Genomic DNA, 57,671 nt, shown 5'->3' on the forward strand with positions numbered 1-57,671 from the left:
TTTCGCGCAAGGGCTTTTTTGCAGTTTTATTGCAAACTCAGTTTAACTGAACAATAGTTAGCCATTATGAAGTGTTTTTCTACTAAAATGCTCCGTTTACTGGTTTAGAGAGGGATTTGACGTTTATCAAGTTCGGTTCAGATAGTGACTCTGTTGCTGTTGATTTCCATTTATAGCAGCAATAAGCATCAACAATATCTACTTAGCTATTGGTTTTATCGGCTATTTAGCCTATTTTATTTTTATTAGGGAAAATTACGTTTCACCATCTAGGAAAATCTATGTTCAATTTACGTCTATTTGCTTTATTACTTTGTTTGAGTGTTAGTCATGTTAGTTTTGCTACCGTTATTTATACTTGGGTAGATAAAGATGGTGTGTCTCATTACAGCCAACAACCCCCTGAAGATGTAGATTCTAAAAAAGTATACAGCGAAGACATCGAGCCTGCTCAAGTGGGTTATGTTCCCGTATTACCTAATACACCGACTTCAAGTCAAGCTTCTTCACAATCTGACTTAGCTCAAAAAGCAGCTATGATTAAAGAAAAGGATGCCGAGCAAGCTGCCTCAATCTGTGAAAGTGCTAAGCATAGTTTGAATGTGTTAAATAGTTATCAAAATTTGCATCGCACTAATAAAGAGACTGGAGAGGAAGTAGTCGTAACAGAAGAAGAACGTTTAGAGCAGATAGAAAAGAGTGAAGAACGCATTAAGCTATTTTGTCAGTAAGATTTCGCTGTGTAATTTAGATCAAAATAGAAAAGGAGCCTCGGCTCCTTTTTGATATCTACTATTTACTAATTAAAAACTAACAATCTAACTCACTGTCATTATTCAAACACTAACCAGCATTACCAACAGTGTACATAGATTTGAATTCTCCATTGCTGCATGTTTCAGTACCTGATCGCCAGCCATCTTCAAATGGGTCAATGCCTTGTAGCGTTTTATCCTTCATTGATTCCAGTGATTCGTTAGATGTGTTTTGCGCGATAGCGCTTGTACAGCCCCTGTTATAACCAAAATGATAAAGACTATTGTATTCAACATTGCCGACACCGATAACTTCTGTGCCATCGCTTCGTTCTGGTGAGCTACTGCAACCTGTTGCTGCAATCGAAACTAATGCGATACCTAATAAGACGGTTCTTTTCATGTTATATCCTTTTGATTTGAATTGAGGTGACTTTACCTAGTGCGCCTTTAATTAAATTAGTTCAATAATTAGCCACCATCAAGTTATGTCAACCTCGTATTTAATGCTCATTCACTTATTTACTGAGCAAAAAATACAAAAGGAACCATTCAGGTTCCTTTTTAAGTTTCATTTGCTGTTTGATTATTGCTTAAATGTCAGCAAGCCATCTTCAACATCAATTAAAATCGGTTTACCCGGAAGTAACTCCCCTTTTAATAAATAATGTGCCAATGGGTTTTCGATTTCCTGTTGTAAAGCCCTTTTAAGAGGACGTGCACCGTAGGTCGGATCAAAGCCAGCTTCAGCAATCAGTGCCAATGCGTTTTTAGAAATAGACATAGTGAAGTCTTTTTCTGCTAAACGATGCTTAAGGTTTTCTAACTGAATTTCGGCAATGTGAGCAATATGCTCTGCAGCCAAAGGATGGAACACGACGGTTTCATCTATTCGATTTAAAAATTCTGGCCTAAAGCTTTGGGTTACCACATTCATCACAGACGATTTCATTTGCGCATAATCTTGAGATGCAAAACCATCCTGAATAATGTCAGAGCCTAAATTCGAGGTCATAATGATCACGGTATTTCTAAAATCTACCGTGCGACCTTGACCGTCAGTTAAGCGGCCATCATCTAATACCTGAAGTAAAATATTAAACACATCAGGATGCGCTTTCTCCACTTCATCTAATAAAATGACCGAATAAGGTTTACGACGAACGGCTTCAGTTAAATAGCCGCCTTCTTCATAACCTACGTAACCCGGAGGCGCACCGACTAACCGAGATACTGTATGTTTTTCCATAAACTCTGACATATCGATGCGAACCATTGCAGACTCTGTATCAAATAAGAACGTCGCCAGCGATTTACACAACTCAGTTTTACCCACACCAGTCGGACCTAGAAACAGGAAAGAACCAATAGGACGGTTGGGATCTGCAAGTCCTGCTCGGCTTCTTCTTATCGCATTCGATACAGCTTCTACTGCTTCGTTTTGGCCAATAACTCTTTGATGCAATGCCTCTTCCATTTGCAATAATTTATCACGCTCACCTTCAAGCATTTTCGTCACAGGTATACCTGTGGCTTTTGATAACACTTCGGCAATTTCGGCATCGGTGACTTTATTACGTAATAAGGTCATATCTTGCATCTCAGCTTGTGACGCTAAATCGAGTTGTTTCTCTAATTCAGGGATACGGCCATATTGCAGCTCTGACATGCGGGTTAAATCACCTGCACGCTTCGCTACTTCCATATCCATTCGAGACTGCTCTAGATCAGCTTTAATATGCTGAGTGCCCGCAAGGGCGGCTTTTTCTGTATGCCATATTTCATTTAGTTCACCGGCTTTATCTTCAACTTGCTTAAGTTCTACCTGCAAGTGAGATAAACGTTTACGGCTCGCTTCATCTTCTTCTTTAATTAACGCTTGTTCTTCTAGCTTTAATTGAATTGCTCGACGATCCAGCCTGTCCAATGCTTCCGGTTTCGAGTCTATTTGCATCCGGATGCTTGAAGCGGCTTCATCAATAAGATCAATCGCTTTATCTGGCAGCTTTCTGTCTGAGATATATCGATGCGACATACTTGCTGCAGCAACAATAGCAGGATCGGTAATCTCAACATGATGATGCAATTCATAACGCTCTTTTAAGCCTCGTAAAATAGCAATCGTGTCTTCTACATTTGGCTCTTCTACAAGCACTTTTTGGAAACGGCGTTCTAACGCTGCATCTTTTTCGATGTACTGACGATATTCATCTAAGGTTGTCGCGCCAACACAATGTAAATCGCCACGGGCTAAAGCTGGCTTGAGCATATTACCAGCATCCATCGCCCCTTCACCTTTACCTGCACCAACCATAGTGTGCAGTTCATCGATGAATAAGATGACTTGGCCTTCTTCTTGCGCCAATTCGTTTAATACAGCTTTTAATCTTTCTTCGAATTCACCACGGTATTTTGCACCAGCGATCAATGCGCCCATATCCAGAGACAACACGCGCTTATTCTTAATGCCTTCTGGTACTTCGCCGTTAACGATGCGCTGAGCTAAACCTTCAACGATAGCGGTTTTACCCACACCAGGTTCCCCAATTAATACCGGGTTATTTTTACTACGGCGTTGCAATACTTGAATCGTTCTGCGGATCTCTTCATCACGGCCAATCACAGGATCAAGTTTGCCTTGCTCTGCACGCTCTGTGAGATCGACAGTAAATTTATTTAATGCTTGGCGCTGATCTTCAGCGTTAGGGTCATCTACTTTCTGGCCACCACGAATTTGTTCAATAGTCGTTTCCAGTAATGCCTTTGTAGCGCCAGCATCTTTTAGGCACTTACTTAAGGCATCATTACCTTCAAGAGCCGCCATAACAAAAAGCTCTGACGAGATATATTTGTCTTTGCGTTTTTGCGCTAGCTTGTCACACAAGTTCAGTAGTCGAATTAGGCCTTGGGATAATTGAATATCACCGCCCGTACCTTCCACTTGCGGCAGTCGCTCTAACTCCTGACTCAAAGATGAACGTAAACCGCTGACATTGATACCAGCTTGAGTGAGTAAAGGATGGATTGAGCCTGAATCTTGATTTAATAACGCCATCATCAAATGAATAGGTTCAATAAACTGATGATCGCGCCCTAATGCCAATGATTGGGCATCTGAAATGGCGATTTGAAACTTATTGGTCATACGATCGAGTCTCATACGGCCTCCTACACAATTTAATAAAAACGAAATGTTTTGATAATTAAAATATGGGGATGTTTATCGATAATTCAATATAGACACTGAAATTCAATTAAATATAGGTAGATTAATTGATTCAGATCAAATCGACAAAACAGATTAAGACTTTAACCAGATAAGCGAAGCCATTCGACCTGTTTTTTGATCGCGGCGATACGAAAAGTAATCGTGACTTGAAAAAGTACAGATATCAGCGCTAAAGACTTGGTTGACCCCAAGTAATTTTAAGCGATGTTTTGCCAAGGAAGCTAAATCAGCGAGGTATTTATTCGAATCAATTTGGAGATTATTAGCAACAGGCTTAAAAAACTGCGACGAGTCAGGATGTTGCTCTACAAACTGATGTTTTACTTCGGCGCCGACTTCAAACGCTTCAGGGCCAATAGCTGGACCAAGAAAAGCCATAATATCTGTGGTTTCGCAATTAAATTTATCAACTGCAACTTCAATCACGCCATCACATAAACCACGCCAGCCTGCATGTACTGCAGCAATTTCAGTACCCTGTTTATTACACAGTAGTACAGGTAAACAATCAGCGGTCATGATTGCTAGAGAAATATGCGCTGAAGATGAATAACTGCCATCAGCTTTAGGCGGGAGTTTGTTTGCTAAAGATGCGACTGATAAATTTGAGCAGTCAATGATTTCAGTGCCATGAACCTGTTCGAGCCATAACAATGGAGAAGCAATCAATAACTGTTGTTGAATTAAAGCGCGGTTGGCTAATACATCTGAAGCAAGATCACCGACATGTAAGCCTAAATTAAGGCTGTCGAAGGGAGGCTTACTAACACCGCCATGACGATGGGTCATGGCGATGCCGACATTTTCAGGAATTGGCCAACTGGCTTTATACACGATTTAGCCTTTAATCAATAAATTTACAGGTACTCAATCGGGTTTTCTTCAGTATCTTTACGCATTGCTTTGGCCAGCATCTGCATATCTTCTGGAATAGGCGCCTGCCACGACATGATTTCATGTGTGAAAGGGTGCGCTAACTCTAAACGTACTGCATGCAAAGCCTGACGATTGAAGTTTTTCAAGATATCAAAAAACTCAGGGCTGGCTTTCTTAGGCGGACGAGGACGACCACCGTAAACCGGATCGCCGACAAGTACATGGCCAATGTAGTCCATATGCACACGAATTTGGTGAGTACGACCTGTTTCAAGGCGTAGTCTTAAACGAGTATGTGCTCTGAATTTTTCAGCAACGCGATAATGCGTCACTGAAGGACGGCCGCCCATGATCACTGCCATTTGTGTACGACGAGTTTCATGACGTTCAATCGGCTCATCAACAGTGCCACCAGCAGTCATAGTACCAATCACAATCGCTTCATATTCACGAACGATGTCACGGGCTTGCAAAGCTGTTACCAAATGGGTTTGCGCTTCAACCGTTTTAGCCACAACCATTAAACCAGTTGTGTCTTTATCTAAACGATGCACAATACCCGCACGTGGTACGTGCTCAATGTCAGGGCAATGATGTAATAACGCATTTAATAATGTGCCGTCAGCATTACCAGCACCAGGGTGAACCACCAGGCCAGCTTGCTTATTTACAACAATAATATGCTCATCTTCATAAACGATATTAAGCTCAATATTCTGTGCTTTATCTTTTACTTCTTCCTCAAGCGTTGCTTCTACCGCAATTAACTGCGACTCTAGTACCTTCTCACGAGGTATATCGACAACAACGCCATCGACAGAAACTGCACCAGATAGGATCCATTCTTTGATGCGTGTACGGGAATAATCAGGGAACAATTCAGCCAAAGCTTGGTCTAATCGAAGACCTGTTTGGATTGCTGTGATCTCGCTTTTTAGGTTAATCTCTTGTGTCATAGGAACCGTACCCCTTTTTTGGGGTCCAAAGTGAATGTGCTATCTGTTACAATCGGATTGTTTTCTATTTTACAGTGAAATGGAAAAATTCTTAACAACAACTTATAAAAGAATTGAATTTACATATGTCTAAATTTGCCAAAGGCGCCGCCCTAGTATTGTTTTCATTAGCTTTATCGGCTTGTAGTACCTCAAAAGGTTTTGAAGATGAAGACCTAAATGCTAGGTCTCCAGAAGGACTTTATGCCCAAGCAAGGACCTCAATGGAACTTGGTAACTATTCTAAAGCGGTAAGAACCCTTGAAGCTTTAGACTCTCGCTACCCATTTGGACCGCACAAAACTCAAGTACAACTTGATATGATTTTTGCGTATTACAAGATGGATGACGTGGCATCAGGCATTGCCAATATCGATCGTTTCTTACGATTAAATCCGACGCACCCTGATATTGATTACGTCTATTATATGCGTGGTTTAACAAATATGCAGGCTGATAATTATCTTTTCCACGATATGATGAATATTGACCGTACCGATCGTGACCCAAAAAATGCGCAAGATGCATTTAAAGATTTTGATCGTTTAATCAAAAGTTACCCTGATAGTAAGTATTCTGCAGATGCACAACAACGCATGCAGTATCTAAAAAACCGCCTAGCGCAATACTCAATTAAAGTGGCTGAGTATTATATCAAAATGGAAGCTTGGAGTGCAGCAGCAGTTCGTGCTCAGTCCGTTATGGAGCAATTCCCAGGTACGCCAGCAACTGAACGTGCACTTGAAATTATGTCAGAAGCTTACGGTGAGTTAGGCCAAGATCAGCTAAAACAAAATGTATTGACTGTTATTGCTGCTAACTTTCCTGATAGCGAACAACTCAAATAAGTCTGATTACAGGCTGTCATTGATTATTAATTATTGATTATTGATTATTGATTATTAATTATTAATTATTGATTATTGATTATTGATTATTGACTATTGACTATTGACTATTGACTAAATAGCTAAACAAAAGCCCGCAATGTTTATCGCGGGCTTTTTAATGTCTAATGTTCAAATATTAACTTTTTAATGATTATTGTGTTTCGCGGTGCTGATACACAAAACCACCATAAAGGTATTTGGTTGCTTCTGCGCCGAGTACCGCTACTTTGTCACCATCCTGTAATTTCCCCGAATGGATTAAGTTCGATAAACTCACCCAAATAGCCGCTGAGCCAAGATTACCAAACTGTTTAGCATCATTGATAACTCTATCTGGCGTGATCCCTAAAGCTTCAGCCATTAGCGCATCAATATGACCATTCGCTTGGTGAGGTAAAATATAGGCAAAATCATCTAATTGGTAGCCACGGCTTTGCAGTGCTTGCCAGCCAAGTTCAAATAGCTGACTTCCCTGCTCTCTAACCGCATGGATATTATGATGAAAACGCGCCATGCGCTTTTCGCCTACATCGTTAGAGCCACTATCCAAATAAAACCCTGGTTGTCTTTGATGGCCAATCTGCCCCAGATAAATATCAGATATTGTCGATTTTCCATCTATAGCGGGTGCTAGCACAACCGCTGCAGCGCCGTCGCCCATTTGCACATAATTCACCAGTTGCTCAGTATCGATAAATGATTTATCCATATCAAAATATACCGAGCCTGTTTCAACGCCCACTATCGCAACAGGCTTTTGGTTTACCGCACAAAAAGCCGATGCAATTTGTAAACCATTGGCAAAACCTGTACAGGCCTGTCTTAACTCCAAATATGGTCCGTGATAAGCCATAACATCTGCAAGCCAAGCCGCATTAGGCGGTACTTGGGTATGAGGAGTACAAGTATGAGTTAATAAGTAATCTAGCTCATCAGCATTCATATTGGCGTTTTGTAATGCGCGCTTTAATACTTGCTCACTTAATTCAATGCTGGTTGGTGAAGCGGAGCTCGTCGCTGTAGTTAAGTCTCGCACTAAATGGCGACCTTCAATACCGAGTCGTTTAACGATACTTTTAGCTTTTCGGGCATTTAATCGGCCAGATTGCTGAGATAAACACGCCAATAAGGTTTCATTATCAATATTGCTGCCAGGTAACTGATGAGCAATTGAGTGTAGGGATAAGTTGTGTTGGGCAAATTTTACTGCCATTTTTCCTCCAGTTTCTGTTGCAGAGAATCTAAACAAATTCCCATGTGCTCAAAAGCACTGCCTTGGCTAGTTAATAACTGAAATAAGTTCTGGGTAATAAACGCTTGTTGCTGATGAAAATCAGCATGGCTCGCACCTAACTCAATGGCATGATGACGACTGATATAGACATGTTTTGCTTCATCTTTTTTAATTAAGCCGCATAACTGACTAAAAGGATGGTTTATACCTAGGTGGCTTTGCTCGAAAGCTTGCATGATTTGGGTGACACAAGTATCCAATATCGCAATACGAACAAAGTGCTGACTATAATCATCAACACGGCTAAGACTGCTATAGAACCGTTTAGCGAGGCGCTGCACTTTTCTTACTGAATCTATTTCAGGTAGCTGCTCTGCAACACTTTGCAGTGCAATGTCATGTCGACACTCGTCAGATTCCACCTCCATCAATGACAATACCAATTGATGTGAGTTTGCACCTGAAACTTGATTGATTGAGTTAGCACTCAGTCTCGCAATTTCCTGATTAAACACTAGCTGAGCAGACTGCTCGCCGCAGAGCAATAGCGGCAATAAGTTTGCCATAGATTCCGTTTGTGCATCATTAAACGGGATGACTGACTGGCCTAATTGCTCGATCCAAATCTGTAAGCGATGCGCATTTTTTCCCTGCTGCATTCGAGGCGCAGTTCGTTTACCAAAACAACGTTTAAGGCTAATGTTTTCGCTCTTACCCATACTTCTCATACCCGCATAGCTCATGCTAAGTAGCGCCTCCATTGATGGTAAATAACCGGTAATACTAAAACGTCAAATAGCCAAGCTAAGACAATGACCAGACAAGACAATAGACTCAGCTGAGCTATAGGGGCAAAATCTGAGGCCAAACCAATACCAAAACCCAATACCAAAGTTAAACTAGTAAAACTAATCACTGGAATAATGGCAGCATATCTAGGCCAGAATGATTCAAACGAAGCGGCCTTATTAGGCTGCGGCAGTTTTAATAACAGATGTAAGGTGTCATCTACAATAATCCCTAACATGATCCCCAATACAACAGCGCTACCAATACTGATATAGCCCCCCATTAGCTGCCAAGCAGCAAACACCCAAAGTAATGGTAAAAAGTTAACGACTAATCCGATTGCCGCAAACATCATACTGCGCTTAATAATCCCTAAGATCATACTGAGGAGCACAAGTGCAATGGCAAATGACCACAACATATTTTTGGCATTATCAATGGATAAGTGAGCAAATAGCAGACTGCTACCTAACGCGTGGCTTACTCCAATATCAGTTTGATTATCAATGAGCCACATTGATACACGCTGTTCAAAATCGATCATTTGCCTCGCCGTTAATGGCGCAAGATAAAGACTCACTAAACTTGATTGATAATCTGTGGAGATTTCTGCTTCAAGGCCAAGTTGCTCCACTGAGTTTTGATTGATTACGCGCTGAAACTGGCTTTGGTTTAGACCTGCACTTTTTACCCAGTCACCAATATGGGTGACTCTTTTTACTTCAGGTTGTTGCTTTAAAAAACGTGCAAACTGATATAAAAAAGCTAAATACTGTTTATCGTAAATTGCCTGTTCTTTAGTACTGATCTCGTAATGAATCAGATTCACACCATCAAAGTATTGTTGCATTTTCTGCTTTGATTGACTGAAAGGATTATCACTGGGGAAATAACTAAATGGGTCATCATTCAGCTCAAGCTTAGAAGCGCTTATCAATGACAATATAGATATCACCGTGACTGTAATTAACATTAACTTAGGGACTTTAGTGCTATTTTTCGCGATGGCTTCAACCGTTAATAATGCACTGTTAAATGGCTCGTTAACTGATTTATTTTGGGCTTTGCTGACAATAATAACCAAGACACTGTGACAAAGCAGATAATGACACACAACGGCAACCGACACTAAAACACCAAAACTTTGAATAGGTGGAGATGGACTAAAGCTTAATAAGGCAAACCCCAACATGGTTGTCAGCGTCGCATAAAACAAAGGTTGTTTATTGTGCTCAAAACTAAATTTAACTGGCTCTGCGATACCCTGTTTAATTCCCTGCTGCCACGCTAAATATAGGTGCGCAGAATACGCTAATGACAAGGTAATAATGATCACAGGAATAAAAGCACTAATCGCTGCAATAGTGAGATTTAGCCACCCAGCAAGCCCAAGCGTGATGAATAAAGTGATGATGCAGTTTATTGCGATTGCCAATAACCAAACCCGTGTTCGAATAAATAACAACGCCATTAGTGCAATAATCAACAGCAAGCTAGGTGCAAACCAAGTTAAATCATGACGTAACACTTTAGCGTACTGCCAATTCAATGCTTGCTCTCCACTAAGGTATATTTTCACTGAGTCACTGCTTTCAATCCTCTCACTGCTCCAAAAAACATTCGCCTTAGCTAATAAATTATCTATGGTTTTTTCTCGCCATAAAGTTGCATTAGGGTAATTATTTTTTTCTCGTTCACTGAATTGAATGCTCAACACAATGGCTGTGCCAGTTTCATTTATAACCAGTGGTAGCCTAGGATGTTTCTTGTAAGCGAGTAATTGAGAATACTGAAGTGAAGTATCAGCCTTATTTTGATGAGCGTTAGCACCAGTGTTTAAGTCAGCAATAAATTCCCCATAACCACCAACACTTATAATCGTGCTATCAGCTTGTAACTGATTGATAAAATTAATTAGATCAGACTCTTGCTCTACTTGGCGCCAATCTTGTTGATTCTCTAATAACAAAAGCAAACTATTGCGCTGTGCAAACCTTTGTTGCATTTGCTGCAGCGCAATAAACTGAGCATCGTCATGAGCAAAATAGTCATTAAAGTTCACATCAAGGTTTATTCTAAGCATGCCTAATATGCTGACTAAGATCAGGATAAATACAGCCAGTCCTACCCATAATGGATATTTAAGCGTTCGATTGATCATTGATATTTGCCAGCTCAATAGCGAGTACCTAATGTGAATATGCGAGGTTATTTATAGTATTCAATCAATAAGACCTCTTTACGGTGATTTTCTATTCAATCAGACGTAAAAATTATCCTTTGTATTATATATATTCAATTTATTGCTGTTTGAAATGGGTCCGTTCATCGTTCAAACATTAGCTGAACATTTGAGCCTTTTGCGGGATTCTTGGTCAAACAAGCTTAAATATTCACTTAAGCACAAAAAAAAGTTGACTCTAGACCGCAAAAAACGTTTAATTGCGTCCGTCGCCCGAATAGCTCAGTCGGTAGAGCAGAGGATTGAAAATCCTCGTGTCCCTGGTTCGATTCCGGGTTCGGGCACCATATTTAGATTTGGTGGCTAACGCGACTAAATAACAAAAAAGCCTCGCATTGCGAGGCTTTTTTGTATCTGCGATTTAACGCCCTAACTCAGCGCAGGGTTAGCCTGCGCTGACTGAGCTATAAAAAGGATGTTTAAGCAGGCTCGATATAATCCACCAACATCTGCACCGTCTGATTACCTCTAAACTCATTCACATCCAGCTTATAGGCGACTCTTGCATGTTTAATCGTGGCATCTGGCCATATTGCTAAATCGACATTAAAAGCAATGGCATCCATCATCACAGAACCACAGTCTGTTTCGAGCACCAATTTAAGATGTTTCTCTCCAACAATTCTTTGCTGAATAACACTAAAGAAACCGTCAAATAATGGCTCTTCAAATGACTGGCCCCAAGGGCCTGACTCACGTAATAAGAAAGCCGTCTCAAGATTCATAAGTTCTGTTGGCAATTCACCATCCGATAAGACTTCACCAGTTAATTGTTCTGGCTTTAGCATCTCTCTCACGGCTTTATCATAAGCGGCTTCAAATTCGGAAAACGCATCTGCTCGTAGGGATAACCCTGCAGCCATTGCATGGCCACCAAATTTAATGATCATCCCAGGGTGACGACTATTTATCAGCTCGAGTAAGTCGCGCATGTGTAAGCCTTTAATTGAGCGCGCAGAGCCTTTTATTTCACCCTCGCCAGCATCAGCAAACGCAATCACTGGTCGGTGATATTTGTCCTTGATCCTTGAGGCTAAAATACCAATCACCCCTTGATGCCAATCATCTTGAAAAATCGCTAATCCCCAAGGCAATTTCGATTCATCTAAGGTCAATTTTTGTAAGCTTTTAAGTGCTTCTTGCTGCATTCCGGCTTCTAATTCACGGCGCTCGCCGTTTAAGCCATCAAGTTCATCAGCCATTCTGCGAGCTAGCATCATGTCTTCACATAATAAGGTTTCGACACCTAGAGCCATTTCATCAAGACGACCTGCAGCATTTAGTCTTGGGCCCACTGCAAAACCAAAATCTGAGGCGACTATTCGTTGTGGGCTGCGTTTAGCCACTTCTAACAAAGCTGTAATTCCCACTCGGCAGCGACCCGACTTTACGCGCTGCAGTCCCGCCTGAACTAAGATGCGGTTATTACTATCTAGGGACACAACATCAGCGACTGTACCCAGCGCCACAATATCGAGTAAGCTGCCTAGGTTAGGCTCGGAAATTTGATGGGTTTGATACCAGTCACGCGATCTCAGCTCAGTTCTCAATGCTGACATTAAGTAAAATGCGACTCCAACCCCTGCAATCGATTTGCTGGCGAACTGGCACCCATGTTGATTTGGGTTCACAATCGCATCTGCATCAGGCAAACTTTTTCCAGGTAGGTGATGATCAGTCACCACCACTTGCATGCCCAGCTGTTTAGCAGCGGCAACACCGTCAATTGATGAAATACCATTATCAACAGTAATAAGTAATTCTGCGCTTTTTGACTGGGCAACCGCAACAATTTCAGGACTTAATCCATAGCCATAATCAAAACGATTAGGAATTAAGTAATCAATCTTAGTTGCGCCCATCATACGCAGTGCTAATAAACATACACTCGTTGATGTCGCACCATCAGCATCAAAGTCACCCACGATTAATATCGACTTTTGCGCTGCTATGGCATCAGCGATAATGACTGCAGCTTCAGATAAGCCCATCATAGTTTCAGGTCTAAGTAGCTTAGATAAACTTAGCTCACAACCCGTTAAATCAACATTACGGCGAGCATAAAGCTGTTTTAATAAAGGATGGATAGTTGCAGGTAAATGACTGTCATCTACTTCAGCACGGCGGACAATTTTGTGAGCCACAAATAAACCTTATTTTTACTATAAAAATCGACAATTAAAGATTACAAAAAAGGCGAGCCAATGGCTCACCTTTTATTTAAAACAACCCAAATTAGAGGTTAGTTTTAATTGTGTTCAATAATGCAGAAGGTGGTTGGTAACCTGGTACTAAAATACCATTTTCTAACACGATTGCTGGCGTACCATTAATACCAAATGCCTGACCTAAACGATATTGTTCTTCAATGTTCGCATCGCAGCTTGCAGCTTTTACATTACCGCCAGTCTTAGCTTCGGTCATTGCTTTTAGTGGATCTGTTGCACACCAAACCGCTTTCATTTCTTCAGCATTTGCTGACGGAATACCAGCTCTTGGATACGCTAAATAACGAACCGTAATGCCTAAATCGTTATAGCCATCCATTTCTTGGTGCAATTTACGGCAGTAACCACAATCCACATCAGTAAAAATAGTCACCACATGCTTTTCGTTCTTGGCTTTGTACACCAACATGTCGTCTTCAAATGGTTTTAGCATATCAATACGTGGGCCAGCTAATGCAGCTTCAGTTAAGTTTTGCATGCCATTTTTAAGGTCATACATGTTGCCATGAATCAGCTTAGTACCATCCGGAGAAACATATAAAACACCACGATCGGTAAATGCTTGATACAGACCATCAATAGGTGATGATTGAATTTTCAAAACATTAACGCCAAGTACGTCTGACACTTGTTGTTTCAATTCAGTTTCATTGGGAATATCTGTTGCAGAAGCTGCCTGTAGCAGTGGGGCAACAGCTAGCGTTATCGCGAAAGAAAATGCTTTGGTTAACTTCATTAATAAATCCTATTGGGTAAAACTGAATGTCTCAGCTAATACATAGACCTGATATTGTCGGCAAAAGTTACAGCGAATATATGACTAAAGCAACCTTAAGTCCTTTATTGGTGACAACTGCCACCATATTTAACGTAACAAATCTTTATCGCGTGTTGTTGAACACTAGCCTCTGGGATGATGCTGACGATGTAATTGCTGCAATCGAGCTTTAGCCACATGAGTATATATCTGGGTCGTCGATAAATCGCTGTGGCCTAATAGTAACTGCACCACACGCAGATCTGCGCCATGATTCAGCAGATGAGTCGCAAATGCATGGCGTAAAGTATGGGGCGATAAATGACTATTGATTCCGGCGCGAATAGCATAGAGTTTTATCCGATGCCAAAACGTTTGCCGAGTCATCATTTGGCCACGCTTTGATGGAAACAATACATCACTTTGTTTATTGTTCAGCAATTCTGCTCGTGCTCCTAATAAGTATTGCTCGACCTCGGTCACCGCTAACTCACCTAATGGCACTAAGCGTTCTTTACCGCCCTTACCCACGATTCTCACTAGTCCTTGGCGTAAACTGATTTGCTCAAGGGTTAGACTCACAAGTTCTGTCACTCGCAGTCCTGTTGCATAAAGTAATTCCAGCATCGCTTTGTCACGGCATTCAACGGCATCTTCTACATTGGGCTCATCCAGTAACGCATCGATTTGGCTTTCACTTAACGCATCAGGTAACTGACGCGCAAGCTTTGGCGACTCAATTAAGCTCGTTGGATCCACATCAATGCTCTGTTTTACAATTAAGTAACCATAAAAACGTCTTAGACTACTAAGCAATCTTGCAGTGCTGGTTTTAGCAAAATTTTTCTCAACGCGATAAGCCAAATAATCGCGTATGCTTGCTTGGTCAACATCAATTAAACAACGGCTTTGACTCAATACAAAACGCTCAAAGTGACGCAAATCGGTGCGATAAGATGCCAAGGTGTTATCGCTTAAGCCCTTTGTGGACCATAAGTCATCCAAAAAGGCGTCGATAATAGGGTCCGCTTGATATTTGTCTGTCACTGTTTTTCCTAAAAAAATGGCGTTATTTCAATTGAAATAACGCCATTAGTGTAACTAAAATTAACTTGTTTTGACAAAGATTGCCAAGCAATGACTTTTGGTTAGCTTGCAGCTACCGCTTGATCTTTAGCTGGGACAAATAAACATGCCACGATTGCAATACCAACAGGTAATAACCAAGCCATGCCTTCACTATGAAGTGGCATGAAGCTTAAGAAATTAATCTCGAATCCAGCGGCTTTAAGACCATCAAAAATACCGAAGAACAACGCAACCGATAGCACTAGACGATGTGAAAACTCTGGACGAGCAAAACGCTCAGTCAAGAAAGTAATCGCCACAAGTGCAATCGCCACAGGGTATATCGTCATCAATACAGGAATACTGATATTAATGAGCTGGGTTAAGCCAACGTTTGCAACGGTTGCACACACTAAGCTGAAAAAGATAACGAATGCTTTATATGAAATCTTTGGTAGCAACTCATTGAAATACTCAGAACATGCTGTGATTAAACCAACTGCTGTTGTTAAACAAGCAATGCTCACAACTGCAGCTAATAGTACCGTCCCCATAGTACCGAACTCATGGGTCACATAGTTTGTGAGGATTTGACCGCCATTTTCAGCGCCAGCTGCTATATCACCAGCCGTTGCGCCTAAATAGAATAGTGAAATATAAACAAAAGCTAGACCTGAAGCGGCGATAATAGCAGCACGAACAAGGTAACGAGTTTGCGCTTTAGATTCAGTAATACCTTTCTTACGAAGAATATCAATAATTAGCATACCGAAGATCACAGACGCTAATGTATCCATCGTGTTGTAACCTTCTAAAATACCTTTAGAAAGCGGACTATCAATATAATCACCAGTCGCAGCACCGATAGCAGCACTCGGGGTAACAATCACTGAAACAGCTAAACCAACCAACAAGAAAATAAGAATAGGGGTTAATACTTTACCAACGCTATCAAGCAATTTACCTGGGTATAGCGACAACACCATCGCCAAAGCAAAAAAGCCGATAGTGTAAAACAACTGTGCTTGATTCAGCGCCAGTGCGCCGATTTGAATCACAGCTTCTGCGTTATCTAAAAATGGGCGAGCGCCGATTTCAAACGCCACTAACCCTGTACGAGGTGCGGCGAATGCAGGGCCAATAATGATATAAATAGAAACTGCTAATGCAGTGGCAGCAAATGCTGGGAGCATTGCCATAACCTTACCGTTTGCCTTAGCAACCGCGATAAGACCAGCAAGAGGTAAACCCACTGCAGTAACAAGAAAACCTAACATTGCCAGCGTCATATTCTCGCCAGCTAACATACCTGCAAAAGGCGGAAAAATAAGGTTACCTGCACCTAAGAAAAATGCGAAAGTCATAAAGCCTAAGCCTAATGTATCGCCAATACTCATATTACTGTTTTGCACACAATGCCCCATCTTGTTGTTTTGTTTTTTAACAAACTTAAGTGATTCAGTGCTAATTAGCTACTGCTAATCAAAACCCACCTGTAAGAATGTAAACTTAAAATTACACTTTATTTTATTAAAAACTACTCATAAATGGTTATTAAAAAGCCATTTTCTCGTTTTTAGAACACTCATTTGTGAGTCGTATTTCTTTTTCTACCATTTAACTGCGTTTAGCGCCTTTAAACGGGTAGGAACTAATATCAAATAGCGTATAGATAAACAAGCGCAAACCCAGCACAAAGTAAAATTAAACCTCATCTGAAAACAAGCTTAAAACCCATAAAACATTCTCGCTACAGTGCAACCACATAGCATAATCTCAGCAACATCAATGTAACGCTATTTAGGTGGGGTTATAAACTAAAAGCAGGTACCATAAACCTCTGTGTACGACACAGACTAAAGACCAAGTTGCACTTAACCCTGAAACAGAATTAGACCCAATGCCATTTACCTTTAAGCAATTTCACATTGATGATAGCCACTGCGGAATGCCCGTCAGTACTGACGGTGTCATATTAGGCGCATGGGCAAAGCTATCAACGGATAACACCAAAGGTCCATATCGAGTGTTAGATGTTGGAGCAGGAAGTGGCTTACTGTCTTTAATGCTCGCCCAGCGGTTACGTAATCCAAGTGCTGAAATAATTGCAGTAGAACTCGATGAAGGTGCGGCGCAAGATTGCCAAAGCAACTTTAATCAGAGCCCATGGGCTTCACAGTTAACCGTTCAACACACGAGTATTCAGCGATATAGTCAAGAATTGCTCAAAGCAAATCTTCCTCTTTTTGAAACCATTATTTGTAACCCGCCCTATTTTGAAAATGGCCCACAGTCCGATGCCAAACAACGCGCAACGGCAAGGCATACAGATACACTGAACTTTGAAACCTTGCTCACACAGGTTCAATTGCTGCTTGCAGAACATGGGACAGCAAGCTTTATCATTCCAGTGCAAAGTGAAACAGGTTTTTTAGCTGCACTCGCCTGTTCTCAACTTGAAATATCAGACAAAACTCATATCAGCACTGTTGAAACTAAAGCGCCGAGTCGATTGCTATTGGCAATTAAGCATCAAGCCTGCTTAATTGAATCAACAGCCTCATCAGAAACAAAAGAACTATCTCAGGATCTATCTCAATCTCAATCTCAACCTCGGGCTCAACCTCAATCTCAACATCAGGCACAAACTCAGGCTCGGCCTCAATATGAGCCAATTACATCAAACTTAGTCATTGCTGACGGTAAAGGTCAATATACTCAGGCAATGATCCAACTTTGCCGTGACTTTTATTTGAAACTTTAAGGTTTAATCTGCTTTTGGTTGATTAGTCTCTCGCTGAGATTAACAACTTAGGTTATAATGTCTGGCTATCAATCAGTGAGACCCAAAGCGCATGCTATTTGAAGATTTTGACCTAGATCCACGCCTATTAGACTCTCTAAAGGCTATGGGACATTTAAGCCCGACGACCGTTCAACAACAAACATTGCCAATGGCGATGGAACAACGGGATATTTTAGCTAAAGCGCCTACAGGTACAGGTAAAACTGCAAGTTTCTTATTGCCAGCTTTACAACACTTGATTGACTTCCCGCGCCGCTTTAACGGTCAAGCCAGAATATTGATTCTGACGCCGACCCGCGAACTTGCCAGCCAAATCCACCGTTACGCTTGCCATTTAGCCACCGATCTCGAATTAGATGTTGGTATTATTACTGGTGGCGTTCCTTACGGACCGCAGGAAGAACAACTTGAAGAAAACATCGACCTTTTAATCGCCACTCCAGGGCGTTTAATGGAATACCTCGATAAAGGTCAATTTGAAGCGACTGAAGTTGAAATATTGATTATTGATGAAGCAGATCGCATGTTAGACATGGGATTCTCGTCAGTGGTAGAAACCATTGCCATCGAAGCTCAAGGTCGTAAACAAAACATGCTGTTTTCTGCCACTTTAGAAGGCAGCGGTGTTGCTCGTTTTGCTCACGTATTATTAGAAGACCCTGTCACCATTGACGTTGAGTCTCCTCGTAGCGAGAAAGCCAAAATCCACCAATGGGCGCATTTAGCCGATAACAATGTGCATAAATTTGCCTTGTTATGTAACTTGCTTCAGCAAGAAGAAGTTAAGCGCACTATTGTTTTCGTTAAAACACGTGAAGTCGTCGCCAGCCTCGAAGGCTTGCTTTTAAAAGCAGGTATTCCTTGCGCATTCTTACGTGGTGATATGGAGCAAAAGAAACGCTTCCAAGCATTAAGTAAGTTCAGTAAAGGTGAAGTCAACATTTTACTTGCCACTGACGTTGCTGCACGTGGTATTGATATTGATGGGATCACTCACGTTATCAACTACGATATGCCTCGTTCTGCTGATGCCTATGTTCACCGTATTGGCCGAACAGCTCGTGCCGGTGCCAAAGGTACTGCTATCTCATTAGTTGAAGCTCATGATATGCGTATCGTTAGCAAAATTGAACGCTATATTGAGCAGCCATTGAAGCGTCGTTACATCGATGGGTTAAGACCAACGCACAAAGAAGCAAAAGTCCCAGGTAAGAAGAAAGACAAGAATAAGATTGCAGCGAAAAAATCGAAGAAGAACAAAAAGAAAAAATAAACCTGCGATGCAAAGCTGAAATAAGCTAATTTTTATCAAAGCCCTGAATTGTTTACTCAATTCAGGGCTTTTTTGTGGTCATAAATCAATTTGGTAGCGTATTGCTCTGTTTAATCGTGAAATAAATTTTCTGAAACATTTAATTCACAACTAACGCTTTTGCTTCAATTCGTTGTCTGTTAATTTAGAGTCTATATTGCTCTAAGTCTTTAATAAGAAAACTAAGTTTTTAGCAGAGTAGTCCTTTAGAGCCAACAATGTCGTTTTAGTATGGATACGTTTATCAATGAAAAGAATATTAAGAATCCTCTCTCCGCTGTTTATTCTAGTGGTATTTATCGGCCTCGCAGCCGTCTTGCTGAGTACTCAACAAGCGCCTGAACAAAAAGAAGAACAAGTTAAAACACCTATCATTGATATCTTGACCGTTGAACAGCAAACAGTATCGTTAAATTTGCCATCATATGGTGTTGTCAGTCCTAAATATAAAACTCAATTAGTCACTGAAGTACAAGGACGACTGGTGAGTTTAGACCCAAGCTTTGTTGCTGGCGGAATTGTTCAGCAAGGGCAAGCTCTCGCTCAAATAGAACCTTCTGACTATCAAGCTGATTTCATTCAAGCAGAAGCGACGTTGGCGCAAGCTAACGCAGCACTAAATGAAGAGATTGCCCGCGGTGAAGTGGCAAAAATTGAATTCAAAGACTTTGATAATGGCTTACCGCCTGAGTTAGGTTTACGTATCCCGCAGTTAAAGAAAGAACAAGCCAACGTTAAATATGCCAAAGCCGCTTTAGCGAGAGCGCAGCGCAACTTAGAGCGCACCGTTATTCGCGCCCCTTTTGATGGCATCATCAAAGCTCGCAATGTTGATTTAGGTCAGTACGTTTCATTAGGTACCAATTTAGGTGAGCTTTACGATATTAGTATTGCTGAAGTGCGCCTACCGTTAACCAACAACGACCTAGCTTATTTAGAGTCTGTCGATAACCCTGATACTTCGGTGATATTAAGTGCTTCACTGGCAGGTAAATCATTTACATGGAATGGCAACATTGTCCGCAGTGAAAATGTTATAGATGAACAAAACCGCATGGTCTACTTGGTTGCTGAAGTGAAAGATCCATACCTACGTAATCAACGCAGTGAAGATGAGCTACCACTTAAATATGGCAGTTTTGTCACTGCAATCATTAAAGGTCGCACGGTCGACGGTATTGTTAAATTACCACGCTACGTGGTTCGTCAAGACCAAGTCGCCATTGTCAAAGACGATAACACCATTGAAATCCGTAAAGTGAATATTGTTCGTACAGACATTGAGAATGTGTTTATCAAAGACAGCTTAGCAACGGGCGAGCGCGTTTCGATTACTGACATTAGTAACTTGGTTTCAGGTCAAAAAGTGAAGTTACTCGGTGAAGAGTCTGAAGAAGTGGAAATAGAGTCGGCAGATCCCGAAGCAATATCATTGGCAGGTGAGCAATAATGGATACCAATAAAGGAATTATTGCTTGGTTTGCTCGCAACAATGTTGCCGCAAATCTGCTGATGTTTGCCTTGTTAATTGGTGGACTATTTAGCTCATTGCTGATTAACAAAGAAGTGTTCCCAACATTTGAACTCAACTTGCTCAATATTTCAGTCGCCTACCCTGGCGCTGCACCGCAAGAGATTGAGGAAGGGATTAACATAAAAATCGAAGAAGCCATTCAAGATATCAACGGCATTAAGAAGGTCACTTCTGTCGCCAGTGATAGTGTCGGCTCTGTGACAATTGAAGTTGAAGACGGCTATGAAGTGCAGCAAGTTCTGGATGAAGCTAAACTACGAATAGATGCTATTTCAACTTTCCCTGATAACATTGAAAAGCCCAATATTTATCAAATAAAACCTGAGAATAATGTTATTTGGGTGTCGGTGTATGGCGATATTAGCCTGCACGAAATGAAGGAAATGGCTAAAACCATTCGTGATGACATTACAGATTTACCTGCAGTAACACGCGCACAAGTAACTGGAGTGCGCGATTATGAAATCGGTATCGAGCTATCAGAAGATAAACTGCGAGAATATGATCTCACCTTCTCTCAGGTCGCTCAAGCGGTGCAAAACTCATCTATAGATTTACCTGGTGGCTCAATTCGAGCTCAAGATGGTGATATTTTACTGCGCACCAAAGGCCAAGCATATACAGGTGAAGACTTCTCTAAAATCGTAGTCACAACACGCCCTGATGGTAGCCGAATAATGCTACCTGAAGTCGCGACGATTAAAGACGACTTTGAAGAACGTTTAGAATACACCCGCTTTAATGGCAAACCCGCAGCCATTATCGAAATTACCAGTATTGACGATCAAAATGCATTAGCAATATCTGAGCAAGTTAAAGGCTATATAGCAGAAAGAAAGACCACCTTACCGGCCAATATTGAACTCGATACTTGGGGGGATTTAACCCACTACCTTGAAGGTCGTTTAAACATGATGTTGTCGAACATGTTTTACGGTGCTTTATTGGTGTTTATTATTCTGGCGCTGTTTTTAGATCTTAAGTTAGCATTTTGGGTCATGGTCGGCTTACCAGTGTGTTTTCTTGGCACCATCTTATTGATGCCATTAGAGCCATTTAATCTATCAATTAATATGCTGACCTTATTCGCCTTTATTCTGGTGTTGGGGATCGTCGTCGATGATGCCATTGTCATCGGCGAAAGTGCCTACAGTGAAATTGAAAAACACGGTCAATCTCTCGATAACGTCGTCAAAGGCGTGCAAAAAGTTGCTATGCCGGCCACTTTTGGGGTACTCACAACCATTGCGGCATTCATTCCAATGATCATGGTATCTGGGCCGATGGGAGTGATTTGGAAATCAATTGGCATGGTGGTGATTTTAGCTTTGGCCTTTTCGCTTATTGAATCAAAGCTTATTTTACCTGCGCATTTAGCGCACATGAAAGTGAAGAAAAAGCGCCCGCCAACCAATGTATTTTCAAAGTTCAAAGTAAAACTGAACGAAAAACTACAGTACTTTATTCACAATAATTACCGCCAATTTTTAGGTAAGTGTATTACCCATCGATACAATGTCGTCGCAGCCTTTGTTGGAGTATTGATCTTATCTTTGGCATTGGTTGGAAGCGGTAAAGTGCGTTGGGTGTTTTTCCCAGATATTCCGTCAGACTTTATTCAAGTACAACTTGAAATGGAAGAAGGTAGCTCTGAACTTAACACCCTTGATGTCGTGCAAAAAGTAGAAGAAGCCTTATATGCAATGAACGACAAATTTGCCCAAGAGTCAGGCTCAGATGTGGTTAAACACAGTTTTATTAATATGAGTTCGAGAAGCTCAGCATTTATCTTTGCTGAATTATCAAAAGGCGAAGACCGTGAGATTGATGGCGTGACAATCGCTGCTGAATGGCGTGCACAATTACCTGAGTTGCTATCGGTTAAAAAACTCAATATTGCTGCCAGTACAAATGATGCCGGAGGCGATATTTCCTTCAGATTAACTTCAAGCAATTTAGCGCAGTTGTCTGAGGCGTCAAAAGAATTAAAAGGTAAATTAGCCACCTATGAAGGTGTCTATGATATCTCTGATAACTTTTCATCTGGCAGCCAAGAAATTCGTCTAAACATTCGTCCTGAAGCTGAAGCCCAGGGGCTCACACTGTCTGATTTAGCTCGCCAAGTTCGTTATGGGTTTTATGGCTATGAAGCCCAGCGTATTTTGCGTAACAAAGAAGAAGTGAAAGTCATGGTGCGCTATCCGCTTGAGCAGCGCCGCACCATTGGTCACCTTGAGAATATGCTTATTCGCACGCCCCAAGGCGTTGCAGTACCTTTCTCAACTGTGGCAGATATTGAACTAGGTGAGTCGTTCGCGTCTATTACCCGTGTTGATGGTCGCAGGGCGATTACGATTACCGCTAACGTCAATAAAAATGCGGTTGAGCCGTCAAAAGTTGTCAGTGAAATTCAAGAGGATTTCTTACCTGAACTCACCAGTCAATATACAGAAGTCAATGCTTCTCTTGATGGCGGTAGTCAAGATGAGCAAGACGCCATGTTAGGTTTAGTGCAAGGTTTCTTCTTTGCGATGTTTACCATTTATGCACTTATGGCAATTCCGCTTAAATCATACACTCAGCCGATGATTATCATGTCGGTTATCCCATTTGGGATGATTGGCGCATTGTTTGGCCATTATCTACTTGGGATATCCATGAGTGTATTGAGCTTGTGTGGCATCGTGGCATTAGCTGGGGTTGTGGTTAATGACTCATTAATTTTAGTCGACTTTGTTAACCGAGCCCGCAAAGAAGGTTACTCAGTTTTAGACTCTGCCATTGACTCTGGTTGCTATCGTTTTAGGGCCATTATCTTAACCTCAATGACCACCTTTGTCGGCTTAGTGCCCATTTTGCTAGAGAAAAGCTTACAAGCAAAAATTGTCATCCCGATGGCCACATCACTGGCATTTGGTATTTTATTCTCAACCGTAGTGACGTTGATTTTAGTCCCTGTGTTGTACATCATTTTAGAAGATGTCAAAAGCGTACTACGCCGATTATTCATTTGGTGGTGGCAACCTAAAAAGGACGATGATGAAGCCTACAATTAACCTAATGCTTGAAACTAATTCTAGCTTTAAATACTAGTTTTAGGCTTTAAACACTAGCTCTAGGCTTAAACACAGTAAAGTAATTCATAAAAAGGGAGCGAAAGCTCCCTTTTTATTCCTTAAAGCTCCCCTCTTTAATTTCTCCAACGGCATGAGTTGTCTCACCTTAGCGAATTGAAAGGCTATTATAGTTAAGCTTTATTTATGCGAGCCGCAAAACAGTAATCAAGTAGAGTTAAGGCTAAAATGAGCGTTTTACAGTCAGGCTTAACATGGCAAAATTATGACAGAAACACTCAACTCCGAAATAGTCAACGCCAAAAATCACAATCAAGAATTAATAGAATCTACTGAGCCCTATAATTCAAGTGAGCCCCATGATTCAACCTTGGTTTACGATATTCGTCAAAGCCGCTACCTGAATATTACCGGCCGCTGTACCTTAAGGTGTCAATTCTGTCCTAAACACAATGGTTCCAAGCAGGTTCACCAATATGAACTGTCTTTAGACAAACAAGTGAAGCCAGCTGATATTATCCCGCTTTTAGGTAAGGTAACTGACTTTGATGAATATGTGTTTTGTGGATATGGCGAGCCAACGCTTAATTTAGAAACCCTGATAACGGTTGCGACATACATCAAGTCTGAAGGCGGTAAAACTCGTCTTAATTCTGATGGACTGGGCAATCTATTTCATCGAAGAAACATCCTTCCAGAACTCTCAGCTTGTATTGATAGTTTATCTATTTCACTTAATGCGGACACCGAAGCGCTTTATATCCAACACTGTAAACCTAAACTCAAAGGCGCTTATGACGCACTGCTAGCCTTCATTGAGCTTGCACCACAATATATTCCTCAAGTTCAAATCTCAGCCATTAATGGGCTCGATCAGGTCGATATTGCGCGATGCCGAGAAATAGTCGAACAAAGAGGCTGTGAGTTTAAGCAAAGAGAACTGGATATTGTGGGTTAATCTAGCGCTTTTTTAGTAATAAAATCGTTAAAAAAGCTTTACTGAGGTCAACCTAGTAAAGCTTTCGTGATAACATCAGCCTATCGGGACAGTTAATATAAGTAAGTGAATGTTTAAAAGACAAACCAATAAAAACGTCTCAAAATTTCTGCTCATTTCAGCGCAAGATATCCATTGGAGTCGTCAACAGGTCTTGGCCTTAGCAAGTCAATTGTCTGTGATGATCATCAGCGTCATTATTTTTACCACCCTATTACTCAGCTTGGGCGAACGTCGCTTACAAGAGGATTGGGCCGATAAACGTTACAGTGAATTGCAAACTGTAGGTACACTGGCGTCAGATAAAGTTAACTTCCTTAAGTTTCGTACCCAAGCCTTTGCTAATGGCGAGTTGATGAACCAGTATTTAACAACGCCAGCTGAACTTCAAAAAGAACGCTTACTCGAAAATTGGTCTGGGTTACTGACTCATATTCCAGAACTCTTGGGACTCACCTTATTTGATCCTCAGGGTAATATCCGTATTGCCACCACCCCAGCCTTTGATAACATCTCGCTTCCTGAAGTCGTGTTAAGTAAAGATAAAATCATGGGCGGTAATGATATTTATTCTTCTCAGATTCAATTTGTGCCTATCAATGGCAAACTGGTTCCTTTTGTTTTTCAGTTAGCTTGGATTGAAAACCCCGATCAAAGTATTCGTGGATATTTAGTCACTTACAATTCCATTACCGAAGTACTGCAATCGATTAAACCCGCGTTCTTCAATCACGATACACCGCTATTGTTACTCGGCGAAGACGGTAAATTATACGCAGGTGATGAACAAAACAGTCCACTCAAGAAAATGCCCAATGCCTTAGGTGGCAGTTTGCAACAAAGTTATCCGTCTATTTGGCAACAAATGGCCAATACCAATTTTGGTCAGTATCACAATGATGTCGGTACATTTGTGTTTCTTAAAATTGAGCTTGCTGCCCATCACCCTATCATTAGGGAATATTATTTATTGTCATATATTCGCCACGAAGATATTGCAGCAAGGTTTGAGCGGTGGCGTTATATCCTAATGAGTTTCGGCGTCATTATTGCGGCATTAGCCAGTGCATTACTGTTTACTCGTCACCGTTTTCAACTTGAGAAAAACGCCAACACGAACAGCATTACCCTGTCCAGCAGTCTGTTCAATAGCCATCAAAGCTGTTTATTGGTGAATAACAGCGGAAGAGTCATTAAAGCCAATAAACAAGCCGCTGAAACCTTGTCTTTAGACATCGACGAGCTACTAGAAAGAAGATTACAGCGAATACTGCAACTAGAAGACCACACTTATCAAGCATTAGTACAAGCAATGAATGGCAATAAACCTTGGTCTGAAGTCATCAGCTTTAACGATCAAAATTGCACCATTAACGTTTATGCTCAACCAGGTACAACTCACTTAAAAAGTGAACACTATTGGGTGATTACCTTTGAGAATGTCACCGAATTAAGTACAGTAAAACAGCAAGCCTATAGCTATCAGTTATTGTCAGAAAGTGATGTAGCGACAGCATTGACCGATGCAAATGGTGAGCTTATTAAGTTTAACCATAAATTCAAAAAACTGTTAGATGTCGAAGAAGCGAGTAAAGCTAATATTGTTGATTTATTAGGCGAAGAAATAACTCAACAATGGACCGACATTACCAGCCGCTTAAGTTTACAAGGAAAGTGGAAAGGCCAAATCATAGCCAACACAGGCACACGATTTGCTAATAGTTTAAAAGCCAGTATTCAAGCAGAACATTCACTTGATGGTGATATAGAGTACTTAGTGATTACCTTACAGGTATTAAAACAGCAGACATTATCTAAGCAACTCCCATCACAGCAATCGCCATTAAGTTCGATGATATTGCCATTAGCAGAATTAGAAGTACATTTTAGTACGTTAACAGAGCCTAATCGCGAGCAAACCTGTTTAATGATTATGGATATTAACCCTGAAGGATTAATTAGCCATATCAGCGATATTGATCATCTTGAAAAACGTCAAAAAGACATTGAGATTCAGTTGCTGATTGATTTGCCTACTGGTTATCAAGTTGCCCGTTGGCGTTTAGGTTCATTAGTGATTTTATTGCCGTTGAGTGATTCAATTCAAGCGCACAAATATGCAATGAGTACGATGGATAGATTAGAGCAAAGCGACTTAAATGAAGGGATTAATATCGGCATTGCTGGTTACCCTGAACAGCAAAGTTTTGAAGACTATTTAGCCAACGCTGAAGTTGCATTGAAACGCGCTAAGCAAACGGGTGATCAAAATATCTGCCAAGCTTTTACTCGCAAGGCTTAAATTTATTCGCAACACATAAAGTACAGAGCGGATAATTTGCTTATCAATCTGTCAGAACCTGAACTATATATTAGGAAGGAACTGTGTATTAGGGCTGAACGAAAATTGCAGCCCTTGTGTTTCATTATGGTATTGCCAAAACTGTTTAATTGAAATTGCCTAAAGCTGCTTAATTGAAATAGCCTAAAGCTGTTTAATTAAAATTGCCTAAAGCTGCTTGATTGATATTGCCTATAGCAGTTTAATTGAAATAGCCTAAAGCTGTTTAATTGAAATTGCCTAAAGCTGCTTGATTGATATTACCTAAAGTGGTTTAAGTATGTTGAAAGCTTAAATTAACCTGATAATTAACAGCTCACACAGCGACTTAATCCCCCATCTCTAATAAGTTTGCTGGTAACTTACTACGAGTAATTTCAATAATGTTAGAACGGCTCATAACGACCTTGTAACGGGCATATTCTAACGGCCCTTTGCCATCTTTTAACACCGCGACCAAATTGACTTGATAACGGCGCTCTACCGATTCATTACTGACTTTTCCGTCCAGTTCTTTATAGATTTTGGCTTTGCCGCGCTCTAGGTGTCTTGCAAATGGCACTAAGCTAAAGTTAACTTGCTCTTGAATTTGCGAGTAGCCTGCTTCAAATTCTTTATTAGTGACTTTGGTGGCAATACGGTAATGCAACACCTCTGCATCAACCTTGTTTTGGCTATGCCGCTGCTTCATTATTTCAGCGACTTCTGCAGGAATATCCTGCGGGCGAGTGAAATCGAGCCAAACCAACTGTTTAGCAACCACCGTTTTAGTCGAGGTATCTCGAAGAATACGACTCCAACGTGGACGCCCACGTTGAATAAAGCGCCATAGGGCATTGCGCACATCTTCTTTAAAAATTTCCCTAAAACCATAAATAATCGCTAGGGTAACGATTAAACTCATGGTTAAGCCGCTAAAGACGCCCTGTGCTTTAATAATCAACGTTGAGACGACCAACATAACCAAGGTTGTGGCTAACCCTGTCACGAACTTCTTTAGCCCTACTCCGAGGGTTTTTAGCTCTTCTTTAAGTACTACACCTTGTTGGATCAAGCGGCGCAGTAACAACATCTTATTTGAAATGCGGTTTGCATCTTGCTTTGTACCTGCCGAATTGTACTTTTTTTCTTCTTCACGGTAATGATTTTCAGCACGACACAAGTTAACTATCTGCTCTTTGATATCACTGTAATCAGCATTTCGAGGCCGATAAGCTAGTGTTTTAAGTAATTGCTGTTCACAAAACCAAGACAGATAGTTATCAGCATTAGCAAAATAAGATTGCCACTTTTCTTCGCTGGGTTCATTACGACGAAATTTCTTTAATAATTGTGTAACCGATGTGCCAAGCTCTGCTAATGCAGGATAAAACTCTGCGGCCTCGGTAATTTGCCTTAATTCCTTTGCATCAGTTTCAATAGCAACTGCAAATTGATAAGCGAATAAATTAAGGTAGAAGCGGAACTCTTCTTTAGTGCGTTTATTAATACTCACAAAACGGTTTTGCACTAAAGGTAAATGCAGGCCCTTAGAATAATAGGAACGACGCCCGACAATGGCGCTATGATAATACTCTTCTTCATCTAAGGTTTTATCGCCAATGCCCATTTCTGTTGGCAAATAAAAATATAAATCGAGTGCACGCTGATGCCCAACCTCCATCTGATGGCTGAACTTAATTGATAATGCTTCTTCTTGTTTTACTTTGATTTTTGCCACTGAGGAGAACTCAATAACGGAGAATATAGTTACTATAACGAATTTAGCGAACAATGAGAAAGGGGGATATTAACAACTCATGCTTTATTCGTGTAATTGGCAAGCCCAAAGGGTGCTAAAAGGAGTAAACTTTACCAAAATAAAGCCGTTGTCTGCGTCCATCTCTAGCACTTGAACGTTAACACTCACTTGGTTACCAACAGCAAGGTTCTCTTTTGATTCATTGAATTCATTGGCTAAATAACTCTGAAATGATGAATTATCAGATATAAACTTAGCATCTGTTATATCTAAATCTAGCTGATACAATAACTTACCAATCTCAAGCTCTCTTAGCTGACCTTTTAAAGATAAATGTTCACGTGATGATTCAGGTTGCTCGCTAAAATAGTCTAAATAAATTTTCTCATCATTGAATGTCAATGAGAGATGTATCGAGATTTGAGGGGTGTTAATCACAATATTATCATTGGCTGTCATTGCGTGAATTTTTGTACTGCAATCAAATGCCGACACTTGACGCGAATCAGCAAAAGACTCCAGTATTAAAATACTAATACAAAACAGAACTGTACTCGACAGAATAAAAACAGCGCGCCCAAGCTTTGTCATTAGAAATTGTGCTAGACGATTAACCACAAATATTCACCTCTTTTAACCAATCTTGGTTCACAACAGTCATTTGTGGATCATCTTTTATCACTCTAATATTTTCAAAATGTAACCCATCCTGATCACGTTTTTTCAAAACAACGCTAATTGTTCTATTATCGCGAGCAATCGACACTAAAAGTGAATCCCAATCCATCACATCACACTTTGATAATTCGCTTAACGCATTTTCAGAACGAGATATAAAATCGCCATGATAGTCCTCACTCCCTTCAGACTCGTAAGCATAAAGCTTAGCTAAGCTACCAGCAGGAGTTATAAATTCAGCGCTAAAATCTGGCACTCTAAAGCCCGAGTCTTTTAGATTTGAGTGGACAAAATAAGACGCAATTATTGTCATAAGAATAACGAGAATGTAATGTGCTTTTGAAATAACTTTAGTGGGGGAATCTAGCAAGCTGGTACGATTTACTACCACATTGCTATATAAAATGGCCCCTTGATCTGCAATTAATTCAATTAGGCCACGATGAGCTTCACCAAAGTAATCTTGGAAGTTTTCTACAAGTTGTTCCATTTCCGTAAGAGATAAACTGTGTAAATAGCCATCATGCTCTTCTGGAAATGACAGTGATTCTATAGGTACAACATGGCCACGATGCTTTGCAAGTATGCTTAACACCTTGTACTCATTATAATTGAGTTGCCATTTAGTAGCATTAGATTGATTAATAAGCTCTTTTTGCTCATCATCAAACCAACAACACCCGATTTGCATTCCTATATTATCTCTTTAGTCAATATCACCAATTATTATACGCTAGCCAAAAAAGATAGTTTGTGATCAAAACAGACGATAGATAGCCTAGATTTAATTTCGTGAACTAGCCCTCGTAATTTCGTAAGAGTTCTTTGTCAGAAACAGCAAAACGGATACAAGTGTTAACCATTTTAACAAAATAATAATATTTACCAGAGACTTATAAGATTAAAAAGCACTCAAACAACCTCCCCTATCTAAGCAGAGATCATAAGGCAAGCCTCCATTTATGTTTATACAAAGTAAACCTAGCCCTCAAATGTAACATTCATAACGCTAATAACATTAGAGCGGTACACGCTTGGTAAAAGTAAAACCGTTTCAAAAAATAGCGACAAAAAAGCCGAGTTATCCTCGGCTTTTATAGGTTCACACAAATGTTTACCGGTGATATCCCGAATACATTAGAATGCGTATAACAGTGTCATGTTTGTTTCAGTATCAGTGCTTTTGAAACCTTCTAAAGGCTCACTGTTGTAACGAACAATCACAGCAAACTTCATCGCTAACGCACCGATAATGTTAGCTGTTAACGCAGACTCAGAACGTCCCTCTAAATAATCACCGTAATCAGCAACGAAGAGTTGAGTAAACTTAGAGCTTTCTGTTATTTCATAAGAAAAGTTAAGTGCACCATGCGCAACTACACTATCTTCAGTGTCATAGCCCAATGCTAAAGACTGTTCATCATCTAGCTTCTTATAAATGTAACCAGGACCAATTTCAGCACTTAAAAATGTTCTACCCGTATCGATAAATTTATGACCATAACCGGCTGAACCAATTGCTTTATAATCAAAACCAGTAAAAGGATCGGCTTCGTAGTTTGCTGTGATATACATGTAGTTCTTTTCATCAAACTTATAATCACCTTGGATACCAGCATAGTAACGTTTTGCCGTGTTCTCACCAGAGTCTTCTTTATATAAGCCTTCTAGTAAGTAAGCATTTTCCCAGTTACCCAGCTCTTGTTTAAGGCCAAGACGGGCTTTAAAAGAAGAAGTATCAGTGTTACCCGTTGTTAACGTTGCACCTAACTCAGCTTCACCAGCAAACGTCGCATCACCTTCGACAAAATCAGCACCAGCATGGGCCGCAAATGGCATGGCAAGTGTTACAGCTGCAGCAAGTAGCAGTTTTTTCATGTCATCAAATCCTTTATTTACAATTAATTCAAGTTCACCCCAGAAATCGAACCGAATTCTAACACTTTGGTATCAAAAATGAAAAAACTACTGTGCATTTAATATTTAAACTCCAAATGGCGGTTTTTAAGCAGATAACAAGCTCTTACTTTGCCAGCGGCCACTCCGCCAGCGCCATAACATGGTTAATCCCCTCACCCATTCGTCTATCGCCAAGGCCATCCAAATGCCGACCAAGCCTAAGTCGAGGTAAATACCAAAGAAGTATGCACCAGGCACAGCTATACACCACATAGATATAAGACCAGCAAAAAAGGGGAAGCGTGCATCACCGCTAGCTCTCAGAGCATTAATTACCACTAAGTTGAAGGTTCTCCCTGGCTCCATCAATAAAGTCAGAAGAAATAATTGCCCAACCATAGCGAGAATATCTTGATCATCTGTGAAAAAGGCCACTAACCTTTCCCCCATTAAGGCGGCAAGAATTGCAACAATCGTCGTTAGAACCAGTCCAATTTTGAGTGCTCGATACATTTGTGTCTCAGCAGCTTGGTATTGCTTGGCACCAATCATATGGCCAATCATAATTTCATTGCCAATACCGATAGATAAACCGAACAAAAGAATGAACATACAGACTTGAAAATAAAGCGCTTGCGCTGCAAGGGCTTTATCACCCATCAAACCAACAAAGGCTGTCACCACCATAAATTGCAGCATCCAAGAGATATTTTCCCCTGCCGCAGGTAAGCCAATATGGAATACTTTGGCAAGTAAATGCTTTTTAGGCTTAATAATTTCAGTTATTTTAAGCGGAATTTGGGTGTACTTAACAAATAAATATGCCATCAAAGACATGCCGACGAGTCGACCTACTACGGTACTAATAGCAACGCCAGCGACGCCCATTTGAGGTATACCGAACCAGCCGTATAGCAATAATAAATTGCCCAAGAAGGTAATCACGTTCATTAATAAAGTGACCCACATGGCTTGCTGAGTAAATCCATGGGCACGCATCCCAGCAGCTAAGCACATTGCCATAGCTTCAGGGATCAAACAGATACCAACGATTTGCAAATATAACTTAGCATCGGGAATTAACTCTACCGGTAAGTTCATCAGGTGCAGTATTAGCCCCGCGCCAAAAAATACTCCAAGCGCTGCTGCAACCCCAACCATTAAATTAAACCCAATAGAGGAATAAACAACATCGCGGGCTGTTGATCGATTTTTAGCCCCCAAATATTGGGTAATGACCACACTCGCGCCAATACTGACAAAACTAAATAAGGTAATGGATAACTCAAAGACCATATTACCAACAGATAACGCTGCCACCCCTTGATAGGAAACACGGCTAATCATTAACGTATTTAACGCTGCGGTTAAAAAATGTAGCGCAAAATCGAAAAATAATGGCCAAGTCAACGCGAATAATGAGAGTGGTTTGTCTGATTTTACGTGCATGTTAGTACTTCAGTAATGGTTAAAGGTGAGCATATTCCATGACAAGGTTAACGACTCAAAATGACAGTTAATATGTCTCTAATTAAGCTGAGTCAGTTTTATTCCATTTTTAAGGGCGGGGATAATGCGTTATAAACGCCTTTGATACAAGTTGTTTCATCAAAATTTGGCCATAAAAAAACCAGCGTTGACCGCTGGTTTTTTGAAGCTTTATTAATCAATTAGTTAACTGATAAGTGTTGTTACTTTCACATATAACTAAAGACTCATGTAACTAAATGCTCATATAACTAAAGACTCTTGTAAAAGTCAGCCATTAGTTAATTTGAGGATTAAGTTCACCTGACTGATACGCTTTATACATTGCTTGTAGTGACTTAGGCTTGATCTTAGAGCCCATGCCAGCACAACCAAATGCTTCGTAACGTGTTGTACAGATGTCAGCCATTGCTTCCATAGATGCTTTTAAGAATTTACGTGGATCAAATTCTGATGGATTTTCAGCAAGGAATTTACGTACTGCACCCGTTGAGGCTAAACGTAGATCAGTATCGATATTCACTTTACGCACACCGTGCTTAATACCTTCAACGATTTCTTCTAACGGCACACCGTAAGTTTCAGGGATCGCGCCGCCGTACTGGTTAATCACTTCTAACCACTCTTGCGGTACAGAAGAAGAACCGTGCATAACTAAGTGAGTATTAGGAATGCGAGCGTGGATTTCTTTAATACGGTCAATACGCAACACATCACCAGTAGGACGTTGGCTGAACTTGTAAGCACCATGGCTGGTACCAATTGCAATAGCCAATGCATCAACATGAGTATCAGCAACAAAACGTGCAGCTTCTTCTGGCGTAGTTAGCATTTGATCCATTGTTAGGATACCCGCAGCGCCAATGCCATCTTCTTCGCCAGCTTCACCGGTTTCAAGGCTACCTAAACAACCAATTTCACCTTCAACAGACACACCACAAGCGTGTGCAAAAGCCACTGTACGACGAGTAACATCAACGTTATATTCGTATGATGCAGGTGTCTTACCATCAGCCATCAAAGAACCGTCCATCATCACTGAAGACATACCTAATTGGATAGAACGCTGACAAATATCAGGATCGGTACCATGGTCTTGGTGAATACATACTGGAATATCTGGATATTGCTCAAGAGCAGCAGCCATCAAGTACTTAAGAAACTGAGGACGAGCGTACTTACGTGCGCCAGCTGATGCCTGAACAATCACAGGGCTGTCAGTTGCTTCAGCAGCTTGCATAATTGCACGCATTTGCTCAAGGTTGTTTACGTTGAATGCTGGAACACCGTAATCGTGTTCTGCAGCATGGTCTAACATTTGACGTAGAGATATTAAGGCCATTTTTTACTCCAAAAATAGGGTGATGTCTCACCTAGGTCGCTATCGCTTTGGATTGATTTTTATACCCTATGACACTTCAAAGCCAGGTTAACTATCCGTAAATAGCCAACGTTTCAATAAAGAACACGGGCGGTTTTTTTTCTAATAATTATATTTTTCTTACTGCAATCTTTCCGTTTTAGCCCGTCAGCCTTAGTGCAAACTCTTTGGTTAGCATCTAAGTGACGAAATGGCTAAAACGTTTTTTATACTTGCTGTTAAGTACCACGCTGTTCAAGCATGGTTACTGCAGGTAATTCTTTTCCTTCAAGGAACTCAAGGAAAGCACCACCACCTGTAGAGATATAAGAGACTTTATCAGCAATATCATATTTATCTACTGCTGCTAATGTATCGCCACCACCTGCAATAGAGAATGCACTCGAATCGGCAATCGCCTGCGCGATACGTTTAGTACCTTCGCCAAATTGGTCAAATTCGAATACGCCAACTGGGCCATTCCACACAACAGTGCCTGCTGCTTCAATAATTTTAGCTAATGCTTCTGCGCTATCTGGGCCGATATCAAAAATCATATCAGTATCAGATACATCACTAACAGATTTTAATGTAGCTTCAGCGGTTGGGCTAAATTCACTCGCTACAACAACATCAGTCGGTACAGGGATATCGCCGCCACGGCTTTGTGCGTTTGCAACTAAACGTTTAGCTTCATCCACTAAATCAGCTTCAAATAATGACTTACCCACTTGGTGGCCAGCTGCCGCGACGAATGTGTTCGCAATTCCGCCACCGACAACTAACTGATCAACCTTAGTTGATAAGCTTTCAAGAACGGTCAATTTTGTTGATACTTTTGAACCACCTACAATAGCAACCATTGGACGGGCTGGATTATCTAATGCTTTACCCAGAGCAGATAACTCGCCCGCTAGAAGTGGGCCAGCACAAGCTACTGATGCATGAAGTCCAACGCCATGAGTCGATGCTTGCGCACGATGCGCTGTACCAAATGCATCCATTACGTAGACATCACATAATGCCGCTAGTTTTTTAGCTAAAGCTTCATCGTTTTTCTTTTCGCCGACGTTAAAACGTACGTTTTCGAATACTACGACTTCACCAACTTTAGCTTCAACACCATCAAGGTAATCTGACGCTAAACTTACAGGGCAATCAAGTGCTTCATTTAAGTAGTTCACCACTGGCTGCATAGAAAACTCAGGGTTAAACTCGCCTTCAGTTGGACGACCTAAATGTGACATCACCATCACAGCTGCACCTTTTTCAAGCGCTAGCTTAATTGTTGGTAAAGCAGCACGTAAACGAGCATCACTCGTTACAACACCATCACTGACAGGTACGTTTAGATCTTCACGAATAAGCACACGCTTATTGGTTAAATCTAACTCACTCATATTGATAATAGCCATTAGACTTTCCTTATAATTTAAAAACAAAACTGCTTTTGCTACTGAGCGCTTTACCCGCAGAGATAAAGCGCTCAATAACAATAAAATTAGTTATCTGTTTGCTTAGCTAATATCATTGCTAAGCTGGTGTCGAGCATTCGATTTGCAAAACCCCATTCGTTATCACACCAAAGTAATAACTTGACCAAGTGGCCGTCGCTCACCCGCGTTTGAGTGCCATCAACAATACTGGAGCGCGGGTCGTGGTTAAAATCACACGACACCAATGGCGCATCGGTATAGCCTAGCACCGCATTAAATAATCCGCTGGCTGCATGCTCTAAAACATGGTTTATCTTGGCAATATCTACTCGCTCATTCAATGTCACCGATAAATCAATTGCGGTGACATTAATAGTGGGCACTCGCACTGAAATCGCTTCAAATTTATCTTTCATGTGCGGCAAAATTCTTTCAATGCCGCGAGCAAGTTTTGTATCTACTGGGATGATGGATTGACCCGCTGCACGTGTTCTGCGTAAATCGTCATGATACGCATCAATAACTTGTTGATCATTCATCGATGAATGGATAGTGGTTATTGCACCGCTTTTCACCCCGAAGTGATTATCTAGCACATCAATGACAGGCACAATACAGTTGGTGGTACATGACGCATTTGAAACAACTGTATGGTCTGCTTTGAGTAAATCATCATTGACACCAAATACAATAGTGGCATCAACATCAGCAGAAGAAGGGTGACTAATCAGGACTTGTTTGGCACCGGCTTTTATATGCGCTTCGCATTCTGCTCGATCGCCTAAACTACCACTGCATTCATAAACGATATCAATATCGAGATCTGACCAAGGCAGTAAATTCGCGTCAGGCTGATGGAACAATTGAATCACATCATCGCCGATGACGAGCTGTTCATCTTTCAACTTAACCGTATTTTGAAAACGGCCATGAGTCGTATCATATTGAGTGAGGTGACTGATTGCGGCAGGTTTGGCAAGTTCATTAATTGCCACGATCTGGATTTCTTGACGTTTACCCGACTCGTATAGTGCACGGAGGATAGAACGACCTATACGGCCATAACCATTGATAGCGACTCGGATCATTGAGGGTTAAGCTTCCTCTTAACAGTACTCAGTAAAAAGCAGATAATAAAACGGCCTGCAAGTGATTGCAGGCCGCATTATACAGACTTAAAGGGTAAAAGTTTACCCTTATTATTTAACTGTATATTGGTTAAACCAGAGCATTCACTGTGTTAACCACGTTTTCAACGGTAAAGCCGAAGTGCTTCAATAAATCGCCGCCAGGTGCAGACTCACCAAACGTAGACATACCGACTACAGCGCCGTTAAAACCAACATATTTGTGCCAGTAATCAACATGCGCAGCTTCAATAGCAACACGTTTCAGTACGCCAGCAGGTAATACTGATTCTTTATAATCTGCATCTTGCTTATCAAATACGTTAGTAGATGGCATAGAAACAACGCGAACTTTTTGACCTTTTTCAGTCAATGCTGCAGCAGAATCAAGTGCTAGCTGCACTTCACTACCTGTAGCAATTAGAATCACTTCAGCAGTACCTTCACAATCAGACAGTACATAACCACCTTTAGCAACATTAGCTAATTGCTCAGCTGTACGTGCTTGTGCCTTAAGGCCTTGGCGACTAAAGATAAGTGAAGTAGGCGCTTTACGGTTTTCAATAGCAGACTTCCAAGATACAGCAGTTTCCGCCGCATCACATGGGCGCCATACAGTCATGTTTGGCGTCATACGTAAGTTAGCAAGTTGTTCTACTGGTTGGTGAGTTGGTCCATCTTCACCTTGACCAATTGAATCATGGGTATAAACGAACACGTTTTGAATGCCCATTAATGCTGACATACGTACTGCATTGCGAGCGTATTCCATAAACATCATGAACGTCGCGCCGTAGTTAATGAAACCACCATGCAAAGAAGCACCATTCATAATGCCACTCATACCGAACTCACGCACACCGTAGTAGATGTAGTTGCCCGCAGGATCGTCTTGAATACCTTTTGAACCAGACCAAAGAGTCAGGTTTGAACCCGCTAAGTCAGCAGAGCCACCTAACAGTTCAGGTAACATTTCGCCGAAGAAACCGATGGCGTTTTGTGAAGCTTTGCGACTTGCAATGCCTTCTGCTTTATCTTGGCATTCTTGAATAAATGCGTTGGCTTTTTCTTCAAATTCTGCAGGAAGCTCGCCTGTGATAACACGACGTTTGTATTCAGCTGCTAGCTCAGGGAAAGCGGCAGTATAAGCTGCAAATTTCTCGTTCCAGCTTGCTTCGTTTGAAGCGCCAGAATCTTTTGCATCCCAACCTTCATAAACAGTTTCAGGGATTTCAAATGCACCGTGATCCCAACCAAGGAATTCACGTGCTGCAGCGATTTCAGCATCACCCAGTGGTGCGCCGTGACAATCATGACTACCTGACTTATTTGGCGAACCAAAACCAATGGTCGTTTTACAACAAATCATTGTTGGCTTATCAGTAACAGACTTCGCTTCTTCAATAGCAGCGCGGATTGCATCACTATCGTGTCCATCTACGTCTGCGATAACGTGCCAGCCGTATGATTCAAAACGTTTAGGCGTGTCATCGGTGAACCAGCCTTCAACATGACCATCAATAGAAATACCATTGTCATCCCAGAAAGCCACAAGCTTACCAAGACCTAAAGTACCTGCTAATGAACATGCTTCATGAGAAATACCTTCCATCAAACAGCCATCACCTAAGAAACAGTAAGTGAAGTGGTCAACGATATCGTGACCAGGTTGATTAAACTGAGCAGCCAAGGTTTTTTCAGCAATCGCCATACCGACAGCGTTACTGATACCTGCGCCTAATGGGCCCGTTGTGGTTTCAACACCTGGCGTATAACCATATTCAGGATGACCAGGGGTTTTAGAATGAAGCTGACGGAAGTTCTTCAATTCTTCAATAGGTAATGCATAACCTGTTAAATGCAGTAAAGAGTAGATAAGCATTGAACCATGGCCATTTGATAATACAAAACGGTCACGATCAACCCATTCTGGGTTGTTTGGGTTGTGCTTAAGGAAGTCATTCCATAGCACTTCAGCGATGTCAGCCATCCCCATTGGTGCACCTGGGTGGCCAGAATTGGCTTTTTGAACAGCATCCATGGTTAATGCACGGATTGCGTTAGCGAGTTCTTTACGAGATGACATGCTCTCTCCTGCTTGTTGATGATGAGGTCTAGCGGGCAATTGTGGGGACATATTTTCCCCTACTCAGCGATGGGACGCAAATTATTATTAGATATAAGTCGCAATTTTTTGCATCTGACTACCAAGCCCCAGCTAAATAAGATATTAAACGGCTTAAATTTATATCATGTTAGCGCTAACATTTATATAACTTTTTACACCCATACTCAACATTCCATAAAGAATGCCTGATCCAAAATCACCGTTCTGCGTACTAAACGATGTGAATATTTATTGCCAATAAACGTATTAAAACAGTCAAAACTAATAATACTCAACTAAAATAATTGTTCTATTACCGCCCATTTAAACCTTAAGGTTGGAGCTAAAAAGTTAAATAACTGCATAAATTTCATAAGATTAATTTATTGATATCTAAAACAGTCAAAAATGGATTTTTATAAATATTTGAATGATTGCACAATTATTAACTTATATTAGTTCTAAGGGGTGTTATCCAATCCGATTTGAATTATTATAGACGTCTAGATGTAGATGCTTCTACACGTTCAAATTCCAAAAGACGAGATTTACCAACTATGGCAAACCACTTGTTCACCTCTGAGTCAGTCTCAGAAGGTCATCCAGATAAAATCGCCGATCAGATTTCTGATGCGGTATTAGACGCAATTTTAGAGCAAGACCCTAAAGCACGCGTTGCTTGTGAAACTTACGTTAAAACCGGTATGGTTTTAGTCGGCGGTGAAGTCACAACTTCTGCTTGGGTTGATATCGAAGAAATCACACGTAAAACAGTACGTGAAATTGGTTACACCCATTCAGATATGGGTTTTGATGCTGATTCTTGTGCGATTTTAAATGCCATTGGTAAACAGTCTCCAGACATTAACCAAGGTGTTGACCGTAGCGATCCAGCTGAACAAGGCGCGGGTGACCAAGGTCTTATGTTTGGTTACGCGAGTAACGAAACCGACGTATTAATGCCTGCACCGATTACTTACGCACACAAATTAGTGAAGCGTCAGTCTGAAGTGCGTAAAGATGGTACTTTACCTTGGTTACGTCCTGATGCGAAAAGCCAAGTCACTTTTGCTTATGAAAATGGCAAAATCAAAGGCATCGATGCTATCGTGCTTTCGACTCAACATCGTGAAGATGTGACCCAAGAAGACTTGATTGAAGGCGTGATGGAAACCATTATTAAGCCTGTTTTACCATCTCAGTGGTTAAACAAAGACACTAAATACTTCATCAACCCAACTGGTCGTTTCGTTATTGGCGGACCGGTAGGTGATTGTGGTTTAACAGGCCGTAAAATCATCGTAGATACCTACGGCGGTATGGCTCGTCACGGTGGTGGTGCTTTCTCTGGTAAAGACCCATCAAAAGTTGACCGTAGTGCTGCATATGCTGCGCGTTACGTTGCTAAAAATATCGTAGCTGCAGGTCTTGCCGACCGCTGTGAAATCCAAGTGTCTTATGCAATTGGTGTTGCAGAGCCAACATCTATCAGCATTGAAACATTTGGTACTGGTAAAGTATCTGAAGATGTATTGATTAAGCTTGTACGTCAGCATTTTGAGCTACGTCCATACGGCTTAACAGCAATGCTAGACCTTGCACGTCCTATCTACCAAGGAACAGCTGCATACGGTCACTTCGGTCGTGAAGAGTTCCCTTGGGAAGCAACTGATAAAGCTGAAATCTTGCGCGCTGATGCAGGTCTATAAGTTTTAAACTTATTGACTGCTGATGCCAAGTAAATTGTTTACGCTAAGTTAAGCAATAAAAAACCGTCAATTGACGGTTTTTTTGTGCCTTTAATTTATCTCACTTGATATCTAGAGTTCAAAATAACTATGTACAGTGCAAGATAGATAACTATTGGCAGTACAAGATAGATATGTACACTACAGGCTAGGTGAAAGTACGATAGAAAAGATAAATGATAATCGCGCCCACAGTTAACACCGACGGATAAAAGGTCAAGCTAAAGCCGATAGATCTTGCCCCCGCCCCTTTATCATAACCGCGCATAAACAATATTCGGCCGATAAAAAATAATACCGAAATTAATCCAATTAACGACATATAGTCAGCGGGCATAATGAAAGCCCATAAGAAATACACACTCATCACAATACAAAATTGTTCTAAGGTATTTTGCAGAACACTTTGCAGGCGCCTAACTCGCTCTGATTGCTCATAATAACTGCTACCATCAATATCTTTCGCACTGAAAAATCGATGCTTAGCAACACGCCCCACAGCAATGATTAAGCTTAACGTTGGTAAAATCATCCCATAGGCATAAATAACCAACCTTTCAATTAATGATTGTGGCTCACTATATTCAAAAGGGTTTGCTAGTGCGCCATAAATCACCACAGCAAAAGACACAAGCATCCCTATCACAATACCTTGAGTGACATCACGTTGCTTACTGGTAAGTTTATTGGTAATTGAACTTGAAATTGGCATTATCTCTCCCTGTCATTAATGCTCAACTGCTAAAAAAATGACCTCGATGATCCTTCATTAATATGGTCATATACCGATATTCGCACTCCAACAGGAGCATCACTAATTCAAAATTTATCGATTTAGCTGCACTTTGTCTCTTGTTAAACTATAGTCATTACCCGCCATTCTGCCGATGGCATCCAACATTTCACTGTCGATTTTAAAGTCAGTAACAGCATCATCGCGCACGTGAATAGCAACCACATCACCTAGCACTAAATGGCCTGACATGGGATCCTGCCCTAAATCTACAATTTGATTTAGTCTACATTCAAAACTGACAATCGCTTGCTTCACTCTATGCGGAGCGACTATCGATGAAGCCTGTTTCTCAACACTTGCATATTCAAACTCATCTTCAGTTGCGGGGATTTGATGGCAGGTTTGATTCATCACCGCTAAATCTGAATAGCTGACACTATTGATCACAAATTCTTGCTGTTCACGAATATTGACTAAAGTGTCTTTCTCAGCCCCTTTATCTGTGCTCATAGGGTTAAAACACAAGACTGGTGGATTAGCACTTGCTACAGTAAAAAATGAAAAAGGTGCTAAATTATTGACCCCTGATTTTGATACTGTTGAAACCCAAGCAATAGGTCTTGGGCTGACACCACCAATAAGCAATTTATAAACTTGTTGCGGTGTTAATGATTCTGGCAAAAATTCCATTTATGTCTCAAGTTGTTCTAAACATCAACTTAGCTAATTGAGCTCGGGTAAACTGATGAAAATCATATGCTAAATAAGTTACTTACTAAGCTATCACCCTATAATTGTTCAAACAAGCCCAAATCTTCCCACTCAAAATAAAACAAGTCATTAACATAATTTATCAGCAAAACTGAGCATATTATGCTCAACATTTAACGCGCAGAAGGTAGTGATGTTATTGAACGAGGGCTAGATCATTGAAATTTAGCTATTCATATCAGCTAAACTGATGATTTGTTATGATGGCGAAACACAAAACTCAGATTACTTATAAAAATTGACAGGATCATTGTGCCCATGCCTGAGTGGTTTTCCCCTCCAGCGTTTCAGCTCACTCATAAGCAGAAGCCTAAACACAACCTTGAAAAAAGCCATGAACAAAATCATGAACAAACCCCAAAACAAGACAATAGCCAGATTTTACTCGCCCAAATGCAGTGGTCTGAAATAAAACTTTTTTATCGCCAACATTTAAGTTACTCAAAACCCAGTATTAACGATCGCATAGCACTCATAAGAAATAGCAGTACAAAAGGTGTTTATCGCAAACTGCAAAATAATAGCGTAATAGATGCTGGCTTGAGTGGTGCTCTAAGTGATGTTCTAAGTGATGATTTGAGTGATGATTTATCTGAATTGAATCAAGGCATAAACATAGAGGTTGAAGCCAAAGATTCATTGGGATCACTGGGTGAAATTGAAGCCAGCATTCGAATTAAACCTATCGGCAAGTGTCAATTGGTCACTGGATTAGTCGTCGCACAAATTGCACGAGGACAAGGGTTTGCTCATCAATTACTGGAATATATAAAACCTGAATTATTACTCGAACAAGCTTATGTTTTTGCGATTCCCGAACTTGAACCATTTTATCAAGCTTATGGTTTTATCGTTTGCCACAAACCTAATAATGATATCCAACAATTATTTCTTAAGTACCAACAGCCAGATAGGCCCTTAATTCTGATGAAGCTTGTTTCAAAATAAGGCGTTCAATTAGCATTTGAACTTAACGACCTGATTAACAATGATCGAAGTGTGAGGTTTCAACACACATAAATGAAATCTGCTGCAAACTAAGAATAGGCACATTAACCGACTTGCCTGAAGATAAATCAATAGGTTCAGCATCTGTTGCTATCAGTTTTATGACCTCTTCATAACCATTTGTGCGGCCACACACAATATTACCAAACTCAGTTTCAACAATATAATATGGCTTCAAGTTGAGTGATGACTTGCCCTCAGCGCTTGAACTGCTTTTGTCCTCCACTTGTGAAATGAAGAGTTGAGGGTTAAGTTCAATTTCAAAGGCTGAATAATGCTTTTCCAAAGCTGCCAAAACGCCAACCACAATTTTTAGGTTTTCAAACGCTGCCAACCTTAAATGCAGATAAGGTTGAAATACTTGTTCAAAGGTTATCGATTCAGAATGTGCCATAACGGGATTACTCAATTTAAAAGATTAATAAAAAGATTAGAGTGATTAGGGCTAGTTTTTCATCACTAACAAATAGTAATCACGTTGTTGAAAGCTGAAGTAATCCACGACTTCCATTGGCGATTTCTTAGTGTGCGCGGCAAAGGAGAGCGCATTTTCTTCAGCAATAAATGTCACCATAAAGCTGTATTTGGCTGAAACTTTACGTTTAAGTTGTTGCACTAATTGCTCAAAGATACCCTGACCACGATAATTGGGATGTATCCATATTGGTCCATACTGGCAGCTATTGTTTGAGCTTAGTCGACTAAAGCCCACTTCAATATCATTCATTTTGCGTAGTACGTGGGCATAAATCCCCCAAGCTTGAAACCATGACCATGGACCCGCAATGACGTAACCAATAATAGCTGTGACAACATTTTCATTTTCTGTTGTTTCAGCCAACATAATCCAGCCTTTTTTAATCAACTCACTTATTTGTATTTTAGAAAAACACTGACCAGACATCACGTCTGCAGAAGAAGATAATTCATCATTCATATACTGCTTTTCAAGCTGAGCAATAGCATTAGCATCAGCTTCATTTGCTAATCGGTATTTGATATTCATTTAGAAGCGTTATCACCATTTTGTTTTTGCGCCCAATCAAATACTAACGCAACAGGGTAAGGTGCCATGATTAATAAGCCAACGCCAATTAAACTGGCAACAAGCAACATGCCGCTGACTTCGTTGGCGAAGTCAGTAAAAAGGTACAAGCTCGCACCTATGCCAACAGACAATAACCCAAGCATATGCATCATCTTAAAAATCTTACTCATTAGCGCAACTCTTATTAAGAAATAAACCGAAAGATAAATTGATTTGAATACCTAAAACAGCAACTTTTATACGTTAAAAGATTAAATCTTGTTGAAAGTGAAAAATAACCGCAAAACACAGTATATACTATGGATATTAATACGTATTAGCATCCTTATTGGAATCAATCCATCATGATAAAACCCATTTTCACTGCTTGTTTGGTTATTTTCGGCCTTAGTGCTTGTCAAAGCAACAGTCATCAAGCTGAAGAAATCAATATAGTAGGTAACTGGCATGTGGAGTCAGCATTATCTGAAGCCGTAATCAATCACAGTCCTGCTGAAATCATTTTCGCCGCTGACGGCAAACTATCAGGTAATAATAGCTGCAATCAGTTTTTTGGTGAGTATGAACAAGAAGAAAACCAATTAACACTTTTACCAGCAGGTTCAAGCATGATGGCATGCGTTGATGTACTGATGAAGCAAGAACAGCGCGTGATGAAAGCGATGCCACTAGTCACTAACATCACAATATCGAAATCAGGCAAATTATTATTAAAGTCTGATGCGGGTGCTAACTTATTAGTGTTAAGCAAGAAAGAAGATTAAATCTCATGAAAAAAAAGAGTCGTTTCGTCAATTAATCAATGATGAAACGACTCTTTTTTGTTTCTCGAAACGAATAAAACCAGTCAATAGAGCGCTAACTCGTTCGAATATTATCTTCTACTTTCTGCTTCATATCGACCTCAGCGTGTTGAGCAATAATCGCTGATTGCTCCATATCTGCATTGTAATGCTCTACATCAATCTCATCTTCAGAGCGGGCAATAATCGTTGTTGCCACTAAATCACCAGATACGTTAACCACTGTTCGCGCCATATCTAACACGCGATCGATACCGGCAATAATCGCTACACCTTCTAGCGGTAAACCAACTGTGGTTAATACTAATGTTAACATCACAAGACCCGCACCAGGTACGCCAGCGGTACCTATCGACGCAAGCGTTGCGGTTAATATAATGGTGATGTAATCAACCCAAGTTAAATCAATACCAAATGCTTGAGCGACGAACAATGCCGTTACACCTTGATAAAGTGCGGTGCCATCCATGTTGATTGTCGTACCAAGCGGTAATACGAAACTTGAAATCTTCTTGTTAATCCCTAAGTTTTCGCTAGCACATTTCATACTTGCAGGTAATGTGCCCGCAGAGCTTGAAGTGGTAAATGCCACCGCCATTGCATTGCCGATGCCTTTGAAAAATTGAATCGGATTCAGTTTACCGAATGCACTTAACACTAGGCTGTAGAAACCTAAGATATGCAAAGCACAACCAACATAAACGGCAATAATCACTTTAATTAATGGCAGTAACATATCAAGGCCATACTCACCAGCAACCCATGCCATCAAGCCAAAGACGCCATAAGGAGCAAGCTTCATGACAAGATCAGTTAGCTTGAACATGGCCTCAGCTAAACTTTCAAATACTCGAATAGCGGGCTTACCGTGATCGCCTATCAATACCAGTGAAATACCCAAAGCAACTGCAAATACAATCACCTGTAAAATCTGACCACTTGCCAGCGCAGCTACAGGGTTAGTGGGTACGATATTAATCAAGGTGTCCATTAAGGTGGGCACTTCTTTCACTTCATTAATGATCTCACTAGTTTGTAAACCAAGTCCGGCTCCCGGCTGCATGATATTGCCAACCAATAAGCCAATGCTGATAGCAATAGAGGTTGTACCTAAATAAAATGCAAAGGATTTAAAACCAATTCGCCCCATCTTGGCGGTATCTTGCATCGAGGTAACCCCGACAATTAACGAACAAAATACTAGCGGCACAATGAGCATTTTAATGGTGTTAACAAATAAAGTACCAATCGGCTTAAGATAGCTTGCATCTTCGCCTAAGCTGACCCCAGCAATAATACCTAACACCATCCCGATAAGAATTTGTAACCATAACGGAACTGACATCCAGCGAGACCAAACTCGACTTGGCAGTGACGGAGCATGTTTTGACATGATGTAAACCTTGCAGATTGAGTAAGTGAGTTGTAATAATTTCGCGCCGAACGGCATATTGAGTTGATTTATGGCAATAATCAGCAGAATCGGCGCGGCATACTAGCACGACAATTACAATCAGATGGGTGATCTATATCATCTTACGCATCGCTAAAGTTTAATAAATAGCATTAAGCCTCGAAAATACACTCAACTCGCTCTTTTCCTACTTTTATAGGATAAAGCGCCGCAGGTGGGCGCTCTCTTTCAATCAAGTAACTCCAATAGTCATCATCAAAGCCAGCAAAAAGATTATTTTGCTCCCCACGCGCTTTTAATATTAGCCACCACCACACAATGGCCCATAACCCAAAAGTCATTAAGGTCAATGTAAAGTGCAGCACATGGTTAATTACCGGCTGTGAATTAGGAGTAGCTGCAAGATATGAAGCCTGCAATTGCTCGTTAATGGCGTAACTAATACGATTAGGATGCGCAAAGTAGCGGTATACTCTGAATTGATATTTTGATTTATTCATAGCATTCTCTCAAACCATACAAGATGAGTATTAAGCATAGCAGCTTAGACTTTAGTCGAATAAAAATGTCGTAAAAATATGCAACTCTTTCGCATCAAGGAGCCACAATGAAAATAAGAAAAGGCCAACTATCAGATTTAGCAGCATTAGTTGAATTTAACCAAGCCATGGCAATGGAGACAGAAAACTTGTCATTAGACAATGCGCTGCTTACCAAGGGCGTTGACACTATGCTTAACAGCCCTGAAAAGGGTTTCTATTTAGTGGCCGAAATAGAGGGAGAAATTGCAGGTTCTTTAATGGTGACACTTGAGTGGAGTGACTGGCGCGCAACTAATTACTGTTGGATTCAGAGTGTTTATATTCGTCCACAAAATCGTCGCCAAGGGATCTATGCCAAGCTTTATCAAACTGTAAAAACCAAGGCTGCTGAAATGGGTGGCGCAGCAAGTTTCAGATTATATGTGGAGCACGATAATCTAGCTGCGCAGAAAACCTATGAATCATTAGGTATGGAGCAAAGCCACTACCTGATGTACGAAGAGCTTGCTGAAGGCTCAAAGGCATAACGTACAGCGAATAGAAATAACGCAATGAAGTGGACAATCTCGTAAACAAAAAAGGCTTTCATTTGAAAGCCTTTTTATTATTTAGAACACTAAACGAAGCAGATAAAACGGCACACATTTACGCACACAAATTAACCACTTTAATCGCTAAGCCGCCTTGGCTGGTTTCACGATATTTAACATGCATATCTTTACCAGTTTCATACATGGTAGCAATCACCTTGTCTAAGCTCACTCTCGGTTCTGAATTACGACGAAGCGCCATACGCGATGAGTTTATCGCTTTAACAGATGCAATAGCATTACGTTCAATACAAGGTACTTGAACTTGGCCTGCAACCGGATCGCAAGTTAGCCCCAAGTTATGCTCCATACCAATTTCGGCAGCCATACACACTTGTGCAGGTGAGCCGCCCATCAGTTCAGCTAAACCAGCTGCAGCCATTGAACATGCAACGCCCACTTCGCCTTGACAACCAACTTCAGCGCCAGAAATCGATGCATTGCGTTTATAAAGCGAGCCTACTGCAGCAGCGGCTAAAAAGTAACGGCTGCATTCTTTGGGTCCAACTTTTTGGATAAACTTGTTGTAGTAAGCCAGTACCGCAGGAATGATCCCAGCTGCACCATTGGTCGGTGAGGTCACAACCCTGCCACCAGCAGCATTTTCTTCACTGACCGCTAATGCAAATAAATTAACCCAGTCGATGATTTCCATCGGGTCATTGCTCACTTTTTCACTGCGAAGTAACTCTCGATGTAATGCAGGAGCGCGACGTGATACTTTCAAAGGTCCAGCTAAAACGCCTTCAGTATTACAGCCCTTTTCAATGGCATCTTGCATGGTTTTCCACACTAAACTAAAACCTGAATACATGTTTTCTTCGCTGCGAAAACATAATTCATTTTGCTTCATCAAGCCGCTGATGCTTAATCCAGACTGCTGACAATGAGCAACAAGCTCATCGGCAAAGTTGAAGTGAAACGGCACTTCAACACCATTAGAATGACTTTGGTTAAAGTCTTTTTCTTCAACAATAAAGCCGCCACCAATAGAATAGTAGGTGTTGCTATAAACACACTTATCACCACTCCATGCATGTAGCTTCATGCCATTCTCATGCAATGGCAAAGTATCAGGGTGGAATATTAATGCATCATGTGGAAAATCAACGTGGTGAATGGCATCACCAATAATGATTTCTTGGGTTTTCTCTACCTGTGCAATAAAAGGTTCAATGCTTTCAATTTCTACCGTTTCAGGTTCATTACCAGCAAGTCCCATAATAATAGCAATATCAGTATGATGACCTTTACCAGTTAAAGACAATGAGCCGTAAACATCAACGGTAAACTTAGTGATTTGTGTTAGTTGACCTTGCTCGATTAAATCATTAATAAAACAATTCGCCGCTTTCATCGGCCCAACGGTATGAGAACTAGAAGGACCAATACCAATCTTAAAGATTTCAAATGCACTAAACATAAATAAACCTCAATGCTCTACTGGCAAAGCAGCACAGCTTAAAACAAGAAAAAGAGGAGCACAGATTGCACTCCTCGAATAACCACTCACAACTAAAATGAACGGCTTAATACTGTTGATTAAAAGCGATTAGCTCATTAAACCAAATAGAATTGCCGTCATTGCTAACAGACCTGCAATCACAACAAATACGTTGCTGATACGACCACGATACGCTTTCAAAGCAGGCACTTTATGCACAGCATACATTGGCATTAGGTAAAGAATTGCCGCAATAATTGGACCACCTAACGCTTCAATCATGCCTAGAATGCTAGGGTTAATTACCGCAACAATCCAAATGCTGAAGAACATGAAGCCTAAGATGAATTTATTCAATTTTGCATCAGACACTTCTTTATTACTGCTACGTAATTGTTTAGTGATCATGCCTTTTAAGCCTTCAGTCGCACCTAAGTAATGACCAAAGAAAGAAGAGATAATCGCAATGAATGCAATGATAGGACCGAAGTAGCTAACAAAGCCGCTTGAATGAACATTGGCTAAGTAAGACAAAATAGCTAAGTTTTCACTTTTTGCTTCAGCAAGTTGTGCAGGGCTTAAAGACAATACACAAGAGAATACGAAGAGCATGACGAAACCAACAAGCATCATTGACGTGTTACGTAAAATCACGTCGGCTTTTTTGGCTGCATTGTCACCATGTTCACGTTTAAGTGACACAGAGAACTGTGAAATAGCAGGTGAATGGTTAAATGCAAACACCAGTACTGGAATAGTTAACCACACAGTACCAAGGAATTCACCAGCAGAAGGCACAACTTGTAATGCATCTAATTTCCAATCAGGGATCAGGTAGAAAGACATAAATGCAAGAATAGCCACAAGCGGATAAACTAAGAACTGGGTCACTTTCAACATGAATTTTTCACCCGCAACCATTACTGACATCATGCCAATAATCAGTACTGCAGATAAAATAATGCGTGGAGGTGAAGCAAAACCAAGCTGGTTTACGATGAAGCTATCTACCGTGTTAGTGATACCAACACCATAAATAAGCACAATAGGGAAAATAGCAAAGAAATACAGGACAGTAATGGCTTTACCTGCACTGACACCAAAATGCTCTTCAACCACTTGAGTGATATCACTAACAGGATTTTTAGAAGAACAAACAAAACGAGATAAACCACGATGAGCGAGGTAAGTCATAGGGCCGATGATGATTGCCATTAACACTAATGGCCAAAACCCACCCATACCAGCATTTATCGGTAAAAATAAAATACCTGCACCAACAGCGGTACCAAACAAACTAAGCATCCAAGTAGTGTCTTGGCGTGACCAGCCTTTTACTGGGGTTTGCTCTTCTTGAGCTGCAACTGCAACATCCTGCGCATTGATTGAATCTCTTTGCATAAAAATGACCTTAAATGAGGTAACTAATTTCACGGCGAAGAATATAGAATTCTAAATAGCGAAATATGATCTAGGTCATTTTTTGGCTCGACTTCCAAAAAATAATAAGCATTTTGCGAGCAAGATAGCCAACTGGTACGATCAGATAGCAAAGTCATTAACAATGCTTAATATAAATATTAACAAAAGCACTAATAAAGCAACTCCTAAAATAGCTGTAACTCTTATTTTATGTACACTACAGCCACATTAAGTGATTTTTTATAAGTAGGACAATACAGCTGAAATTAATATTGTTGAGAATGTATATCCTTAAAAGGTTAACCCGTTCTAAGCGCTAAAATGGCACTTAAGTCAATCGGCTTATCATAGAGGGTAAAATCCGGATTCTTCTTATCGATGGCGTAAATTGACATGCGATCGGCAAGCTCATTACCTTCAATACCGATATGCGCTGCCACGTGAGCAATAGCCATGTGATCTTTTATGCGATCATATAATTCATGGGCTTGTTGGATCACTTCCAAATTAGCAATATCTCCAGCGACTTTGCGTTTCCAACCTTTTGACTTCCAGCCGTAAGCCCAGTTGGTAATACAGTTAATTGAATACTGTGAGTCACTCATTACCTTAACACTTTGTTGTGCATTAATGCTTTTCTCAGCGACTAACAACGCTTGATATAAAGCATTTAGCTCTGCGCTGTTGTTGGTGCCGTTAGCATTATATAGCCCATACCATAACTCGCTGATTTGGCCTTGACGATAAACCGCCATACCAGAACCTGCTTTACCTGGGTTTGGCTCACAGCCGCCATCGGTAAATACGATGGTATCGTGAGTACTTAGATCGACCAGTTTAGTTTTGATCGATTCCACAGCATTACTTTTTACAGGCTTATTATTACTGGCCGAGCCCGCTTTTGCTGTTGCTTTACCCATACTGCTAGCCGGTGATGCCGCAAATGCCGCTTTCGCTTGTGCCTCTGTAGGAAAAGACTTGTATTTCGCTTGGGGAAATTTATCTACCTGCTTTTTAGTGTAATCCCAACTGGTAAACACGCCCGTTTCTCGGCCTGCCCATACCACATAAAACTTCTTTGCCATGATGACTCTCTATATAAATCAGGTAATATGCTTAATGTGTCCAGTGTATCTTATGGCGCTATTAAAAATAACTCACCAAACAAAAAACTATGTCTGAACCTACTCATCTAGAAATTGAAACCACTATGAAGCAACTCATTATTTCCGTCGGCTCGAAAAACCCAGTTAAAGTTAACGCGGCTAAAGTGGCTTTTAGTCAATATTTTCCAGATCACAACATCATATGTCAGGGTATTCATGCGCCATCTTTAGTCGCAGATCAACCCATGACTGAAGCAGATACAAAACTAGGCGCAATAAACCGAGCCCAATATTGTCAGGCGCAACAGCAAGATGCAGATTTTTATATTGCCATGGAAGGTGGTGTAGATAATTTTGATCACGGACCTGCCACATTTGCCTATATGGCCATTTTGCATAAGCAGCAGTTGTCTGTTGGCCGAAGTGCTTTGTTGCCACTACCACTTAAAGTGTACCAGGCACTCGAACAAGGTGAAGAATTGGGACACGTCATGGATAGGTTATTTAATACCAACAACATTAAACAAAAAGGCGGCGCTATTGGCCTACTCACACAAGGACTGGCTACCCGTGAGAGTATCTATACTCAAGCCATTATTCTGGCTATGGCACCTTTTATCAATGCTGATATATTCAGCAATTAACGCTTTGCCCTCATTCGTCACTTTTTTTTATTGGCAAACATTGCTAACGTCAAACTAACTGCATTCCATAGGAGATATAAATGGAATATCAACGCATTCCGCATTCTAGCCTTGATGTTAGCAAGATATGTTTAGGCACCATGACGTGGGGAGAACAAAACTCCCAAAGTGACGCTTTTGAGCAAATGGATTACGCCATTAATCGCGGCGTTAACTTTATTGATACTGCCGAAATGTATCCCGTGCCACCTAATGCTGAAAAACAGGGGGAAACTGAACGCATTATTGGTCATTACCTTTCACAGCGTGATAACCGTGACAATTTAGTCATCGCCACTAAAGTGTCAGCGGCAGGGCCTAAAAGTGACTTTATTCGCCCTAACATGGCACTAGATTGGGTTAATATTCATCAGGCTGTCGATGCCTCACTCGCACGCCTGCAAGTCGACACTATCGATTTATATCAATTGCACTGGCCTGACAGACACTGTAATTTTTTCGGTGAGTTTTTGTATGACCACTTAGATGATGAGCAGCAAACCCCTATTTTAGAAACTCTTGAAGCATTAGCTGAAGTTATTCGTCAAGGAAAAGTGCGCTACATAGGTGTATCCAATGAAACCCCGTGGGGATTAATGCAATACCTACGTTTAGCTGAAAAACATGGCTTACCGCGTATTGTCAGTGTGCAAAACCCTTACAACTTGCTTAATCGTAGCTTTGAATTAGGTATGTCTGAAATCAGTCATCGTGAAGAACTGCCATTACTAGCCTACTCTCCACTCGCATTTGGTGCCTTAACAGGTAAATATGAACATAACCAATGGCCAGAACAAGCAAGGTTAACCGTCTTTAAACGCTTTGCGAGATATAACGCGACGCCAATGGCACTCGAGGCAACCCAAGCTTACGTCGACTTAGCTCGTGAATTTCATTTAAGCCCAGCACAAATGTCATTGGCTTTCGTCAATTCGAGACGGTTTGTGGCTTCAAATATTATTGGCGCAACCAACCTTGAGCAACTTAAAGAAAACATAGATAGCCTTGATGTCAGTCTGACACCTGAATTGCTAGCAAGAATAAACCAGCTATCGAACCTTTATCGTATGCCCTGCCCATAAGCTAAAAGCCAGTTAAAGCTATTGTATACTTGCATTAAGCGTCACTTTCTATGAAGATCGTGACGCTTTTCTTTTTTTGGGTTAATGCCCAGTGTGATACTTCATTAATAATGAGCCTGCAATGACAATAGCGTTTGAACATGATGCGATAAGAGCCCAATTTCCTACATTAGCCCAGCAATTGGACGAAAGCCCTCTGTGCTATTTAGATACCGCAGCTACCAGTCAAAAGCCACAATCAGTCATCGATGCTATCAATCACTACTATCAATTCGACAATGCCAATGTTCATCGCGCTGCTCATCAGTTATCCGCCCGTGCGACGAAGCATTATGAAACCGTACGCGAACAAGTAAAAAGTTTTATCAATAGCGCAAAAGTTGAAGAGATCATTTTTACTCACGGCACCACTGAGTCAATCAACATGGTTGCTTATGGTATAAGTCAGCAAATTAGCGCAAATGATATTATTTTGGTGGATAGCGCTGCGCATCACGCCAATATTGTGCCTTGGCAAGAACTCGCTAAACGCACAGGCGCGACAATAAAGCCCATTCCACTGAATGACAATTTATCAATAGATCATTGCGCTTTTGAGCAACTATTAACTCTCTCGCCTAAGCTTGTCGCATTAAGTCATGTCACTAATGCCTTAGGCACAGTCAACGATGTAGCAACCTTAGTACAAAAAGCAAAATCAGCAGGTGCCATAACACTGGTTGACGGCGCACAAGCCATTGCTCATTTTGATATAGATGTACAACAAATTGATTGCGATTTTTATGTATTCTCAGGTCATAAAATGTATGGTCCAACGGGCGTAGGCATCCTCTACGGCCGTTTCGCGCAACTTGATCAATTAGTGCCTATGCTGACCGGCGGTGAGATGATCAAAACAGTTAGCTTTACGGGTACAACATTTGGCAGTTTGCCTAATAAACTTGAAGCAGGAACACCTGCAATATCAGCAGTCATAGGTTTAGGTGCAGCAATCAGTTTTATCAATAGCCTACCTAAAGAGCAAGCCAGACAACATGAGCAATCTCTGCTGGAGTATTTACAACAGCAACTAACGCAACTAGGTGACATCATCCTATATGGCGCAAACGCTAATAATACTGGTGCTGTTGCATTTAATCTTGCTAATGAACACCATCAAGATGTGGGTATCTTGCTAGACCAGCAAGGTATTGCAGTTAGATGCGGGCATCACTGTGCGATGCCATTAATGGAGCTATTGGCCATAAAAGGTTGCTGTCGAGCATCCATAGGGATTTACAACAATAAGCAGGATATTGACCAATTCATTACTGCACTCGTCAATGTCAAAGCATTACTCTTATAATCAAGTAATAGATAGCATTTATGTCATCAAGTAATTGAGAGTATTTATATCATCAAGTAATTAATTGTGTTTGCAGCAATAAGACACCAATAATACCCATGAGTAAACGATCCATTTAAGAGGCTTTCCTTGAATACAAATAGCACATCTGACACCGCAATCTTACAACCTGCAGCAAGCGCTTTTTTACCATTAGATGAGAAAGTCTCACTGGCGGTTATTGCGATTGAAAATGCTAAGAATTGGCAAGATAAATATCGCCAGATCATGTTGGTAGGTAAAGTACTTGCACCATTAGCTGAAGCCTATAAAGTAGAAGCGGCTCAGGTGAAAGGTTGTGAAAGCCAAGCCTGGTTGTATCACCATCAACTTGAGTCAGCACACTTTTTTTGTGCCGACAGCGATTCACGTATAGTTAAGGGTCTTATTGCTATACTGCTAAGTGCAACCCATGGGAAGACCACCAGCGAAATTGCTAATTTCGACTTAGAACAGTATTTCACGCAATTAGGATTAAGTGGTCAACTCAGTCCATCTCGTACCAATGGGTTAACCGCACTAGCCAATGCTATTAAGCAATTTGCCGCAACATAATCAAGTTAACCATGATTACAAGCGTCTAAAAAGGAAACCACATGACAATAAGCGCTTGTAACCAAAGCCGCCGAACACTATTAAAGGGCATAGCAGCAGCCTCTTTACTATGCCCGCTTTACAGCTCATCTGTACTTGCGCAATCCAAAAAACGACTTTATATCGATGGGCTCAGTTTCTTACCCGAAAACCTTGATGATGTCCGCGCCTCAAAACTCGATGCCTACATTTGCGATATTTCAGATATTGAAGCCATTACCCAAGCAGACGGTACCACCAATTATAAGCGCAGTTATAAAGCTTGTATCGCCAGTATTAAAAAGGCAGAAAAAATCGTTAATGATAACCCAACGATTTTAATGCAGGGCTTAAGTGGTCGCGATATCGCCATTGCCCGAGAAGAGCAGCGCACTGCAGTTTACTTTCAAATTCAAGGCGCTGACTGTGTTGAAGACGATAGTTTTGACGATAATGAAGGCGAAAACAGCGAGCATTGGCAGCATTTAAATGAATTCCATCAGCACGGGTTACGTGTTCTACAACTCACCCACCATTATGGCAACCGCTTTGCTGGCGGCGCGCTCGATAATGATGGTACTCAAGGATTAAATAAACCGCTGACAACAGATGGCCAGCAATTAATTAGTGCGCTAAACCAACGTAATATTTTGATTGATGTGAGTCATTCAAGCCCTCAAACAGCACTTGATACCGCAAAAGCCAGCACCATGCCTATTGTGCAAAGCCATGGCGCTGTACGCTCTATTGTGAATAACGCTCGCTGTTCGCCCGATGAAGTCATTCGAGCGATTGCCGATACAGGTGGTGTGTTTGGGGTATTCATGATGAGTTTTTGGCTCACAAATGAGCCTGTACCCACTCTTGATGATTACATTCGTCAACTTGATAGAGTCGCCAGAATTGGTGGCGTAAACGCAGTAGCCATCGCCAATGATTACCCTCTACGAGGTCAAGAGAACTTATTAGCATTAGATAATAACAATGCAGAAGGCGTTAAACAGTATCACGCTTGGTGGCAAAGTTTAGCTGAAAAGAATGTCTTGGGCTTTGAAAGTCTACCGCAACATGTGGTTATTCCTGAACTCAACAATATCGATAGAATGAGCCGTATTGATGATGCGTTAGCAAAAGCGCGCTACAAATCGAGCGATCGAGACCGCTTCTTAGGTGGCAACTGGCAAAGAGTGTTAAATAAAGTACTGGTTTAACCCTAACAAACTCATCGTTATTTTTATAAATAAGGAAACTCGCTAGTCAACCCTAGTAATAGGTAATAAATACATGATTAGCTAGTTTTCATTTTAAATACTTTGTAAGCAGTAAACAAAGTTATTTAACCTTTACCCTTTCGCATTACTCTTTCATCTATTTTTAAACTACACTTATTATATTCTGTACTTAAATTTATTATATACTTAGGGCTTAGATTTTCAGTTTTACTTTAATTAATTTATTTAAACACTTTTACTTAAACCAATTTAATCAAATATAACTAGCGAAAACCAGCATTCATCTTAAACGCTTTTAATGACCCCGATGATTTCTATATTGCGAACATCTTCACCCAATAACAATGGATATATATCAATTGTTAACCGATTCTTAACGAGCCATTCCCACCGCATTGAATTCCACATTGCAGAAGAGGTCTTTCACTTTCCGCAATCGGTATATTTCAATAAAATTTTTTCGACTCCAAATAAAATAAATAAATCTACTACAGAAACCACAAGTGCAATATGTCAAATATAAAAGCATGACATCACTCACACTAAAAACAATCACAACTAGCCCGCTGCATAATTTAAATACAAATTAACTACCGCTAATAAATAAACAATGAAACTAGATCTAGATCAAAAACTATTTAATAACCTGACTTCTCACCCAAATTAATTTACAAAACTGCAGAATTATGAATTTTAATTTTACAAAAAAAAATCAGAATATAATCTAGTTGTACAAAGTAAATATACGTAGAGATTTGTCAGCGATATGAATGATCTATTTTTAAAATTTCTAGTGTCAATTTTCACATTGGGTTTATTAGTGACTAATGCTAATGCACAAGATATGAGAACTGTTCATGGTCAAACCATGGGTAATAAATATAAAGTCACCTGGAAAGAAGACAAAATCACTGCCGCAAAGATGGCGAATATTCGCTCACAAATTGAAGTTCGTTTAGAGACCGTCAACCAATCCATGTCCACTTGGCGTCAAAACTCTGAAATAAGCCTCATAAATCAAGCCCCAAAAAACACTCCAATTAAAATCAGTGCTGATTTTGAACGCGTCATCATTGAAGCGATTCGTATCGCTGAATTAACTAACAATACTCTGGATGTCAC

At 40.7% G+C, this 57,671-nt stretch carries 48 protein-coding genes and 1 tRNA gene (1 of these 49 running past the window's edge); 19 read left to right on the forward strand and 30 right to left on the reverse strand.

Annotated elements, in window-relative coordinates:
- Window positions 1-281: 281 nt before the first annotated feature.
- Entirely contained in the window at window positions 282-731 is a 450-nt protein-coding gene (locus AB4153_RS05180) for a DUF4124 domain-containing protein (protein ID WP_371996587.1), read from the forward strand.
- Between the two features lie 112 nt (window positions 732-843).
- Here AB4153_RS05180 and AB4153_RS05185 read toward each other — a convergent pair whose 3' ends face one another.
- From AB4153_RS05185 to rluD, 4 genes are all read right to left on the reverse strand, one after another.
- Window positions 844-1,158 (reverse strand): hypothetical protein, encoded by a 315-nt coding sequence (locus AB4153_RS05185; RefSeq protein WP_371996588.1) that lies wholly within the window; start codon window positions 1,156-1,158, stop codon window positions 844-846.
- A 183-nt stretch (window positions 1,159-1,341) separates the two neighbouring features.
- The gene (clpB, locus tag AB4153_RS05190) at window positions 1,342-3,915 is read right to left on the reverse strand and encodes an ATP-dependent chaperone ClpB (RefSeq protein WP_371996589.1); all 2,574 of its coding nucleotides are present in this window, start codon (window positions 3,913-3,915) and stop codon (window positions 1,342-1,344) included.
- 141 nt (window positions 3,916-4,056) lie between these two features.
- Window positions 4,057-4,818 (reverse strand): peptidoglycan editing factor PgeF, encoded by a 762-nt coding sequence (gene pgeF / locus AB4153_RS05195; protein WP_371996590.1) that lies wholly within the window; start codon window positions 4,816-4,818, stop codon window positions 4,057-4,059.
- 23 nt (window positions 4,819-4,841) lie between these two features.
- Window positions 4,842-5,816, reverse strand: a complete 975-nt coding sequence (rluD, locus tag AB4153_RS05200; protein ID WP_102527792.1) for a 23S rRNA pseudouridine(1911/1915/1917) synthase RluD — start codon at window positions 5,814-5,816, stop codon at window positions 4,842-4,844.
- 125 nt (window positions 5,817-5,941) lie between these two features.
- Between rluD and AB4153_RS05205 the strand changes: the two genes are divergently transcribed.
- The gene (locus AB4153_RS05205; protein WP_102527793.1) at window positions 5,942-6,703 is read left to right on the forward strand and encodes an outer membrane protein assembly factor BamD; all 762 of its coding nucleotides are present in this window, start codon (window positions 5,942-5,944) and stop codon (window positions 6,701-6,703) included.
- Window positions 6,704-6,896: 193 nt separating this feature from the next.
- Here the strand turns inward: AB4153_RS05205 and AB4153_RS05210 are convergent, their stop codons facing one another.
- Genes AB4153_RS05210 through AB4153_RS05220 form a run of 3 tightly spaced genes read right to left on the reverse strand, consistent with a single transcriptional unit; the run spans window position 6,897 to window position 10,929 of the window.
- A complete protein-coding gene (locus tag AB4153_RS05210; RefSeq protein ID WP_303514525.1) occupies window positions 6,897-7,958 on the reverse strand; it encodes a 3-oxoacyl-ACP synthase III family protein in 1,062 nt (353 codons plus the stop codon).
- Entirely contained in the window at window positions 7,949-8,722 is a 774-nt protein-coding gene (locus tag AB4153_RS05215) for a hypothetical protein (RefSeq protein ID WP_371996592.1), read from the reverse strand. The genes AB4153_RS05210 and AB4153_RS05215 overlap by 10 nt, the downstream gene beginning before the upstream one ends.
- Window positions 8,719-10,929, reverse strand: a complete 2,211-nt coding sequence (locus AB4153_RS05220; protein WP_371996594.1) for an RND family transporter — start codon at window positions 10,927-10,929, stop codon at window positions 8,719-8,721. Before AB4153_RS05220 ends, AB4153_RS05215 begins: the two co-directional genes overlap by 4 nt.
- A gap of 292 nt (window positions 10,930-11,221) precedes the next feature.
- On the opposite strand from AB4153_RS05220, the gene AB4153_RS05225 reads away from it, so the two are divergent.
- Window positions 11,222-11,297 (forward strand) — tRNA-Phe (locus AB4153_RS05225).
- Window positions 11,298-11,429: 132 nt separating this feature from the next.
- Here AB4153_RS05225 and recJ read toward each other — a convergent pair.
- From recJ to brnQ, 4 genes are all read right to left on the reverse strand, one after another.
- Window positions 11,430-13,154: a single-stranded-DNA-specific exonuclease RecJ gene (gene recJ, locus AB4153_RS05230; protein WP_371996596.1), complete on the reverse strand. Its 1,725-nt coding sequence runs from the start codon at window positions 13,152-13,154 to the stop codon at window positions 11,430-11,432.
- Window positions 13,155-13,245: 91 nt separating this feature from the next.
- The gene (dsbC, locus tag AB4153_RS05235) at window positions 13,246-13,974 is read right to left on the reverse strand and encodes a bifunctional protein-disulfide isomerase/oxidoreductase DsbC (RefSeq protein ID WP_102527798.1); all 729 of its coding nucleotides are present in this window, start codon (window positions 13,972-13,974) and stop codon (window positions 13,246-13,248) included.
- A 165-nt stretch (window positions 13,975-14,139) separates the two neighbouring features.
- Window positions 14,140-15,042, reverse strand: a complete 903-nt coding sequence (xerD, locus tag AB4153_RS05240; RefSeq protein ID WP_371996598.1) for a site-specific tyrosine recombinase XerD — start codon at window positions 15,040-15,042, stop codon at window positions 14,140-14,142.
- Between the two features lie 101 nt (window positions 15,043-15,143).
- Window positions 15,144-16,487: a branched-chain amino acid transport system II carrier protein gene (brnQ, locus tag AB4153_RS05245; protein WP_248956214.1), complete on the reverse strand. Its 1,344-nt coding sequence runs from the start codon at window positions 16,485-16,487 to the stop codon at window positions 15,144-15,146.
- Window positions 16,488-16,963: 476 nt separating this feature from the next.
- Between brnQ and AB4153_RS05250 the strand changes: the two genes are divergently transcribed.
- The 6 genes from AB4153_RS05250 (at window position 16,964) to AB4153_RS05275 (ending at window position 27,088) form a co-directional block, all read left to right on the forward strand.
- Complete coding sequence (locus AB4153_RS05250) at window positions 16,964-17,827, forward strand: tRNA1(Val) (adenine(37)-N6)-methyltransferase (protein ID WP_371996600.1); 864 nt, start codon at window positions 16,964-16,966, stop codon at window positions 17,825-17,827.
- A 91-nt stretch (window positions 17,828-17,918) separates the two neighbouring features.
- Window positions 17,919-19,142, forward strand: a complete 1,224-nt coding sequence (srmB, locus tag AB4153_RS05255; RefSeq protein ID WP_102527802.1) for an ATP-dependent RNA helicase SrmB — start codon at window positions 17,919-17,921, stop codon at window positions 19,140-19,142.
- A gap of 286 nt (window positions 19,143-19,428) precedes the next feature.
- On the forward strand, window positions 19,429-20,631 hold the full coding sequence (locus AB4153_RS05260; protein ID WP_102527803.1) for an efflux RND transporter periplasmic adaptor subunit: 1,203 nt from the start codon (window positions 19,429-19,431) through the stop codon (window positions 20,629-20,631).
- The gene (locus tag AB4153_RS05265) at window positions 20,631-23,771 is read left to right on the forward strand and encodes an efflux RND transporter permease subunit (RefSeq protein WP_371996602.1); all 3,141 of its coding nucleotides are present in this window, start codon (window positions 20,631-20,633) and stop codon (window positions 23,769-23,771) included. Before AB4153_RS05260 ends, AB4153_RS05265 begins: the two co-directional genes overlap by 1 nt.
- Window positions 23,772-24,054: 283 nt before the next feature.
- Complete coding sequence (locus tag AB4153_RS05270; RefSeq protein ID WP_371996604.1) at window positions 24,055-24,747, forward strand: TatD family nuclease-associated radical SAM protein; 693 nt, start codon at window positions 24,055-24,057, stop codon at window positions 24,745-24,747.
- Window positions 24,748-24,856: 109 nt separating this feature from the next.
- Window positions 24,857-27,088 (forward strand): PAS domain-containing protein, encoded by a 2,232-nt coding sequence (locus AB4153_RS05275; RefSeq protein ID WP_371996606.1) that lies wholly within the window; start codon window positions 24,857-24,859, stop codon window positions 27,086-27,088.
- Window positions 27,089-27,455: 367 nt separating this feature from the next.
- Here AB4153_RS05275 and AB4153_RS05280 read toward each other — a convergent pair whose 3' ends face one another.
- The 9 genes from AB4153_RS05280 to tkt form a co-directional block, all read right to left on the reverse strand.
- Window positions 27,456-28,847: a hypothetical protein gene (locus AB4153_RS05280; RefSeq protein ID WP_102527807.1), complete on the reverse strand. Its 1,392-nt coding sequence runs from the start codon at window positions 28,845-28,847 to the stop codon at window positions 27,456-27,458.
- An 84-nt stretch (window positions 28,848-28,931) separates the two neighbouring features.
- Window positions 28,932-29,486, reverse strand: coding sequence for a hypothetical protein (locus tag AB4153_RS05285; protein ID WP_371996607.1), 555 nt, complete (start codon window positions 29,484-29,486; stop codon window positions 28,932-28,934).
- A complete protein-coding gene (locus tag AB4153_RS05290; protein WP_371996608.1) occupies window positions 29,479-30,237 on the reverse strand; it encodes a hypothetical protein in 759 nt (252 codons plus the stop codon). Before AB4153_RS05290 ends, AB4153_RS05285 begins: the two co-directional genes overlap by 8 nt.
- A 446-nt stretch (window positions 30,238-30,683) precedes the next feature.
- Window positions 30,684-31,424, reverse strand: coding sequence for a YdiY family protein (locus AB4153_RS05295; RefSeq protein WP_102527810.1), 741 nt, complete (start codon window positions 31,422-31,424; stop codon window positions 30,684-30,686).
- Between the two features lie 126 nt (window positions 31,425-31,550).
- On the reverse strand, window positions 31,551-32,894 hold the full coding sequence (locus tag AB4153_RS05300; RefSeq protein ID WP_102527811.1) for an MATE family efflux transporter: 1,344 nt from the start codon (window positions 32,892-32,894) through the stop codon (window positions 31,551-31,553).
- 316 nt (window positions 32,895-33,210) lie between these two features.
- Window positions 33,211-34,275 carry a class II fructose-bisphosphate aldolase gene (fba, locus tag AB4153_RS05305; protein WP_303514569.1) on the reverse strand — a complete coding sequence of 355 codons (1,065 nt, stop codon included), beginning with the start codon at window positions 34,273-34,275 and terminating at the stop codon, window positions 33,211-33,213.
- Between the two features lie 257 nt (window positions 34,276-34,532).
- A complete protein-coding gene (locus AB4153_RS05310; RefSeq protein WP_371996611.1) occupies window positions 34,533-35,708 on the reverse strand; it encodes a phosphoglycerate kinase in 1,176 nt (391 codons plus the stop codon).
- A gap of 86 nt (window positions 35,709-35,794) precedes the next feature.
- Window positions 35,795-36,817 carry an erythrose-4-phosphate dehydrogenase gene (gene epd / locus AB4153_RS05315; protein ID WP_102527814.1) on the reverse strand — a complete coding sequence of 341 codons (1,023 nt, stop codon included), beginning with the start codon at window positions 36,815-36,817 and terminating at the stop codon, window positions 35,795-35,797.
- A 130-nt stretch (window positions 36,818-36,947) separates the two neighbouring features.
- Complete coding sequence (gene tkt, locus AB4153_RS05320; protein ID WP_371996715.1) at window positions 36,948-38,942, reverse strand: transketolase; 1,995 nt, start codon at window positions 38,940-38,942, stop codon at window positions 36,948-36,950.
- 578 nt (window positions 38,943-39,520) lie between these two features.
- Here tkt and metK point away from each other — a divergent pair.
- Window positions 39,521-40,672 carry a methionine adenosyltransferase gene (gene metK / locus AB4153_RS05325; RefSeq protein ID WP_102527816.1) on the forward strand — a complete coding sequence of 384 codons (1,152 nt, stop codon included), beginning with the start codon at window positions 39,521-39,523 and terminating at the stop codon, window positions 40,670-40,672.
- A 187-nt stretch (window positions 40,673-40,859) separates the two neighbouring features.
- Here the strand turns inward: metK and AB4153_RS05330 are convergent, their stop codons facing one another.
- The gene (locus tag AB4153_RS05330; RefSeq protein ID WP_102527817.1) at window positions 40,860-41,423 is read right to left on the reverse strand and encodes an MAPEG family protein; all 564 of its coding nucleotides are present in this window, start codon (window positions 41,421-41,423) and stop codon (window positions 40,860-40,862) included.
- 114 nt (window positions 41,424-41,537) lie between these two features.
- A complete protein-coding gene (locus AB4153_RS05335; RefSeq protein ID WP_248956224.1) occupies window positions 41,538-42,137 on the reverse strand; it encodes a flavin reductase family protein in 600 nt (199 codons plus the stop codon).
- Between the two features lie 339 nt (window positions 42,138-42,476).
- On the opposite strand from AB4153_RS05335, the gene AB4153_RS05340 reads away from it, so the two are divergent.
- Window positions 42,477-43,166, forward strand: a complete 690-nt coding sequence (locus tag AB4153_RS05340; protein ID WP_371996615.1) for a GNAT family N-acetyltransferase — start codon at window positions 42,477-42,479, stop codon at window positions 43,164-43,166.
- A 34-nt stretch (window positions 43,167-43,200) separates the two neighbouring features.
- Here the strand turns inward: AB4153_RS05340 and AB4153_RS05345 are convergent, their stop codons facing one another.
- Genes AB4153_RS05345 through AB4153_RS05355 form a run of 3 tightly spaced genes read right to left on the reverse strand, consistent with a single transcriptional unit; the run spans window position 43,201 to window position 44,444 of the window.
- Complete coding sequence (locus AB4153_RS05345) at window positions 43,201-43,620, reverse strand: hypothetical protein (RefSeq protein WP_371996616.1); 420 nt, start codon at window positions 43,618-43,620, stop codon at window positions 43,201-43,203.
- A 51-nt stretch (window positions 43,621-43,671) separates the two neighbouring features.
- Window positions 43,672-44,232 carry a GNAT family N-acetyltransferase gene (locus tag AB4153_RS05350; protein ID WP_229368551.1) on the reverse strand — a complete coding sequence of 187 codons (561 nt, stop codon included), beginning with the start codon at window positions 44,230-44,232 and terminating at the stop codon, window positions 43,672-43,674.
- A complete protein-coding gene (locus tag AB4153_RS05355) occupies window positions 44,229-44,444 on the reverse strand; it encodes a hypothetical protein (protein WP_102527822.1) in 216 nt (71 codons plus the stop codon). The genes AB4153_RS05350 and AB4153_RS05355 overlap by 4 nt, the downstream gene beginning before the upstream one ends.
- Before the next feature lie 174 nt (window positions 44,445-44,618).
- Between AB4153_RS05355 and AB4153_RS05360 the strand changes: the two genes are divergently transcribed.
- The gene (locus tag AB4153_RS05360; RefSeq protein WP_229368550.1) at window positions 44,619-45,038 is read left to right on the forward strand and encodes an META domain-containing protein; all 420 of its coding nucleotides are present in this window, start codon (window positions 44,619-44,621) and stop codon (window positions 45,036-45,038) included.
- Window positions 45,039-45,132: 94 nt separating this feature from the next.
- On the opposite strand, the gene AB4153_RS05365 is transcribed toward AB4153_RS05360, so the two are convergent.
- Window positions 45,133-46,470 carry a dicarboxylate/amino acid:cation symporter gene (locus AB4153_RS05365; RefSeq protein WP_102527824.1) on the reverse strand — a complete coding sequence of 446 codons (1,338 nt, stop codon included), beginning with the start codon at window positions 46,468-46,470 and terminating at the stop codon, window positions 45,133-45,135.
- A 173-nt stretch (window positions 46,471-46,643) separates the two neighbouring features.
- Entirely contained in the window at window positions 46,644-46,991 is a 348-nt protein-coding gene (locus AB4153_RS05370; protein ID WP_248956228.1) for a hypothetical protein, read from the reverse strand.
- Window positions 46,992-47,098: 107 nt separating this feature from the next.
- Between AB4153_RS05370 and AB4153_RS05375 the strand changes: the two genes are divergently transcribed.
- Entirely contained in the window at window positions 47,099-47,560 is a 462-nt protein-coding gene (locus tag AB4153_RS05375; protein ID WP_248956229.1) for a GNAT family N-acetyltransferase, read from the forward strand.
- 118 nt (window positions 47,561-47,678) lie between these two features.
- Here the strand turns inward: AB4153_RS05375 and AB4153_RS05380 are convergent, their stop codons facing one another.
- The 3 genes from AB4153_RS05380 to AB4153_RS05390 form a co-directional block, all read right to left on the reverse strand.
- The gene (locus tag AB4153_RS05380) at window positions 47,679-49,046 is read right to left on the reverse strand and encodes an L-serine ammonia-lyase (protein ID WP_102527826.1); all 1,368 of its coding nucleotides are present in this window, start codon (window positions 49,044-49,046) and stop codon (window positions 47,679-47,681) included.
- A gap of 129 nt (window positions 49,047-49,175) precedes the next feature.
- Complete coding sequence (locus AB4153_RS05385; protein ID WP_371996620.1) at window positions 49,176-50,468, reverse strand: serine/threonine transporter; 1,293 nt, start codon at window positions 50,466-50,468, stop codon at window positions 49,176-49,178.
- Window positions 50,469-50,788: 320 nt separating this feature from the next.
- Window positions 50,789-51,574, reverse strand: coding sequence for a ribonuclease H family protein (locus tag AB4153_RS05390; protein ID WP_371996622.1), 786 nt, complete (start codon window positions 51,572-51,574; stop codon window positions 50,789-50,791).
- Window positions 51,575-51,699: 125 nt separating this feature from the next.
- On the opposite strand from AB4153_RS05390, the gene yjjX reads away from it, so the two are divergent.
- From yjjX to AB4153_RS05420, 6 genes are all read left to right on the forward strand, one after another.
- A complete protein-coding gene (gene yjjX, locus AB4153_RS05395; RefSeq protein WP_102527842.1) occupies window positions 51,700-52,239 on the forward strand; it encodes an inosine/xanthosine triphosphatase in 540 nt (179 codons plus the stop codon).
- A gap of 80 nt (window positions 52,240-52,319) precedes the next feature.
- On the forward strand, window positions 52,320-53,360 hold the full coding sequence (locus tag AB4153_RS05400; protein WP_102527829.1) for an NADP(H)-dependent aldo-keto reductase: 1,041 nt from the start codon (window positions 52,320-52,322) through the stop codon (window positions 53,358-53,360).
- 121 nt (window positions 53,361-53,481) lie between these two features.
- A complete protein-coding gene (locus AB4153_RS05405; RefSeq protein WP_371996624.1) occupies window positions 53,482-54,705 on the forward strand; it encodes a cysteine desulfurase in 1,224 nt (407 codons plus the stop codon).
- A 129-nt stretch (window positions 54,706-54,834) separates the two neighbouring features.
- Complete coding sequence (locus AB4153_RS05410; RefSeq protein ID WP_371996625.1) at window positions 54,835-55,299, forward strand: SufE family protein; 465 nt, start codon at window positions 54,835-54,837, stop codon at window positions 55,297-55,299.
- Window positions 55,300-55,340: 41 nt separating this feature from the next.
- Window positions 55,341-56,528, forward strand: coding sequence for a membrane dipeptidase (locus tag AB4153_RS05415; protein WP_303514598.1), 1,188 nt, complete (start codon window positions 55,341-55,343; stop codon window positions 56,526-56,528).
- Between the two features lie 841 nt (window positions 56,529-57,369).
- Window positions 57,370-57,671 carry the 5' portion of an FAD:protein FMN transferase gene (locus AB4153_RS05420; protein WP_371996626.1) on the forward strand. The gene runs 664 nt beyond the window's last position, so only the first 302 of its 966 coding nucleotides appear in the window; it begins with the start codon at window positions 57,370-57,372; the stop codon falls past the right edge of the window.

Source organism: Shewanella sp. 10N.286.52.E4, from assembly GCF_041468785.1.
Classification (GTDB): domain Bacteria; phylum Pseudomonadota; class Gammaproteobacteria; order Enterobacterales; family Shewanellaceae; genus Shewanella; species Shewanella electrodiphila.

What these genes read in the sequence shown, in the direction of transcription:
- AB4153_RS05405 (WP_371996624.1), top strand. Translation starts at nt 53,482, where the DNA reads ATGACAATAGCGTTTGAACATGATGCGATAAGAGCCCAATTTCCTACA.
- AB4153_RS05350 (WP_229368551.1), bottom strand. Translation starts at nt 44,232, where the DNA reads ATGAATATCAAATACCGATTAGCAAATGAAGCTGATGCTAATGCTATT.
- AB4153_RS05340 (WP_371996615.1), top strand. Translation starts at nt 42,477, where the DNA reads ATGCCTGAGTGGTTTTCCCCTCCAGCGTTTCAGCTCACTCATAAGCAG.
- AB4153_RS05385 (WP_371996620.1), bottom strand. Translation starts at nt 50,468, where the DNA reads ATGCAAAGAGATTCAATCAATGCGCAGGATGTTGCAGTTGCAGCTCAA.
- AB4153_RS05295 (WP_102527810.1), bottom strand. Translation starts at nt 31,424, where the DNA reads ATGAAAAAACTGCTACTTGCTGCAGCTGTAACACTTGCCATGCCATTT.
- srmB (WP_102527802.1), top strand. Translation starts at nt 17,919, where the DNA reads ATGCTATTTGAAGATTTTGACCTAGATCCACGCCTATTAGACTCTCTA.
- yjjX (WP_102527842.1), top strand. Translation starts at nt 51,700, where the DNA reads ATGAAGCAACTCATTATTTCCGTCGGCTCGAAAAACCCAGTTAAAGTT.
- clpB (WP_371996589.1), bottom strand. Translation starts at nt 3,915, where the DNA reads ATGAGACTCGATCGTATGACCAATAAGTTTCAAATCGCCATTTCAGAT.
- AB4153_RS05220 (WP_371996594.1), bottom strand. Translation starts at nt 10,929, where the DNA reads ATGATCAATCGAACGCTTAAATATCCATTATGGGTAGGACTGGCTGTA.
- AB4153_RS05300 (WP_102527811.1), bottom strand. Translation starts at nt 32,894, where the DNA reads ATGCACGTAAAATCAGACAAACCACTCTCATTATTCGCGTTGACTTGG.
- AB4153_RS05265 (WP_371996602.1), top strand. Translation starts at nt 20,631, where the DNA reads ATGGATACCAATAAAGGAATTATTGCTTGGTTTGCTCGCAACAATGTT.
- AB4153_RS05375 (WP_248956229.1), top strand. Translation starts at nt 47,099, where the DNA reads ATGAAAATAAGAAAAGGCCAACTATCAGATTTAGCAGCATTAGTTGAA.
- AB4153_RS05310 (WP_371996611.1), bottom strand. Translation starts at nt 35,708, where the DNA reads ATGGCTATTATCAATATGAGTGAGTTAGATTTAACCAATAAGCGTGTG.
- AB4153_RS05370 (WP_248956228.1), bottom strand. Translation starts at nt 46,991, where the DNA reads ATGAATAAATCAAAATATCAATTCAGAGTATACCGCTACTTTGCGCAT.
- AB4153_RS05205 (WP_102527793.1), top strand. Translation starts at nt 5,942, where the DNA reads ATGTCTAAATTTGCCAAAGGCGCCGCCCTAGTATTGTTTTCATTAGCT.
- AB4153_RS05210 (WP_303514525.1), bottom strand. Translation starts at nt 7,958, where the DNA reads ATGGCAGTAAAATTTGCCCAACACAACTTATCCCTACACTCAATTGCT.
- AB4153_RS05260 (WP_102527803.1), top strand. Translation starts at nt 19,429, where the DNA reads ATGAAAAGAATATTAAGAATCCTCTCTCCGCTGTTTATTCTAGTGGTA.
- AB4153_RS05185 (WP_371996588.1), bottom strand. Translation starts at nt 1,158, where the DNA reads ATGAAAAGAACCGTCTTATTAGGTATCGCATTAGTTTCGATTGCAGCA.
- AB4153_RS05275 (WP_371996606.1), top strand. Translation starts at nt 24,857, where the DNA reads ATGTTTAAAAGACAAACCAATAAAAACGTCTCAAAATTTCTGCTCATT.
- AB4153_RS05335 (WP_248956224.1), bottom strand. Translation starts at nt 42,137, where the DNA reads ATGGAATTTTTGCCAGAATCATTAACACCGCAACAAGTTTATAAATTG.
- AB4153_RS05400 (WP_102527829.1), top strand. Translation starts at nt 52,320, where the DNA reads ATGGAATATCAACGCATTCCGCATTCTAGCCTTGATGTTAGCAAGATA.
- AB4153_RS05360 (WP_229368550.1), top strand. Translation starts at nt 44,619, where the DNA reads ATGATAAAACCCATTTTCACTGCTTGTTTGGTTATTTTCGGCCTTAGT.
- dsbC (WP_102527798.1), bottom strand. Translation starts at nt 13,974, where the DNA reads ATGAAGTTAACCAAAGCATTTTCTTTCGCGATAACGCTAGCTGTTGCC.
- AB4153_RS05380 (WP_102527826.1), bottom strand. Translation starts at nt 49,046, where the DNA reads ATGTTTAGTGCATTTGAAATCTTTAAGATTGGTATTGGTCCTTCTAGT.
- epd (WP_102527814.1), bottom strand. Translation starts at nt 36,817, where the DNA reads ATGATCCGAGTCGCTATCAATGGTTATGGCCGTATAGGTCGTTCTATC.
- AB4153_RS05345 (WP_371996616.1), bottom strand. Translation starts at nt 43,620, where the DNA reads ATGGCACATTCTGAATCGATAACCTTTGAACAAGTATTTCAACCTTAT.
- metK (WP_102527816.1), top strand. Translation starts at nt 39,521, where the DNA reads ATGGCAAACCACTTGTTCACCTCTGAGTCAGTCTCAGAAGGTCATCCA.
- AB4153_RS05290 (WP_371996608.1), bottom strand. Translation starts at nt 30,237, where the DNA reads ATGCAAATCGGGTGTTGTTGGTTTGATGATGAGCAAAAAGAGCTTATT.
- AB4153_RS05270 (WP_371996604.1), top strand. Translation starts at nt 24,055, where the DNA reads ATGACAGAAACACTCAACTCCGAAATAGTCAACGCCAAAAATCACAAT.
- AB4153_RS05180 (WP_371996587.1), top strand. Translation starts at nt 282, where the DNA reads ATGTTCAATTTACGTCTATTTGCTTTATTACTTTGTTTGAGTGTTAGT.
- fba (WP_303514569.1), bottom strand. Translation starts at nt 34,275, where the DNA reads ATGGCCTTAATATCTCTACGTCAAATGTTAGACCATGCTGCAGAACAC.
- tkt (WP_371996715.1), bottom strand. Translation starts at nt 38,942, where the DNA reads ATGTCATCTCGTAAAGAACTCGCTAACGCAATCCGTGCATTAACCATG.
- rluD (WP_102527792.1), bottom strand. Translation starts at nt 5,816, where the DNA reads ATGACACAAGAGATTAACCTAAAAAGCGAGATCACAGCAATCCAAACA.
- AB4153_RS05330 (WP_102527817.1), bottom strand. Translation starts at nt 41,423, where the DNA reads ATGCCAATTTCAAGTTCAATTACCAATAAACTTACCAGTAAGCAACGT.
- AB4153_RS05365 (WP_102527824.1), bottom strand. Translation starts at nt 46,470, where the DNA reads ATGTCAAAACATGCTCCGTCACTGCCAAGTCGAGTTTGGTCTCGCTGG.
- AB4153_RS05415 (WP_303514598.1), top strand. Translation starts at nt 55,341, where the DNA reads ATGACAATAAGCGCTTGTAACCAAAGCCGCCGAACACTATTAAAGGGC.
- AB4153_RS05390 (WP_371996622.1), bottom strand. Translation starts at nt 51,574, where the DNA reads ATGGCAAAGAAGTTTTATGTGGTATGGGCAGGCCGAGAAACGGGCGTG.
- AB4153_RS05250 (WP_371996600.1), top strand. Translation starts at nt 16,964, where the DNA reads ATGCCATTTACCTTTAAGCAATTTCACATTGATGATAGCCACTGCGGA.
- brnQ (WP_248956214.1), bottom strand. Translation starts at nt 16,487, where the DNA reads ATGGGGCATTGTGTGCAAAACAGTAATATGAGTATTGGCGATACATTA.
- AB4153_RS05215 (WP_371996592.1), bottom strand. Translation starts at nt 8,722, where the DNA reads ATGAGCTATGCGGGTATGAGAAGTATGGGTAAGAGCGAAAACATTAGC.
- AB4153_RS05355 (WP_102527822.1), bottom strand. Translation starts at nt 44,444, where the DNA reads ATGAGTAAGATTTTTAAGATGATGCATATGCTTGGGTTATTGTCTGTT.